The sequence below is a fragment of the Sphingobium limneticum genome, assembly GCF_008710155.1.
GTDB classification, from domain to species: domain Bacteria; phylum Pseudomonadota; class Alphaproteobacteria; order Sphingomonadales; family Sphingomonadaceae; genus Sphingobium; species Sphingobium limneticum.
Genome location: NZ_VYPZ01000001.1, coordinates 519,045 through 576,715, shown reverse-complemented (window position 1 = coordinate 576,715; position 57,671 = coordinate 519,045). Strand labels below are relative to the sequence as shown.

The 57,671-nt window shown below is 62.1% G+C and carries 45 protein-coding genes (2 of these 45 cut by a window edge); 29 read left to right on the top strand and 16 right to left on the bottom strand.

Annotated elements, in window-relative coordinates:
- Together F4U94_RS02215 and F4U94_RS02210 are read right to left on the bottom strand one after the other, a co-directional pair.
- A protein-coding gene (locus tag F4U94_RS02215) for a glycoside hydrolase family 43 protein (protein WP_120252967.1) crosses the window boundary here: on the bottom strand, positions 1–795 show its 5' portion. The gene continues 876 nt to the left of window position 1, outside the view; only the first 795 of its 1,671 coding nucleotides appear in the window; the start codon lies at positions 793–795; its stop codon lies off the left edge, out of view.
- 99 nt (positions 796–894) lie between these two features.
- Positions 895–1,881 (bottom strand): glycoside hydrolase family 43 protein, encoded by a 987-nt coding sequence (locus F4U94_RS02210; RefSeq protein ID WP_120252968.1) that lies wholly within the window; start codon positions 1,879–1,881, stop codon positions 895–897.
- Between the two features lie 184 nt (positions 1,882–2,065).
- Between F4U94_RS02210 and F4U94_RS02205 the strand changes: the two genes are divergently transcribed.
- Complete coding sequence (locus F4U94_RS02205; RefSeq protein ID WP_120252969.1) at positions 2,066–3,112, top strand: LacI family DNA-binding transcriptional regulator; 1,047 nt, start codon at positions 2,066–2,068, stop codon at positions 3,110–3,112.
- On the opposite strand, the gene F4U94_RS02200 is transcribed toward F4U94_RS02205, so the two are convergent.
- Together F4U94_RS02200 and F4U94_RS02195 are read right to left on the bottom strand one after the other, a co-directional pair.
- The gene (locus F4U94_RS02200; RefSeq protein ID WP_120252970.1) at positions 3,073–4,707 is read right to left on the bottom strand and encodes a glycoside hydrolase family 43 protein; all 1,635 of its coding nucleotides are present in this window, start codon (positions 4,705–4,707) and stop codon (positions 3,073–3,075) included. The genes F4U94_RS02205 and F4U94_RS02200 overlap by 40 nt on opposite strands.
- Complete coding sequence (locus tag F4U94_RS02195) at positions 4,704–5,957, bottom strand: MFS transporter (protein ID WP_172598870.1); 1,254 nt, start codon at positions 5,955–5,957, stop codon at positions 4,704–4,706. The genes F4U94_RS02200 and F4U94_RS02195 overlap by 4 nt, the downstream gene beginning before the upstream one ends.
- 326 nt (positions 5,958–6,283) lie before the next feature.
- On the opposite strand from F4U94_RS02195, the gene F4U94_RS02190 reads away from it, so the two are divergent.
- The 3 genes from F4U94_RS02190 to F4U94_RS02180 all read left to right on the top strand — a co-directional run bounded on the left by F4U94_RS02190 (position 6,284) and on the right by F4U94_RS02180 (position 12,854).
- On the top strand, positions 6,284–9,193 hold the full coding sequence (locus F4U94_RS02190) for a TonB-dependent receptor plug domain-containing protein (protein WP_249042016.1): 2,910 nt from the start codon (positions 6,284–6,286) through the stop codon (positions 9,191–9,193).
- Between the two features lie 71 nt (positions 9,194–9,264).
- Positions 9,265–10,716, top strand: coding sequence for a DUF1593 domain-containing protein (locus F4U94_RS02185; RefSeq protein WP_120252972.1), 1,452 nt, complete (start codon positions 9,265–9,267; stop codon positions 10,714–10,716).
- 110 nt (positions 10,717–10,826) lie between these two features.
- Positions 10,827–12,854 carry a right-handed parallel beta-helix repeat-containing protein gene (locus F4U94_RS02180; RefSeq protein WP_211363290.1) on the top strand — a complete coding sequence of 676 codons (2,028 nt, stop codon included), beginning with the start codon at positions 10,827–10,829 and terminating at the stop codon, positions 12,852–12,854.
- Positions 12,855–12,925: 71 nt separating this feature from the next.
- On the opposite strand, the gene F4U94_RS02175 is transcribed toward F4U94_RS02180, so the two are convergent.
- The 3 genes from F4U94_RS02175 to pncB form a co-directional block, all read right to left on the bottom strand.
- Positions 12,926–13,555, bottom strand: a complete 630-nt coding sequence (locus F4U94_RS02175; protein WP_269462545.1) for a glutathione S-transferase — start codon at positions 13,553–13,555, stop codon at positions 12,926–12,928.
- Complete coding sequence (locus F4U94_RS02170; RefSeq protein ID WP_232016215.1) at positions 13,556–14,149, bottom strand: hypothetical protein; 594 nt, start codon at positions 14,147–14,149, stop codon at positions 13,556–13,558.
- An 88-nt stretch (positions 14,150–14,237) separates the two neighbouring features.
- Positions 14,238–15,542, bottom strand: coding sequence for a nicotinate phosphoribosyltransferase (pncB, locus tag F4U94_RS02165; protein WP_120252974.1), 1,305 nt, complete (start codon positions 15,540–15,542; stop codon positions 14,238–14,240).
- A 425-nt stretch (positions 15,543–15,967) separates the two neighbouring features.
- Between pncB and F4U94_RS24260 the strand changes: the two genes are divergently transcribed.
- On the top strand, positions 15,968–16,141 hold the full coding sequence (locus F4U94_RS24260) for a hypothetical protein (protein ID WP_170271892.1): 174 nt from the start codon (positions 15,968–15,970) through the stop codon (positions 16,139–16,141).
- Positions 16,142–16,155: 14 nt separating this feature from the next.
- Here the strand turns inward: F4U94_RS24260 and mtnA are convergent, their stop codons facing one another.
- The 5 genes from mtnA to F4U94_RS02140 are packed head-to-tail and all read right to left on the bottom strand — an operon-like array spanning position 16,156 to position 20,342.
- The gene (mtnA, locus tag F4U94_RS02160; RefSeq protein ID WP_120252975.1) at positions 16,156–17,223 is read right to left on the bottom strand and encodes an S-methyl-5-thioribose-1-phosphate isomerase; all 1,068 of its coding nucleotides are present in this window, start codon (positions 17,221–17,223) and stop codon (positions 16,156–16,158) included.
- Positions 17,220–18,461 carry an S-methyl-5-thioribose kinase gene (gene mtnK, locus F4U94_RS02155; RefSeq protein ID WP_120252976.1) on the bottom strand — a complete coding sequence of 414 codons (1,242 nt, stop codon included), beginning with the start codon at positions 18,459–18,461 and terminating at the stop codon, positions 17,220–17,222. The genes mtnA and mtnK overlap by 4 nt, the downstream gene beginning before the upstream one ends.
- A complete protein-coding gene (mtnC, locus tag F4U94_RS02150) occupies positions 18,458–19,144 on the bottom strand; it encodes an acireductone synthase (RefSeq protein ID WP_120252977.1) in 687 nt (228 codons plus the stop codon). Before mtnC ends, mtnK begins: the two co-directional genes overlap by 4 nt.
- Entirely contained in the window at positions 19,141–19,692 is a 552-nt protein-coding gene (locus F4U94_RS02145; protein WP_120252978.1) for a 1,2-dihydroxy-3-keto-5-methylthiopentene dioxygenase, read from the bottom strand. The genes mtnC and F4U94_RS02145 overlap by 4 nt, the downstream gene beginning before the upstream one ends.
- On the bottom strand, positions 19,689–20,342 hold the full coding sequence (locus F4U94_RS02140; protein ID WP_120252979.1) for a methylthioribulose 1-phosphate dehydratase: 654 nt from the start codon (positions 20,340–20,342) through the stop codon (positions 19,689–19,691). Before F4U94_RS02140 ends, F4U94_RS02145 begins: the two co-directional genes overlap by 4 nt.
- Before the next feature lie 233 nt (positions 20,343–20,575).
- Here F4U94_RS02140 and F4U94_RS02135 point away from each other — a divergent pair, with 233 nt between their 5' ends.
- The 6 genes from F4U94_RS02135 to F4U94_RS02115 all read left to right on the top strand — a co-directional run bounded on the left by F4U94_RS02135 (position 20,576) and on the right by F4U94_RS02115 (position 27,988).
- Positions 20,576–23,008: a membrane-bound PQQ-dependent dehydrogenase, glucose/quinate/shikimate family gene (locus F4U94_RS02135; RefSeq protein ID WP_120252980.1), complete on the top strand. Its 2,433-nt coding sequence runs from the start codon at positions 20,576–20,578 to the stop codon at positions 23,006–23,008.
- Positions 23,009–23,015: 7 nt separating this feature from the next.
- Positions 23,016–23,159, top strand: coding sequence for a hypothetical protein (locus F4U94_RS24255; RefSeq protein WP_170271891.1), 144 nt, complete (start codon positions 23,016–23,018; stop codon positions 23,157–23,159).
- Positions 23,159–23,692, top strand: a complete 534-nt coding sequence (locus F4U94_RS02130) for a GAF domain-containing protein (RefSeq protein ID WP_120252981.1) — start codon at positions 23,159–23,161, stop codon at positions 23,690–23,692. The genes F4U94_RS24255 and F4U94_RS02130 overlap by 1 nt, the downstream gene beginning before the upstream one ends.
- A gap of 236 nt (positions 23,693–23,928) precedes the next feature.
- Entirely contained in the window at positions 23,929–24,237 is a 309-nt protein-coding gene (locus F4U94_RS02125; RefSeq protein WP_120252982.1) for a hypothetical protein, read from the top strand.
- Entirely contained in the window at positions 24,234–27,056 is a 2,823-nt protein-coding gene (locus tag F4U94_RS02120) for a response regulator (RefSeq protein WP_232016217.1), read from the top strand. Before F4U94_RS02125 ends, F4U94_RS02120 begins: the two co-directional genes overlap by 4 nt.
- Positions 27,053–27,988 (top strand): diguanylate cyclase, encoded by a 936-nt coding sequence (locus F4U94_RS02115; protein ID WP_120252984.1) that lies wholly within the window; start codon positions 27,053–27,055, stop codon positions 27,986–27,988. The genes F4U94_RS02120 and F4U94_RS02115 overlap by 4 nt, the downstream gene beginning before the upstream one ends.
- Positions 27,989–28,000: 12 nt before the next feature.
- Here F4U94_RS02115 and F4U94_RS02110 read toward each other — a convergent pair whose 3' ends face one another.
- Positions 28,001–29,017, bottom strand: a complete 1,017-nt coding sequence (locus F4U94_RS02110) for an LLM class flavin-dependent oxidoreductase (RefSeq protein ID WP_120252985.1) — start codon at positions 29,015–29,017, stop codon at positions 28,001–28,003.
- Positions 29,018–29,218: 201 nt separating this feature from the next.
- On the opposite strand from F4U94_RS02110, the gene F4U94_RS02105 reads away from it, so the two are divergent.
- The 7 genes from F4U94_RS02105 to F4U94_RS02075 all read left to right on the top strand — a co-directional run bounded on the left by F4U94_RS02105 (position 29,219) and on the right by F4U94_RS02075 (position 36,551).
- Entirely contained in the window at positions 29,219–29,575 is a 357-nt protein-coding gene (locus tag F4U94_RS02105; RefSeq protein WP_120252986.1) for a hypothetical protein, read from the top strand.
- A gap of 153 nt (positions 29,576–29,728) precedes the next feature.
- Positions 29,729–30,226 (top strand): Csu type fimbrial protein, encoded by a 498-nt coding sequence (locus F4U94_RS02100; RefSeq protein WP_120253538.1) that lies wholly within the window; start codon positions 29,729–29,731, stop codon positions 30,224–30,226.
- Between the two features lie 26 nt (positions 30,227–30,252).
- A complete protein-coding gene (locus tag F4U94_RS02095) occupies positions 30,253–30,996 on the top strand; it encodes a fimbrial biogenesis chaperone (RefSeq protein ID WP_120253539.1) in 744 nt (247 codons plus the stop codon).
- On the top strand, positions 30,977–33,283 hold the full coding sequence (locus F4U94_RS02090) for a fimbria/pilus outer membrane usher protein (RefSeq protein ID WP_249042015.1): 2,307 nt from the start codon (positions 30,977–30,979) through the stop codon (positions 33,281–33,283). Before F4U94_RS02095 ends, F4U94_RS02090 begins: the two co-directional genes overlap by 20 nt.
- Positions 33,284–33,294: 11 nt before the next feature.
- Positions 33,295–33,789, top strand: coding sequence for a Csu type fimbrial protein (locus tag F4U94_RS02085; protein WP_120252987.1), 495 nt, complete (start codon positions 33,295–33,297; stop codon positions 33,787–33,789).
- Between the two features lie 125 nt (positions 33,790–33,914).
- The gene (locus F4U94_RS02080; protein WP_120252988.1) at positions 33,915–35,519 is read left to right on the top strand and encodes an inorganic phosphate transporter; all 1,605 of its coding nucleotides are present in this window, start codon (positions 33,915–33,917) and stop codon (positions 35,517–35,519) included.
- Positions 35,520–35,582: 63 nt separating this feature from the next.
- Positions 35,583–36,551, top strand: a complete 969-nt coding sequence (locus F4U94_RS02075; protein ID WP_120252989.1) for a transporter — start codon at positions 35,583–35,585, stop codon at positions 36,549–36,551.
- A 21-nt stretch (positions 36,552–36,572) separates the two neighbouring features.
- Here F4U94_RS02075 and F4U94_RS02070 read toward each other — a convergent pair whose 3' ends face one another.
- Complete coding sequence (locus tag F4U94_RS02070; RefSeq protein ID WP_120253540.1) at positions 36,573–39,365, bottom strand: TonB-dependent receptor plug domain-containing protein; 2,793 nt, start codon at positions 39,363–39,365, stop codon at positions 36,573–36,575.
- A gap of 168 nt (positions 39,366–39,533) precedes the next feature.
- Between F4U94_RS02070 and F4U94_RS02065 the strand changes: the two genes are divergently transcribed.
- Positions 39,534–41,456, top strand: coding sequence for an isoaspartyl peptidase/L-asparaginase (locus tag F4U94_RS02065; protein WP_120252990.1), 1,923 nt, complete (start codon positions 39,534–39,536; stop codon positions 41,454–41,456).
- The gene (locus F4U94_RS02060) at positions 41,457–41,903 is read left to right on the top strand and encodes an Lrp/AsnC family transcriptional regulator (protein ID WP_120252991.1); all 447 of its coding nucleotides are present in this window, start codon (positions 41,457–41,459) and stop codon (positions 41,901–41,903) included.
- Positions 41,904–41,928: 25 nt separating this feature from the next.
- Here the strand turns inward: F4U94_RS02060 and ppk2 are convergent, their stop codons facing one another.
- Entirely contained in the window at positions 41,929–42,846 is a 918-nt protein-coding gene (gene ppk2, locus F4U94_RS02055) for a polyphosphate kinase 2 (RefSeq protein WP_120253541.1), read from the bottom strand.
- A 153-nt stretch (positions 42,847–42,999) separates the two neighbouring features.
- Between ppk2 and F4U94_RS02050 the strand changes: the two genes are divergently transcribed.
- Positions 43,000–44,106 (top strand): CaiB/BaiF CoA transferase family protein, encoded by a 1,107-nt coding sequence (locus tag F4U94_RS02050; protein WP_170271890.1) that lies wholly within the window; start codon positions 43,000–43,002, stop codon positions 44,104–44,106.
- A 43-nt stretch (positions 44,107–44,149) separates the two neighbouring features.
- On the top strand, positions 44,150–44,803 hold the full coding sequence (gene maiA / locus F4U94_RS02045; RefSeq protein WP_120252993.1) for a maleylacetoacetate isomerase: 654 nt from the start codon (positions 44,150–44,152) through the stop codon (positions 44,801–44,803).
- Here the strand turns inward: maiA and F4U94_RS02040 are convergent.
- Complete coding sequence (locus tag F4U94_RS02040) at positions 44,800–46,917, bottom strand: ATP-binding protein (RefSeq protein WP_120253542.1); 2,118 nt, start codon at positions 46,915–46,917, stop codon at positions 44,800–44,802. The two genes, maiA and F4U94_RS02040, sit on opposite strands and share 4 nt — an antisense overlap.
- A 230-nt stretch (positions 46,918–47,147) precedes the next feature.
- On the opposite strand from F4U94_RS02040, the gene F4U94_RS02035 reads away from it, so the two are divergent.
- The 7 genes from F4U94_RS02035 to F4U94_RS02005 form a co-directional block, all read left to right on the top strand.
- Complete coding sequence (locus F4U94_RS02035) at positions 47,148–50,591, top strand: response regulator (protein ID WP_120252994.1); 3,444 nt, start codon at positions 47,148–47,150, stop codon at positions 50,589–50,591.
- Complete coding sequence (locus F4U94_RS02030) at positions 50,576–51,430, top strand: CheR family methyltransferase (protein WP_197716462.1); 855 nt, start codon at positions 50,576–50,578, stop codon at positions 51,428–51,430. Before F4U94_RS02035 ends, F4U94_RS02030 begins: the two co-directional genes overlap by 16 nt.
- The gene (locus F4U94_RS02025; protein WP_120252995.1) at positions 51,427–52,002 is read left to right on the top strand and encodes a chemotaxis protein CheB; all 576 of its coding nucleotides are present in this window, start codon (positions 51,427–51,429) and stop codon (positions 52,000–52,002) included. The genes F4U94_RS02030 and F4U94_RS02025 overlap by 4 nt, the downstream gene beginning before the upstream one ends.
- Entirely contained in the window at positions 51,999–53,150 is a 1,152-nt protein-coding gene (locus tag F4U94_RS02020) for a hybrid sensor histidine kinase/response regulator (protein ID WP_120252996.1), read from the top strand. Before F4U94_RS02025 ends, F4U94_RS02020 begins: the two co-directional genes overlap by 4 nt.
- Positions 53,151–53,256: 106 nt before the next feature.
- Positions 53,257–55,398 (top strand): TonB-dependent receptor, encoded by a 2,142-nt coding sequence (locus F4U94_RS02015; protein ID WP_120252997.1) that lies wholly within the window; start codon positions 53,257–53,259, stop codon positions 55,396–55,398.
- A gap of 137 nt (positions 55,399–55,535) precedes the next feature.
- A complete protein-coding gene (locus F4U94_RS02010) occupies positions 55,536–56,438 on the top strand; it encodes a LysR family transcriptional regulator (RefSeq protein WP_120252998.1) in 903 nt (300 codons plus the stop codon).
- Positions 56,439–56,591: 153 nt separating this feature from the next.
- A protein-coding gene (locus F4U94_RS02005; RefSeq protein WP_120253544.1) for an MFS transporter crosses the window boundary here: on the top strand, positions 56,592–57,671 show its 5' portion. The gene runs 273 nt beyond the window's last position; only the first 1,080 of its 1,353 coding nucleotides appear in the window; the start codon lies at positions 56,592–56,594; its stop codon lies beyond the right edge, outside the window.

The window sequence follows — 57,671 nt, the reverse complement described above, 5'->3', positions numbered from 1 at the left end:
CTTGGATCGCAATACGACCTGCGAATGGTTGACGCTCGTGCCGCCTTCGGCTGCGGTCAGATAATAATAGCCGTCCTTGCGGAAGATATGCGGCCCTTCGATCCAGACTGGTTTCTTGCTGATATCGACCCCGCCGTTGATCAGTTGCGTGCTTGGGCCGACCATCTTGCCCGCGCGCCAGTCATATTCCTGAATCCAGATGGCGCGGTGGCCGTTATAGCGGGGCGGTTCGTCCGGTGCGCGGTTGTTGACGATATAGGCCTTGTCACCTTCCCAGTAGATGGACGGATCGATCCCCTCAAAGGGTAGCCAGATGGGGTTAGACCATGGACCGGCCGGATCTTTGGCGGTGATGACGAAATTGCCCTTACATTCGACGCAGGTGTTGACGATGTAGAAGGTGCCGCCGTGATAACTGATGGCGGGTGCGAATACCGCCTGCGAAATGCGACGGCCATTGAAGTTCAGTTGTTCGGGCCGGTCTATGGCATTGCCGATCTGCGTCCAGTTGACCAGATCCTTCGATTTGAAGATCGGAAGGCCCGGATAATGGGCAAAGGATGAATTGACGAGATAATAGTCGTCGCCCACACGCGTGACCGACGGGTCGGGGTAATAGCCCGTCAGGATTGGATTGCGATATTCCCCGGCCTTGACCGCGACCTTTTCAGCCGACTGCCCATCATAGGTAAATCGATCGAACCGCGCAGGCGCCGCATCGGCGGGCGCGGCGAACAGCGAAAGAGACAGTATCGATGGTATGAGCGCAGACAGGCGCAAGGTCGGGTGGGTCATGCTGTATCTCTCCTTCAACTGCCGTGCTGCGCCGCGCCGGCTATATTTTCGCGATAGCGCTACCATGAACTGGCTGCGATGTTCAGTGGTGGGATTTTCCTATTTTCCCGGATTGCGGGCGGAAATGCCCGCATCCGTCTGCACGACCGGCTTCATGGTGCCGTCGCGATTATATTCCAGGCGCTCGACGGTCACTGCACGCCGTCCGATCGCGCCGTTCAGATCGCCGATGGCCAGCGCGGCATTATGCAGGAATATATACCATTGCTTCTTGAACTCGGTGATGCCGGCGTGAATGGTGAAGCTATATTTGCCCGATCCGGTGAGTTCCCCGCGATAGGTCCACGGGCCATCGAGTGATGTCGCCGTGGCATAGGAAATACGCTCGTCGCGATGGGTCGCGCGGTCGAGCGAGGCATAGGTCAGATAGTAAAGCTTGCCCCGCTTGTGGAGCCAGGGGCCCTCCTCGAAATGCGGCGGCGTGATTTCCCGTATGGGTCCATCGATCTCGATCATGTTGGGCTTCAGCTTTGCGATATAGCATTGGCGATTGCCCCAGGCGATCCAAGTCACCCCGTCATCGTCGGTGAAGACGGTGGGGTCGATATCTTCCCAGCTATGCGTGCCTTTCGGCGTCATCTGGTTGGTGATGAGCGCCGATCCCTTCGCATCGACGAAAGGGCCGGTCGGCGTGTCGGATACGGCGACCGCGATCGCCTTGCCCGGATGGCTATTGTCATGCTCGACCGCGGCATAGAACCAGTATTTACCGTTCTTCTTGATGGTCTGCGATGCCCAGGCGTCCTTCTTGGCCCATTTGAAATCCGACACGTTCATGATCGGCCCATGGTCGGTCCAATGTTTCATATCGGTGGTCGAATAGACGAGCCATTCGCGCATGTTGAACATCTCGTCCCGCTGGGCCTCGTCATGGCCGACGTAGAGATAGAGACGGTTCCCATCCACCATGGGCGCGGGATCTGCGGTGAACTTGTCACGGATGATGGGATTGGTGCCGGCCACGTCTTGCGACAGAGCGGGCGCCGCCATGGTGGCGAGAAGAAAGGGAAGGAGCGACCGGCGCATGAAGATGGTCCTTATGATGAAAGTCAGTCGAGGATGATGCGGCGATGACCGTCAAAGATCATCATTTGCCGTGCCCGGCACCCAGCATCGACAGGCGCCGACGCAAAACCCGCAATTGCCGCTTTGCTGATGCCCTTCCATGTCTTAGGTCGATTGATCGCATTTCGAGAGCGTGAGGGAATTTATGGCACGATCGCAGCAAATGGGGCGTGGCGCGACCGTAGTGGATGTTGCGAAACGTGCCGGGGTATCGTCGATGACGGTATCGCGCGTGATCAACGGGCGGTCGGGCGTGAGTGCGGAGACGCGCGCCGTTGTCGAGGAGGCGATCAAGGCTCTCGCCTACACACCCAATGTTGCGGCGCGCAATCTGGTCAACTCGACGGAATTGCGGATCGGCATCATCTATTCCAATGCGAACGCCGCGTTCATGAGCGAGTTTCTGACCGGGGTTTTCGAAGAAGCGTCGTCGCGCGGCGCGCGTTTGATTTTGTTGAAAGGGGAAGGCGGGCGCGCGCCCGCGGTGGAAGCCATCGAAGAGTTGGTCGCATCCGGGCTGAGCGGCGCTTTGCTGGCGCCGCCGCTGGGTGAAGCGCCCGATGTGCTGCGGGTTTTGCGCGACGCGAGATGTGCGATGGCTGCCGTCGGTGCCTATCAATCCCCCGGCAAGATTTGCGTGCGGATCGATGATCGCGCGGCATCCTACCAGATGACACGCCTTCTCCTTGATCTGGGACATAGGCAGCTGGGATTCATATTGGGCAACCCCGATCAGGCCGCGAGCGCTGAACGGATGGCCGGTTTCTATGCAGCGATCCGTGAAACGGGCGGGGTAGAGGTTCAGGTGGTGCAGGGCGACTTCACCTATGTGTCCGGGCTGGCGGCCGCCGAACATCTGTTGGCGATGCCCAGTCGACCCACTGCGATCTTCGCGAGCAATGACGATATGGCGGCTGCCGTGGTGTCCGTGGCACACCGGCGCCATCTGGATGTGCCGGCCGAACTGACCGTGGCGGGTTTCGACGATACGACGGCGGCGCAAACGCTGTGGCCCCCGCTGACCACGGTCCATCAGCCCGTGCGCGAATTGGCCGCTGAAGCACTGAGTCTGCTGATTGCCGAAATCGCAGCGGAAAAGGGCCACTCGCGGGTTCCCCGCGAAACCATACTCGATCACAGGATCGTGGAACGTCAGTCGACCGGAGCGCATGTACCCTCTCCGCCTTCATAGATGAACCAGCTGAAATCGGCGGGCATCGCCATGCCGGACAAATCCTGGCAGGCCATGCCGACGAAGGTGCCGGTGAAGTTGGGGAGGCCGGGGCACGTTACTTCGTCCGACAGGATCGTTGCGTCCAGCCTTTGAGGCAAGATGTGCCAATTGGTGTCACCTTCGGCGCGCCAGCTGAAGATCAGGACATCGCCGTCGACATCTGCTCTCAGTTCGATCGGCCCGTTGGGCAGTCGACCGACCGTCTCCATCGTGACGCCTTCCGCCAGAAGCGGCGATGCAATCATCAACTGCAATTCGCGTGCTTCGCCTTCCACGCTGATATTGAGATAATAATATTTCGTGCTGTTATAATAGAGAATGAGCCCCGCAGCCTGCTGGAAGCAACGCGGCGAAAAATCGACGCAGGTTGTCGCTGTGAAGCGTCGATGTTCCAGCCGCCGGGCGACAAGCGCCTGCTCGAAATGGCTCCCTACGGTTTCCCGCCCGTACAGTCGCAGGAAGCCGGGCCGTTCGGACAGACTGAAGAGGCGTTCTGGCAAGGGAGTACGCAGCCATTGAAATTCCAAGGGCAGGAAATCCCGATCGAAACGGCCATCCCAATCGTCCTGCGGCCAGGGTATGGACGGCAGGTCGGGCGCTTGTGGCGTTTCGACCGGGCGCGCGTCGCCGTCCAAGGTGCGCAGCCACCCATCGTCATGCCATCGCATCGGTTGTATCGCCGTTTCGCGCCCCAGAATGCAGCGCTCCTTCCCCGGAACGGGGCGGCCGCATAAATAGGCGAGCCAGGGCGATCCATCCTTCAGTTCGACCAGATCGCCATGCCCGGCGCGCGTAATGGGGCCTTCACGGCGCCCCGCCGCCGTCAGTACCGGGCCATCGGGATGCACGTCATATGGCCCCAGCAAATCGCGTGAGCGAGCCATGACTACGGCATGGTCCCATCCGGTCCCCCCTTCGGCGACCAGCAGATGATACCATCCGTCCCGCTTGTAGATGTGCGGACCTTCGGTGAAGCCCAGATCGGTTCCCTTGAAAATCAGATGGGGTTCGCCGACAAGGGCCTGAGCGGTGCGATCAAATTGCTGGATCTGAATGCCCGCGAACCGGCCCCGGCCGGGCCGATGATCCCATAGCATGTTCAGCATCCAGCTTCGGCCGTCGTCATCGTGAAACAGGGCGGGATCGAAGCCGCTGCTGTTGAGGTGAACAGCCTCCGACCAATTGCCGTCGATCTGGTCGCAATGCACGACATAGTTGGGAAAGTCCCGCAAGGACGCGCCTTTGGCGCCATTGACGGTCGTCACGCCATATCGTTTGACGTCCGTGAATATGAGCCAGAAGCGTCCATCTGCATAGCTGAGGTCGGGGGCCCAGACGCCGCAGGAATCAGGCGCGCCACGCATGTCCAATTGCGTCGCTTGCGCCAGTGGTCGCGCGACGAGCCGCCAGTGCTTGAGATCGCGGCTATGATGAATCTGCACGCCGGGATACCATTCGAAGGTCGACGTAGCGATGTAGAAATCATCGCCGACCCGCAGGATGGACGGATCGGGATTGAAGCCTGGAAGGATCGGATTTGAGATGATGTTCATGCGGGTTTACGCACCAATATCCACAGGAGAAGGGCGCCCAGCAGGTCAAGGACGCCAAGGATGATGAAGAATGGCTCATAGCCGACCTGATCGACCATCTGACCCAGGAGCAGGGTGAAGACGAGCACGCCAAGATTGCCTGCAAGGCCGGCCAAGCCTGCCGCTGTGGCCACGACGTTGCGAGGAAACAGGTCAGAGGCCATCGTGATGACGGTGACGGACAGCGTTTGATGCGCAAACCCGCCCAGGCAAAGCAAGGCGATCGCCACATAGGGGTTCGTCGCCATACCGACAAAGGCCATGCCCGTCATCATCGCCGCGCCCAGCGTAAACGTCCAGCGGCGTGCGTCGATCAGATCGACATTGCGCCGTTGCAGGAAGGTGACGACGGCCGGACCGAAAAGACATCCAAGGTCCGCGGCAAGAAAGGGCAGCCAGGCGAAAAGGGCAATCTGGGTCAGATCGAAACCGCGAACGCGCGCGAGATAGAGCGGCATCCAGAACGACAACATGCCCCATACAGGGTCGGCAAGCATCCTGGGCAGGGCGATCCCCCAAAGGTCGCGCCTGCGTAGAAGGCTCATGATGGAGGCGCGGGTCGCTTGCGGCGCAAGCCGTGCTTCTTGCCCACTGGCAATATAGTCGCGCTCCTGATCGGTCAGGCGGGGGTGTCGCGACGGGCTGTTATAATAGAATAGCCAGAGCAATGCCCAACCAAGACCGATGGCGCCCGCTATCACGAATGCCAGGCGCCAACTGTGCATCATGACGGCCCATGCCACCAAAGGTGGGGCAAAGACTGCGCCGAACGATGCGCCGATATTGTACACGCCGCCTGCAAGGCCGCGCTCCTTGGACGGAAACCATTCCGCCACCAGCTTTTGCCCGGCAGGTTGCGCAGACCCTTCGGCAAGCCCCAACAGGCCGCGCAGCGCGGCAAATCCGAACCACCCGTTTACGAACCCATGGGCCATCGTGATGATCGACCAGGCGGCGACGCAAATGCCGAAACCGATGCGCAGCCCGACGCTGTCGAGAAAATATCCCGCGACCGGCTGAAGCATCACGCCGAGCTGAAAGGCGCTCGTGATCCAGCCATATTCGATGCTGTTTATCGATTGTTCCGTCAAAATGATCGGCGCTGCAACCCCCAGCACGGAGCGCGAAAGATAGTTGATGACCATCGCACCGACGAAAAGGCCGATGATGGTCCATCTTATTTTTCCCATGCGGAAAATCGTCATCACCATGACATGATAACGTTAACAGAAAAATTGCGACGAAGCGCATTCTGGCACGATCGGCTCACATCTGCATGAGCATATTGCTCTGATGTGTAAAATAATGTCGGCCGTCTCAAAGCGTGAAATCCTTATCCTCTCTGTCTTGTCTGACTATTGACAACAATCTCGGGAGATATCAATAGGCGTTGTTAGCGCTAACTAACTTTCTGTCGAGTCTTTGACATGCTCGGCGGCGATGCGCAGTTTCGGAGGTCTACTCCGCGACAGGGATAGAAAAATCTAGGGGAGAGAGCAGTATGTCGCATTCCAATTTTCGTATCGCAAAATCCGCCATGGGGCCTGCCACCGTCAGCATGGCCGCCCTGCTGACGTGCATGATCGCCGCGCCGGCCATGGCGCAGGATAGAGCAGGCGTGGCAGCGCCTCAAGGCGCCCAGCAATCAGCCAATGATAGCGATATCGTCGTCACAGGTTCACGCATCAAGGCAAGCGGCTACACGGCGCCCACGCCCACGACCGCGATCGATTCGGGTGCCATCGAAGCCAATGCGCAGCCCAACATCTTCACCACCATCGCGCAACTGCCGTCGCTGCAGGGGTCGAGCGGTACGGCGGTGAACACGTTCAGCACGTCGAGCGGCCAGCAGGGTTTGAGTTCCTTCTCGCTGCGAGGCGTGGGCGCCATCCGTACCCTGACCCTGCTTGATGGACAGCGGGTCGTCGGCGCGAACGTGACCGGTGTGCCTGACATCAGCCTGTTTCCGCAGCTGCTCGTGCAGCGCGTCGACGTCGTGAATGGCGGCGCATCCGCCTCCTACGGCTCGGACGCGGTCGGCGGCGTCGTCAACTTCATCACCGACACCCGGTTCAAGGGCTTTAAGGGCAATGTCCAGGGCGGCATCAGCCGGTATAGCGACAATGAACAGTTTCTGGTTCAGCTGGCGGCAGGCACCAGCTTCCTCGATGATCGCGCGCATCTGGTCGTCAGCGGCGAATATGCCGATGAAAAGGGCGTCGGCGGCGGCGATTTCGGTATCGGCCTGGCCGGGGGCCGCGACTGGTTCAAGCAGACCAGCCTGATCGACCGGGGTGCGGTCAACGACGGATCGCCCCGTTTCGTCCTGCGCGACTATGCCCAGGCTTATAATTATACTAAATATGGCCTGATCACGTCCGGCCCGCTCCAGGGCACGGCATTCGATCAGAATGGCAATCCGTTCCAGTTCAACTACGGATCGGGCGGCGTGCCGGCGCGCGACGGTACCACCAATGTGCGCAACTGTTTCCCCGGCTTCTGCCTTGGCGGCGACCTGTCGGGCAATGTCGATGCGGGGCGCACGCTTCAATCGGCGATCAAGCGGGTCAATAGCTATGCTCGGCTCGGTTATGATTTCGCCGACAATGACGAACTTTATTTCACCTTCAACTTCGGCCAGGTGAAGACCCACAACACCCCGGTCGGCGGCATGAACAAGCCCGGCCTGACCATCCAGTGCGCCAATCCGTTCGTTCCGGCATCGATCAAGACGGCATGTGCGACGGCGGGCATCACCAGCTTCGGCTATGGCACGAGCAATGCCGCGCTGGGCAACACCCGCGTGGATACGGATCGTCGCCAGTATCGCGGCGTCATCGGCGCCAAGGGTGCGTTCAACCTGCTCGGTACCGAATGGTCCTATGACAATTATTTCGAGCATGGCGTTAATTTCACCGCCATCGACGTGTCGAACATTCTGCTGACCAATCGTTTCAACGACGCCATCAACGCGACCACGTTGAATGGCTCGATCGTTTGCGCCAGCGCCACGGCGCGGGCGAACGGTTGCCAGCCGCTCAACATTTTCGGCGGCAATCCGTCGGCCGGCGCGCTGTCCTATATCATGCCTGAAAACGGCCCGTTCCAGCGGACGCGCCAGACGCAGGACGTGGTCAGCGTCAATTTTTCCGGTTCGCCTCTCGAACTGTGGGCCGGCCCGCTGTCGATCGCGTTCGGTGCCGAATACCGGCATGAATTCTACAAGGTCCGCGCCGACGCCTATGGCATGGGCTCCAACTTCGCGCCCAACACCGCCGACTATCCGTTCGATCCTACGCTGCTGCCGGGCGGCAACAACTGGTATGCGGGCAACTACAAGAGCGGCGGTGGCGCCTATGGCGTGAAAGAAGCCTTTTTCGAGGCCGATCTGCCGATCATCAACAGCGATGCACTGGGCAAGGCCAACATCAACGGCGCTGTGCGCGTGACCGATTACAGCACGTCGGGCACGATCTGGGCCTGGAAGGTCGGCGGCACATGGAACCTGCCGGTCGATGGTTTCCGCTTGCGTGGCGTGACGTCGAAGGATGTGCGTGCCCCCAATCTGTCGGAACTGTTCGCAGCGCCCGTCACCACGACGCTGCCCAACTTCTTCGATCCGTTCACCGGCCGTAACGTGCTGGCGATCCAGAATAGCATCGGCAACGCCAATTTGCGGCCTGAAACCGCACGCAACACGACAGCCGGCATCGCCTTTTCCGGTGCATCCTGGTTGCCGGGCTTCAGCGCGTCGTTCGATTACTACAAGATCAAGATCAAGGACGTCATCTCCAGCCTGGGCGCCGGCGACATCGTCAACCTGTGTTTCCAGAACGTCCGGCCGGAAACGTGCAGCGCGTTCAATCTGAACAATCAGCAAGGGCCGAACTTCATCAACGTGCAGGCGTTCAACCTGGCGTCGATCGACACCAGCGGTTTCGACATCGAAGCCAGCTATCAGTGGCAGCGTCCGCTGGGCCTGCCGGGCAGCCTGACCTTGCGCGGTCTGGCGACGCATGTCAGCAAGTTCGTGACGGACTCCGGCCTGATCGGTACGATCCCGGTGGACTCGGCTGGCGCCAATCTGGGCAACACGCCCGACTGGAAGTTCCTGGCGATCCAGAGCTATGAGAATGACAAATTCTCGCTGATGGTGCAGGAACGCTGGTTCAGCGATGGCGTGCTGGGTCATCAATATGTGGTCTGCCAGCCGGGTAGCTGCCCTGCATCGACCAACAATCATCCGACGATCGATCAGAATTTCATGCCTGGCGCCTTCTATGTGGATATTGGCGGTACCTACAATATCACGCCGCAGGTCACGGCGTACTTCAAGGTCGATAACCTGCTCGACCGCGATCCCGCCAAGTCGCCTTATTTCGTCAACCCGAACCTCTATGACGTGATCGGGCGCATGTACCGGGCGGGTGTCCGCTTCAAATTCTGATGCTGAACGATGCCGGGCCGGCGCGATGTGCGTCGGCCCGGCTTGATCATAAAAACTGGGGAGAGAGTTGCATGAGAGGATTGACCTTGTGCACGGCAATTGCGGCTATCATCCTTCCGGCTGCGTTGCCGGCATCCTCTCCCCCTTCTTCCCTATCGGCCGCCAAGCAGCGACTGATCGTCCTCAGCGACATCGAAGCGGATCCGGACGATACGCAATCTTTCGTGCGGCTGTTGCTCTACGCCAACCAGATCGACCTTGAAGGGCTGATCGCCACGACCTCCGTGCATATGAAGCAGGCGGTGTATGCGGATTCCATTCGGCCGATCATAGATGAATATGGCAAGGTACAGCCCAATCTGAACCTGCATGAACCGGGCTTCCCTGCGGCTGCGCGTTTGCAGTCTCTGGTGCGTGAAGGACAGCCGGCTTATGGCATGGCGGCGGTTGGAGAAGGGCATGACACGGCGGGATCGCGCCTGATCGTGCAAGCGATCGAGAAGGATGATCCAAGACCGCTCTGGGTGTCGGTCTGGGGTGGCGCCAACAGCCTGGCGCAGGCACTTTACAGCTTGCGCGCGACCAGATCGGCCGAGGATGTGTCGCGCTTGGTGAGCCGGCTGCGCGTTTATACGATTTCCGATCAGGACGACAGCGGCGCATGGATCCGCCGGAATTTTCCTACGCTATTCTATATCGTCAGCCCTGGTGGCTATGGCGCGGGGACGTGGACAGCTATCCATAGTCGGATCGACGGTGCGGAAAATGGCACCATCTCCAACGACTGGTTGCGCGACAATATCCAGCAAGGCCATGGTCCGTTGGGAGCGGCCTATCCCGATGTCTCCTATGGGATGGAGGGCGACACGCCGGCTTATCTATCGTTGATCCCTAATGGTTTGAGCGACCCTGAATATCCCAACTGGGGCGGTTGGGGCGGGCGATACGAACTCTATGTGCCGGCCGCCGCGGCAACCGACCCCAATGGCTTTACGGGCGGCGTGCCGATCGAACCGGAAACCCGGCCGATCTGGACCAACGCCTCGGATGCCGTGGCGCCGTTGACCCGCAACGCGATCGGCCGCGCGGTCATGCCCGGGGAAAGGACGATAAAGGATTTTCGCGCTACGCTCTGGCGCTGGCGGGCGGATTTTCAGAATGATTTTGCCGCGCGCATGGATTGGTCGATCACAGCCTATAAGGACGCCAATCATCCGCCGAAGGTTCAACTGGCGCACCCCGACTGGTTGACGGTAAAGGCCGGGCAGCGCTTCTTCCTGAGCGGGCTGGGCACGACCGACCCTGACGGGGACAGTCTGAGCTATTACTGGTTCCATTATCCCGAAGTGGGTGGCTGGACATCGGCAATAACATCCGGGATTGCGCCGAATATCGTGACGGTCGATTTTACCGCTCCGATGGTCGAGGAGCGGCGCGACGCGCATTTCATCCTGGCGGTCACCGACAAGGGAACACCGCCTGTCACGCGATATCGGCGGGTGATCGTGACGATCGAGCCATGACGATGCAGCAAGAAGATAGCGGGATACAGAGGATGAACTGGGGAAGGTGGGCAAGTATAGGCGCGGTCCTGGCCTGCTGGTCCTTGCCGACATTGGCGCAGTTGCCACCGATGCCGAACATTCCACAGATCGGCGCACGCGATCGACCCGCTGGCGAGCATTTCAAAATCGTCATTCCCAACCGCCCAGCGCCGGTTCCGCTGATTCTGCATGTTTCGCCAAGCGGGTCGGATGAAGGAGACGGGTCGGCTGCCCGGCCCTTCGCCTCGCTTGCGCGCGCGCAGCAGGCGGTGCGGGCTCTCAATCACGACCATGATGTCACCGTGTCACTGGCCCAAGGCGTCTATCGCCTGACAGCGCCGCTGCGCTTCAACGCCAGGGACGGAGGGCAGAATGGCTATACGGTCCGCTGGGAAGGTGCGAGCGGTCTGCGCACCATGCTGTCCGGCGGCACCCCGGTGACTGGCTGGAGCCAGGTCGACAAGCAGCGCAATATCTGGATGGCGCGAGTGCCGGTCGGAATGGATCCGCGGCAATTGAGCGTTGCGGGGCGATTGGTTCAGCGGGCGTCGGTGGAAATTCCCCGATCCGCCGTCGCCTTTCATCCATGGGGCCTGGAGATCCGCGACCCCGCCTGGCGCTTTCTCTCAACATTGCCCGATCAAAGCAGAATGGAGATCGAAGGAATGAGCTGGTTCACCCATCGCCACGCGATGGTGGATCATATCGACGGCGACCGGATCGTGATGCAGCAGCCTGGCTGGCGCAACAATCTGGTGGGCTATGACACGCTTGCGCGACCGGTGTCGGCGGACGTTGCACGACTATTCTTGGTGAACGCCTTGGCGTTTCTGCGTGATCCGGGCCATTGGTTCGTCGACCCCAAGGCCGGGCGTCTTTATTACAAGCCGTTGCCGGGCGAAGACATGAATCGGATCGAGGTGATTCTGCCGCATTTGGAGCATCTTGTCTCCATCGCGGGCACCTATGACGATCCGGTTCGAGATCTGGAATTTCGTCGGCTGCATTTCAGCCATACGAGCTGGCGCCGCCCGTCCGGCCCGGATGGCTATGCCAGTCAACAGAGCGGCGCCTATCTTTCCGGCGACCTCGTCGATTATCCCGCGGATCCCGTTCGCGATTGCAGTTGGGGATGCTGGTCGTTCGAACGGATGCGCAATCGGTGGAGCCAACAGCCAGCCGCCGTACAGGTTGCAGCGGCGCGGCGCATCCTGTTTGACGAAGATCGATTTTCTCAGCTGGGGCAGATCGCGTTGGGCATCGGCAATAACCCTGACGCCAACGATAGCGGCATCGGCCTGGGTAGTTCGGCGATCGAGGTGACGAACAGCGAATTTGTCGATCTGGCCGGGGGAGCGATCATGGCGGGTGGAATCCAGCCTGATGCCCATCACCCCTCACGTCCTGAGATGGGTTTGCGCGATATCATCATCCGCAACAATCGCATCAAGAGCGTGTCGCACGACTATAAAGAACAATCGGCCATTCTCGTGACCTATGCGTCCGGCACGATCATCATGAACAACGATGTTTCCGACACACCTTATGACGGCATAGATGTGGGGTGGGGCTGGGGTGCCAATGATCCGGGCGGTAGCGCCGAATATTGGCGAAAACAGCGGGGATATTATGATCAGCCCGGCAACATCGTCTATGACACGCCTACCACCCTGCGCGACACGGTCGTAAAGGGCAATCGGGTGGGGCGGGTGAAGCAATGGTTCCCCGATGGCGGCGCCATCTATCATCTGTCGGCTGATCCGGGCGCTCTGATCGCGGAAAACTACGTCTATGATGTAGCGGGCTCTGGCGGTATCGCCAACTATCTTGATGAAGGTTCGCGCTATGTCACCGTGCGGAACAACGTCCTGGATCGCATCGGGGGCGTATGGCTGAACCTCAACACGCAGTCCCATATCGCGCCCAAGCGCACCGCGCTGGATAATGTCGCGACGGGCAACTGGTATAATGGGGGCAAGCTCAACGACGAATGGAGCGATTATCTCAACAACCGGGCGGCGGACAATGTCCTGGTGACCGGCAAAGACTGGCCGATTGAAGCCCAGCGCATAATCGACGCGAGCGGCGTTGAGCAGGCCGCGTCGCGCCGTCCGTGAGGACGGCATGTCCCGGCGCCGATACCGGTTCGGGCGGGTCGTGGTCTGTTACGCGCAACCTGGCTGAGCGATCAGCGTAGCCAATCGACCGCTTTAGGTTGATCCAACGGTGACCAGGGTGGCAGCCGGACCATGATCGCGTCGAAAAGCGTCGAAGCCAGATAGGTCGACAACCAATGTCTGACCCGGTCGAGCGGCTGCGCCACGAACCAATGTTGATCGACCGACGCAAATTGCCGTACGAACGGAATGATGGCGGCATCAGCTAGACCGCGCTTGTCACCGCACAAATGGGGGGCATTGGCCAGCCTCTCCTCCAGCAAAAGGAGGAATGTCAGTCCGCTGGCACGATGGGCATCGCTGTTCGATCCATGACGCTCCGGATATTTATAGCGATCTAGGTCATGTTTGAACCGGCCGTCATTGATGGCGATCAAGTCCGGATCGTCGCGGTCGAGCCAGCCTTCCGGATCGTTTCGCGCCAATGTCCTACGCATGATGTCGATACTCTCTTCGATGACCGTGCCGTCGGGCATCAGAAGCACGGGAACGGTAGCTTTGGGCGACAAAGCGAGCATGGCATCGGGCTTGGCCGACAGCTTGACCTCGCGCAGTTCGACGGTCGTAGCGCTTGCCGCCAACGCCAGCCTTGCTCGCATCGCATAGGGGCAGCGGCGAAAGCTGTAGAGGATCGGCAGCACCTAGGCTGCGCCATCCTTGATCAGACGATAGGCCGCATTCAGCAGGTGGCTCATATCTTCTTCGCTCAACACATATAGGGGATCATAATCCAGGCCGACCCGTCTCGCCTGCCGCCAATGATCGGCATAAAGCCCCTTGTCGGAACCGAACATGCCATGGACATGGCGCGCCAGTACGGGGTTACTGTCGGCAGCATTCGCCAGTCGGAAGATCGCGGCGTCGACGACATGCGGCCCAACCATGATCCACAGATGGCCCCGCCATGCCGGCGCGTCGGCGGCAAATGGGCTTGTGCCATCGGACGGCAATCGGTCCTGCCGCACCGCCATGCCCTCTACGCGCAACGTGCCCGCCACAAGATGCACCGGCGCGTCCAAGCGGCGCTGAAGCTGGAAGGCGAGGGTCGCGCTGAGCGACTGTTCCTGCCCTGCCGTCGCCGGGAACAGTTTGAGAATGTCGGCGGCGCCACTGGCGATCCCGGCACGGTCTTGTTCGCTCCAGTCATAGGCCTTGAAAGTCCTGGCCGCCGGCCATCCATGTGTCGCAGCGACAAGGCGGCCCAATTGGACAAGGTCGGATAAGGCGCGCATCATCAGTCTCAATTCATGGGGGAAGGCAGGACAGGCCCTTAGTCGAGCCGGTGCTCGTAGCCAAGATGGAAGGACGAAGGAAGAAGACGCCCTAGACCCGCACATCCATCGCCCGTCGCCCGGCATCGCCAAAAACCCTCAGATATCGCGCGATCTCATCAGGCTCGCCTGTGGCCTTGGCAGGATTGTCGGACAGTTTGACGGCTGGCCGCCCATTCGCCTCGACCACCTTGCAGACCAGCGATATGGGATCCAGCCCGTCGGTCGCAAAAGGTGCACAGCTGCGAAAATCATTGGTCAGGTTGGTGCCCCAACCGAAACTCATCCGCACCCGGCCGTGAAAATGGCGGTAGGTGGCCTCGATGCTGTCCACATCCATGCCATCGGAAAAGATCAGCAATTTATCGCGCGGATCACGCCCCTTTTCCCGCCACCAGCGGATGATCTGTTCGCCGCCCTCGATCGGCGGCGCACTATCCGGGCGAAAGCCGGTCCAGTCCGCCAGCCAATCGGGCGCGTTCCTCAAAAAGGCCGCGGTACCAAAAGCGTCTGGCAAGGCGATGCGCAGATTGCCGCCATAATGATCCTGCCAGTCGGCCAGGACGCGATAGGGCGCGGCGGCCAGCGCTTTGTCTCCATCGGCCAGCGCTGCCAGCACCATGGGCAATTCGTGCGCATTGGTACCTATCGCTTCCAGGTCCGCATCCATGGCCAGCAGGATGTTGGAAGAACCGATAAAGCGGCTGCCCAACCCTTCCTTCAACGCCTCTACGCACCAGCGCTGCCAGAGGAACCCATGCCGACGGCGGGTGCCGAAGTCCGAAATGACGATGTCGGGCAACTGGGCCAGACGCTCCACCTTGCTCCAGAGTTTCGCCTTGGCCCTGGCATAGAGGACATCCAATTCGAAGCGGCCCCGGCCCTTCATCGCCGCGCGGGAGCGCAATTCGTTGACGATCGTGAGAGCAGGAATTTCCCACATCGTCGTGTGCGTCCAGGGGCCATGAAAGCGCAGCTCATATTGGCCGTCGCTCTTGTGCAATTCATAGTCGGGCAGGCGGAAATCGGCCAGCCAGTCGATGAAATCGGGGCTGAACATCTGCGCCTTGCCGTAGAAGCTGTTGCCAGCCAGCCAGATCAGCTCCTTTTTCCCGAAGCGTAACGACCGGGCCTGGTCGAGTTGAGCGCGCAACTCGCTTTCTTCGATGACATCGGCCAGCCGTACGGATGTCGTGCGGTTGATCAGGGCAAAGGTCGCTTCCACGTCCGGATAGAGATGCCGGATCATCTGGAGCATCAGCAGCTTGTAGAAATCCGTATCGAGCAAACTGCGCACGATCGGATCGAGCCGCCAATTATGATTATGTGTCCGCGTCGCTATGTCGGTGAAAACCATGGAGAGCCTGTCCAGCCTGTGATGCGCCGAACATAGGGACGGCGAGGGCGCTTGTCAGGTTCGCTTCGCCAATATGCCACAAGCAAAAAGAAAGGCTGATCGGGACCGACCAGCCTTGAAAGTTTTTAGGAGAGGATGCCTGAAAGGCGAGATCCGTTTCGCACCAGGACCGCTTCGGCGCAAATGCGAACCAGGCGATCGCGATTGCAACGAGCGCAATCGTAGGAAGGTGCGGTTCGTTTCGTTTTCGTATCGTAACCTGCGCGCATTGGGCGCGCGGACTTTTCTCTTTCAGGATTGTCCATTCTTGTTTCCGATCCGTCGCATATCGCCATCCGACGATGATCGGGACTGGACGGCCGTTCGGACGACGTTGGTCCGCTATATATGTGGGCATACCGGACAGAGTGGCCTGGCCGAGGAGGTTGCGCAGGAAACACCGACCGGCCTCATCGCCTTGCAGCAGCGGGGCGAGATCGGCTGCGCGGACGCAGGCCTATCAGCTGATCGACCTCAGCCATGACAGCCTGATCTATCGCGCCCTCACTGCGACGGGCAAGCCGCTGGACGAGGTCGTGCTGCGCAAGACTTTGCCTTGAAAGACCTGCTTCGTTCAACCGGACAGGTCAGCCAATTCTCCGGCATCGCTCACTACGCCTTTTGCCGTAATATAGGCGGTGACGAGCGACGCCGGCGTGATGTCGAAGGCTGGATTGATGGTGGCCGATCGTGTCAGGGCCACGGTGACTGGACCGCCTTCAGCATCTGCGCCGGTCATGAACGCAACCTCGTCGCCGGCGCGGTCCTCGATCTCGACGTCGGCGCCGGTGGCTGTTGCCGGGTCATAGGTGCCGTCCGGCAAGGCGATGAAAAACGGGACATCGTGGGCGCGGGCGGCCAACGCCTTCAGATAGGTGCCGATCTTGTTGCAGACGTCGCCATTGGCGGTCACCCGGTCTGTGCCCACGATAACCATGTCCACTTCGCCCCGCTGCATCAGCAGGCCGCCTGCATTGTCGACGATATAGCTATGCGGCACCCCATGCTGCGTCAGTTCCAGCGCGGTGAGCGCCCCCTGATTGCGCGGGCGCGTCTCGTCCACCCACACATGGATGGCGATGCCGGCCTGCTGGGCCAGATAGAGCGGCGCTGTTGCCGTGCCCCAGGCGACCGTCGCCAGCCAGCCCGCGTTGCAGTGGGTCAGGATGTTGACCGGCGCGCCGCCCTTTCGCGCGGCGATCGCTTCTATGAGTGGCAGGCCGGCCTGACCGATGGCGTGGTTCATCGCCACATCCTCGTCGCAGATGATTGCGGCTTGGGCATAGGCTGCCGCAGCCCGCTTATCTGGGGCGACGGGTGCGACCCGCCGGCGCATCCGATCCAGCGCCCAGCGCAGGTTGACGGCGGTGGGCCGTGTCCGCAGCAGACGGGCATAGGCCTGCTCCAGCGCGCTATCGCCGGGATCGGCGCGTAGTCCGAGCGCCAGCCCATAGGCGGCCACTGCGCCGATCAGGGGCGCGCCGCGCGTCGCCATGTCGGCGATCGCGACGGCGGCATCTTCGACAGTGCGCAGAACCAGCCGTTCGATCGCCCAGGGCAGCCGCCGCTGGTCGAATATGCCCACGCTCCAACCATCCGGCTCGATCCAGACAGAGCGGCTGTCGCGTCCGTCGATCTTCATGCCGGAACCGGTTCGGAAGCGATGATGGGGCGGATGGCTGCCATGTCCGGAAAGCGATCGCGTTCCAGAAGGAGGGCGCGGCCGAATGATAGGGCCTGCCGCTCGCATTTTGCGCGCGTGTTCACGTCGGCGATACTCTCGAAATCGGCGACATGGGCCAGGCCCAATATCCGCCGGATGATCTCGCACCCGGCAAAGCCCAGCATATCGCGCCAGATGGCATAGAGGCGGGCGGAAATCGCCGCCTCTCGCAAGACATCATCCTGACGGGCCAGGGCATGAAGTGCACCGGCTTCATCTGCCAGGTCGAGATTGCGCCAATGATCTGCAAACCGTTCGGCAAAATCCTGCCATAAAGCGTCGGCCTGTTCGACCAGCCAGCCGTCATGGGGCATATCGGGCCGCAACCCCGCTTGCGCAAATGCCGCCAGCCACAGATTGGCGATGATCATTCCCACGTCGAAACCGATCGGACCGTAAAAGGCGAATTCCGGATCGATCACCTTGCTGTCATCCTGCGTGACCATCACCGATCCGGTGTGCAGGTCGCCATGGAGCAGGGCCTCGGGCGCAGCCAGGAAGCGCGCCTTCATCTCCTGCACGGCAAGGCGCAGCGGTGTGTCGGCCTGGAAGCGGCTGACCACATCCTCCAGACCTGGCGTATGCCAGTTCATCGGGGCGTCGAAAAAGGGCTCGTCGAAGATCAGATCCTCGCTGATCCGGCACATGGCTGTGTTGCCCAGATAGGCGGCGATCCGCGCCTTCTTCTGTGCCACAGGCACGGCAAGATCGGACGTGAAGAATAGCGTGTCGGCCAGAAATTCGGCCAGATGCTCGGCCAGACGCGGATAGCGCAATCCTTCGACCAGCGCGCCGCGCAGCGTGCGATGGGGCACCAGATAGTCCATGGCCGTAAGCGCCATGGCGTCGTCATGATGCACGAGCGCAGGTACGCGATGTGGCGCGCATCGCGCCTGATCGGCCAGCGCCAGTCGCTCATAATAGGCTCGTGACAAGGGTAGGGGCCAGCTTTCCCCGACCATGCGGACGTAGGGCAGGGCCTGCTTGACCGCGACGCCGCCATCCGGCCCGGTGACGAGAAAGACGAGGTTGAGATTGCCGTCGCCCACTTCCTGAACCACCCAATCGGCGGGCGTGCCGCCAAGCCGATCGCAAATGGCGGCGATCGTGCCGAGATGGCCGGCCGCGGTCGCTTCCGTCAGCATATGATAGGTCATGCAAACAGGCTTTCAGGCAAGATGCTGTCGAAATCCCCCACGGCTCGATAGGCGCCATCGGGCAAGGGTGCGTCGCGGACCAGCAGCGTCACGGCAAGGCCGGCGCTCTGCGCAGCTGCCAGTTCCGCCTCCACATCGGACAGGAACAGGATATCGGCCGGCGGCAGGTCGATCGCATCGGCAATGGCACGATAGGATGCAGCGTCCTTCTTTCCACCGATCGCCGTGTCGAAATACCCCGAAAAGAGCGGCGTCAGATCGCCCGCCACGCTATGGCCGAACAGCAGCTTCTGCGCGGCTACCGAGCCGGAAGAATAAACGTAAAGCGATATGCGGCGCGCATTCCATCGGCGCAGACCGGCGACGGCGTCGGGATAGACATGGCCCTGCAAACTGCCATCGGCAAAGCCCTCTGCCCAGATCATGCCCTGCAACGTCTTGAGCGGGCCGATCTTGCGATCCGCATCCTGCCAGGCGATCAACTGGATGATGCAGGCGTCGACATCCAGGCCAGCATCGCCTGCTTCCGTGCGTACATCGGCCAATAACGGCCCGAGCCTGTCGGCATGATCGCGGACATGGTCGGCGATGCGGGCGCGCGAATAGGGGAACAGCACATCATGCACGAAGGACAGGCTGGATGTCGTCCCCTCTATATCGGTTATGATGGCGCGGGGGATCATGGCTGCGGCTCGTAAAGTGGAATGGCCTGCGCGATGGGATCGCCCGTGAACCGGGCGATCCAGCCTTCGGGCGTCGTGAACAGGCGGATGGCGGTAAAATGCGGCTGCGCACCTGTGTCGAACCAGTGAACGGTATCGGCCGGCAATATGATGAGGTCGCCCGCGGTGCACAGCAAGGCATGCACCACAGCGTCATGACGGATGTAGAACAGGCCCGCACCCTCGACGAAGAAGCGGACTTCGTCATCGTCATGCACATGTTCGGCCAGGAATTTGGTCCGCAGCATCGTGCGATCGGGATGGTCCGGGGTCAGCCGGATGACGTCGCAGCTGCGATACCCGCCAATATCCTTGAGCTGGCCGATATCACCGGCATAGGCAGAGAGTATATCGGCGTCGCTGGCATCCGGCGCCAGTATCGCATCAGCCGTCCATCGCTCCAGAACGACGCCCGTGGACGCCAGCGCGCTGCGTATCTCATTGAGATCGCTGCTGTCGCCCAGATGATGATAGGGCGCGGTGTCGGCATAGCGGGACAGGCTGGTCATCGCGTCGCTCCCGCCAGTTTACATTCTTCCCATGCGCAACACAGCAGGAATTCGCATGCCTCCACCCTATGTTCGGCGGCCTCCGCGGTTGGCCCCCGGGTATAAAGGCCATGCCCGCGAATATAGAAAGCGGGAAGCAGGGGGGATTGGGCCGTCAGCAAAGGCCGCAACTGATCCGCCAGCGCGGGCATATCCTGGCTATTGTCGACCAGAGGCAACTCGACCCGCGTCGCATGCGTGTCGATGCCGGGAAAGATTTTGAGCAGTTCATAACCTTCCAGCCCGATATGATCCAGACCGGCCAGCGCGCGGCTCAGCACCGTTCCGGCGATGCTGTGCGTATGCAGAACCGCGCCTGCGCCCGGATCTATCGCGTAGATCAGGCAGTGGAGCAGCGTTTCTGCCGACGGCTTCTTCCCGTCGAGCGCGTCACCAGCAGCGGAGACGCGCATGATATCGTCGCGTGTCAACCGGCCCTTGTGCGATCCCGATATGGTGATGGCGATACTGCCATCGTCCAGCCGGACCGAATAATTCCCGCCGGTCGCCGGCGCATGGCCGCGTGCGTCGATCCGCCGGCCGATTGCGATCAGCATGTCCGCCAGCTGCGTGACATGGGGAGAGATATCGTGCGCCGCCGGTCTGTACATCCCGTCAGCATTAATAACGTCATATGTCGGTTTGGCGACGGCGGCGCCGGGTGCTGATGAGAATTTCTCAAGCAGAGTGGGGTTGCGCCAATCGATGCGTTCCACACCGCCTGCGTGGAACATTACAAATTTGCAACGGAACAGAAACAAGTCTGGCGGCTTCCGTTCGCTGGGAAAACATCATTTCCGCAGGCCGTGAACGCGCGGCCTGCGGCGCAGCAAGGACGGTGGATATGACAGGCAGACGGAGTTGGTCCGCGCTCATCTTGGGGATAGTCGTCGGGTTGATAGGCCTTGTCCTTGCCATCGGCGGGGTATGGCTGGCGACGCTGGGCGGTTCGCTCTATTATCTGCTCGCCGGCCTTGCCATGATGGGGTCGGGCTATCTGCTGGCCCGCGGCCGCATGACGGGGGCGTGGCTTTATATCGCGATCGTGGCCGCCACCGTGCTTTGGGCCTTCATGGACGCTCAGACCAACCTGGCCTGGGCATTGGTCCCGCGCATCTTCGCGCCGATTGTCCTGCTGATCGTCACGCTCCTTGTCATGCCCACTTTGACCCGGGCACCCCGAAGGTGGCGCAACGCGACGCTGGGCGTCGGCGCGGTCGTCGTCGCGACTGCTCTTCTATTTACTTTCCTCGGCAGCAGGGAAAGCGTGGTCGCGGCCCTGCCGGCGCCCAATGCGCTGGGCATGGTCGATCCATCGGGTATGGCGACCGGCACCGACTGGCCCGCTTATGGCGGCACGGGTGCCGCCCGCCGCTATTCGCCGCTGACTCAGATCAACGCGGCTAATGTCGCGCAATTGCAGCAGGTCTGGCTCACGCACACTGGCGACATGCCCCGTACATCGGCGGCCGCTGCGCAATATGGCGCGGAAACCACGCCGCTCAAGGTCGGCAACATGCTCTACCTTTGCTCGGCCAAGAATGTGATGATCGCGCTCGATGCCACCAACGGCAAGGAAAAATGGCGCTTCGATCCCAAGGTGAAGGATGAGTGGATTCCCTATACGGCTGCGTGTCGAGGGGTCAGCTATTATGCGGTTCCCAATGCCACAGCTGGAACGCTCTGCGCCCGTCGCCTGATCGAAGGGACGCTGGACGCGCGCCTGATTGCCGTCGATGCGGAAACCGGGCGCCCGTGCAGCGATTTCGGCACCAATGGTCAGGTCGATGCGAAGGTGGGCATGGGCAAGGTCTTCCCCGGCCTCGTCTCGATCAATTCGCCACCGGTTATCATTCGGGGCATAGCCGTGACGGGGCACCAGACGCTTGATGGACAACAGCGCTGGGAGCCTTCGGGCGTCATCCAGGGTTTCGACGCCGTTACCGGCAAGTTGCGCTTCGCCTGGGACATGATGCACCCGGACTGGAATGGCTATCCGCCCGCCGGGCAACAATGGTCGCGCGGCACCCCCAATATGTGGACGATCGCCAGCGGCGACGAGAAGCTGGGCCTTGTCTACCTGCCCATGGGCAACAGCACGGTCGATTATTGGAGCAGCATGCGGTCGCCGGTGGAAAACAGCTTCGGCACCTCCATCGTCGCGCTGGACGTGACGACCGGAAAGCCGCGCTGGAAATTCCAGGCGGTCAAGAACGACGTATGGGACTATGATTTCGGCAGCCAGCCGACCCTGATCGACTATAAGGGGAAGGCCGCCCTGCTCGTTTCCTCCAAACAGGGCGACATGTATGTGCTGGACCGCGCGACCGGTCGTCCGCTCACCCCGATCGGCACGATCCGCGTGCCCGGCGGCGGCGTCGAGCCGGAGCAGCGCTCGCCCACACAAATCGTCTCGCTCTGGCAGACCCTGCGCAAACCGCCCCTCACCGAATCCGACATGTGGGGCATGTCGCCCATCGACCAGATGATCTGTCGCATCAACTTCCGCCGGGCGAGCTACAAGGGCTTTTTCACGCCGCCCGAAAGCGATCGTCATTCGATCGAATATCCCGGATATAATGGCGGGACCGACTGGGGCAGTGTCGCGGTCGATCCAGCGCGCGGCGTCATCGTTGCCAATTATAACGACATGCCCAATTATGTCCGCCTCGTGCCCCGTGCCGATGCGAACCGGAAGGGCTGGTACACACGCGAGCAGAAGGCGGCGATGGCTCAGGCATCGCTGAAAACCGAAAAAGGCGGCAATGCCAGCCGCAGCGACAGGCCCCATGCCGAAGGCGCGGGCGACCCGCAGGCAGAAACGCCCTATGCGATCGACGTCAATGCCGGCTGGCAGATGCCCTTTACCGGCATGTTGTGCAAACAGCCGCCCTATGGTGGCATCCGCGCGATCGACATCGCCACCGGCAAGACGCTGTGGGACCGCCCCTTTGGATCGGCGCGCAAAAATGGTCCCTTCGGTATCCCGAGCTATCTGCCGCTGACCATCGGTACGCCCAATAATGGCGGCGCCGTAGTTACGGCCGGCGGCATCATCTTCATCGCGGCGGCGACGGATGATCTGTTCAAGGCCATCGACCTCAAGACCGGCAAGATCCTGTGGCAGCAGGCGCTGCCGGCGGGCGGACAGGCAACGCCGATGGTCTATGAACAAAATGGGCGCGAATATGTGGTGCTGATGACCGGCGGCCATCATTTCATGAAGACACCGATCGGTGACCAGGTGATCGCCTGGGCCTTGCCGGACAAGGGCTGACAGCGGCATGGCCAGCGCTGCATTTTTGCAGCGCTGGCCTTCACATCATGGACAAGGCGAAGAGCGCTCCAAAGCACAGACAGGCATGGACGCTTCTTCCTTTGCCGATTTGATGGTAGCCAATACCCAGGAACGACAGGAAGCTTGTTGATGGGTGACACATTTTCCGGGGATTATTCCAAGGATAAGGCGCTGGCGGCACGATGGAGCAGCGCGGCCGAAGCGATAGAAGCACTGGCCGGGGCCAGATCGCTGGATGCGGTCGTCAGCGTATTGCGCGCTTTCGCCCGACGCGCGGTGGGAGCAGATGGCATCGCGGTCGTCCTGCGGGACGGTGACCAATGCCACTATGTCGCCGAAGATGCGATGGAGCCTTTATGGGAGGGACAATATTTCCCGGCGGCCCATTGTGTGTCGGGATGGGCGATGGAACATCGACGGACGGCGGTGATCGATGATATTTTCGACGATCAGCGTGTCCCCATCGACGCCTATAGCACCACTTTCGTGCGCTCCATGTTGATGGTTCCGATCGGTCAGGCCGAACCTATCGCGGCGATCGGCGCCTATTGGTCGGAAACGGGGCAGCCGACGGACAATGAAATAGCGCTTCTCGAAGCGCTGGCCCGGGCGGCGTCCGTCGCGCTCGAAAATGAACGGCTTTCGAGACGTATGGAGCGCTAATGCATGCGTACGTCACCGATCATGCCGAGCATTAAAAAGAAATTATCCATATTGGACCAGTGACGCGCAAGATCGCCGATATTTTTAGAAAATAGTAATTTCGATAGTGAAATATCGAAATCATGACATGGGGGGCATATTCTGACAGGCGAAACGCGTCGCACATCCATCATCATGGGTGGTGGGATCCTGTCGAAATGCGCGATGCGTCCCGATTATCTTGCATCAGACCCTATATGTCCGCCTTTTTCCTTTTTGCAGGCGGCATCATCGGCCTGTCCATTGCTTCGCTGACATCTGCCGATGCTGATGGTCGCTATATCGTCTTCGCGGCACCAGGGACGAGCTTGGCCGACACCGTCAATCTGGTAAGTGATGCCGATGGGCGGCTCATCCAGGCCGGTCGCTTTTCCAACATCGTCATTGCCGGTTCCGACCGGCCTGATTTTGCAGCCGCCCTGCGACATGCGGGCGCCTGGCTTGCTATTGCGGCACCTGCACGCGGCGGCTGTCTCGATCCCTCACCCCGGAAGGCCGTATCATGACCCAATTGGACCAGTTGCGCTTCCATTTCGGCAAATTTCTGCTTCCGCTCTTCTGGGCGCATGTCCCGCTGCTCGCGGCGGTGGCGATGCTGACGGGGCACTCGCCACTGTGGGCCGCGATCGGTGGCGCCTTTCTGGCAGCCGCCTATCATATGACATGGTCGCACGAAGGGATCGGCCCCTCGACCCGCTATCTGTCCGCCGTGGCCCTGATGGGGGAGCCGGCGATCCTGCTCCTGCTGTTGCGCGGCCATCCATGGCAGATGGACATGCACATGTATTTCTTCGCCATGCTGGCGCTCACGATCGCCTGGTGCGACAGGCGCGCCATTCTGGTCGCAGCGGGTGCGACCGCGGCGCACCATGTGCTTCTGCTCTATCTGCTGCCCAATGCGGTGTTCCCGGGCGAAGGCAATCTGGAGCGTGTCCTGCTTCACGCCGGCATCGTCGCTTTTCAGACCGCCGTGCTCGTCTGGCTCAGCGACAAGCTCGTCGAGAGTTTTGCGCGCAACCAGCGCATGGGCGACGAAATATTGGCCAAGAATGAGGCGTTGCAACAGCGTACGCGCGAAGCCGAAGAGGCCAGTCAGGCCAAATCGCTCTTCCTTGCCAATATGAGCCATGAAATCCGTACGCCCATGAATGCCATATTGGGCTTTTGCCACCTCGCCTTGCGGACCGACCTAAACCCCCGGCAGCAGGATTATGTGGGCAAGATCAATCAGGCAGGCCAGTCCCTGCTTCGGTTGATCAACGATATTCTGGACTTTTCCAAGAATGAAGCGGGTAAGCTGACGCTGGAATCGCGTCCGTTCGATCTGCGCCGCGCCGTGGAAAATCAGGTGCTCCTCGTGGCGGATGCGGCCAAGGGTAAGCGGGTGACGCTGCTGTCCCGCATCGCGGACGATGTGCCCGACCGCCTGTCCGGCGACGAATTGCGCTTCGGCCAGGTCGCGCTCAACCTTCTCAGCAACGCGGTCAAATTTTCGGAAGGCGGTTCGGTGACCATCGGCCTGACCCTCGCCGAAGAGAGCGGCGGTCATGTCATGCTGGAACTGGTGGTCCGGGACACGGGCATCGGCATGACCCTCGACCAGCAATTGTCGCTCTTCCAATCCTTCTCGCAGGCGGACAGTTCGACGACGCGCCGCTTTGGTGGCACCGGCCTTGGCCTCGCCATCTGCCGGCAGATCGTGGAGCAGATGGGCGGCACGATCCGGGTCGACAGCGTGCCGGGCGGCGGCAGCAGTTTCACATGCACGATGCGCATGGACCGGGCCGATGAAGCGGTAGCGCTGGAGGCACCGGTTCCGCACCATATCCGTCAACTCCATGTACTGGCTGCCGATGACAACCCTGCGTCGCGCCAGATATTGCAGGATGTATTTGCCGGCTGGGGGATGATGATCGACCTGGTCGCCTCGGGCGACGAGGCTCTGGCGGCGGTCAATGCCGCCGACGAGATGGGCAAGCCCTATGATCTCGTACTGCTCGATTGGAAAATGCCGGGCATGGACGGGATGCAGGCGATCGAGACGATGGGCCGGACGGTCTATCGGGCCGGGCGCCCGAAGGCCGTGATCGTGACCGCTTATGATGCCGATACGCTGGCTCAACATGGTCATGAGGGCGATGTCGCAGCCTTCCTCACAAAACCCCTCGTTCCGGCGATGCTGCTGGAAGGGATCACGAACATCTTCGCGCAGGATCAGGGCAATGCGGCGCAGGATATGTCGGCGTCGATGGCGGTCCCGCGCGTGTCGCCACAATTTCAGGGCCTTTGCGTCCTGCTTGTCGAGGATAATGATATTAATCGGGAAATCGCCCTGGAACTGCTGGGCGACGCGGGTCTGGCTGTCGAATGTGCGGAAAATGGCCGGATCGCCTGCGACATGGTGCGGCACCGGGCCGAACCCTATGCCGCGATCCTGATGGACGTGCAGATGCCCGAGATGGACGGCATCACCGCTACCCGTATCATCCGCGAAAGCCATTCGGCCGATCGCCTTCCCATCCTCGCCATGACCGCCCATGCCTATGAGGAGGAGAAGGCGCGTTGTCGCGATGCGGGCATGAACGACCATATCGCCAAGCCGGTCGATCCCGCCGCGCTGGTCGCAACGCTCGATCGCTGGCTAAAAGCGCCCACCTCGCCGTCGCAACCGGTCCCTCCGATCACCGATAAGGCCGCCGGAGGCACATTGCCTGAAAGCTTGCCGCCCTTCGACATTCAGGCCGCGCTATTGCGCGTGAATGGCAAGGCCGCGCTTTTGCAGAAGCTGATCGTCACCTTCGGCGACAACTACGCTCATGTCGCGCATGATCTGCGCGTCCATATCTCCACTGGATTATTGCCCGATGCGCGGCGCCTGGCCCATAGTCTGAAGGGCGTGGCCGGATCGTTGGGATTAGCCGATGTGCAGGTGATCGCGGGCGATATCGAACGCTTCTTGGCAGATCGCCAGGATGCGCCGGCGCAGGCCGCGATCGACGAACTGGAGCAGGCGATCGCCCCGGCAATCCTGGCGGCACTCAGTCTGAAGGTCGCACCGGCAACCATCTCGCCTCAATCGCCCGCGCGGGTAGAGGGGGAGGAGGCGATCGCCGCGCGGGAAGCGCTCAGGGAGTTGCTACGCTGCCGCAGCTTGCGCGCGCGCGCCAGTTTCCATGCCTTTGCAGACGCATTGGGCATGTCCGATCAGGTGCGAACCAGCCACCCGGTCCATAAGGCACTGGAGCGGCTGGATTATGATGCTGCCTTGAACTGGATCGACGACGAAGGCGGCGCCCCGGCCATGCAAACGGAAACCCTGTCATGACCAAAGCTCGAATATTGATCGTCGATGACGAAATCTCCAACATAGAAATCATGAACGCCCTGCTGGAGGACGATTATGATGTCTGCTTCGCGACGTCGGGACAACAGGCACTGGACACGGCGCGGATCGCGCAACCGGATCTGATATTGCTGGACGTGCTGATGCCCGATCTCGATGGCTTCCAGGTGTGCCAAAGGCTGAAGTCGGACGCCATCCTGGCCGACATTCCCGTCATCTTCACGACCGGGCTGGGCGATACCGAAGACGAGATGCGGGGGCTGGCACTGGGGGCGATCGACTATGTCACCAAACCGATTCAGCCGGCGATCCTGCGCGCGCGCGTGGGCAATCATGTCGAATTGAAACGCCTGCGCGATCAACTGGCGGCGATGGCCGTGACGGACGCGCTGACCGGGTTGAGCAACCGCCGCCATCTCGAAAAATCGCTGGAAGCAGAAGCATCACGGCTGGCGCGGACCGGCGAGTGGCTGTCCGTTGCCATGCTGGACATCGATTTCTTCAAACAGTTCAACGACACCTATGGCCACCCTGCGGGCGACCGTTGCATCACGATGGTCGCGGCGGCATTGACGCGCGCGGTCAAACGGGCCGGCGATCTTTCGGCCCGCTATGGCGGGGAGGAGTTCGCCTGCATCCTGTCCGGCACCGATCCGCACAGCGCCGAACTGGTGGCCCAGGAAATCCTGCTTCAGGTCCAGTCGCTCAACATCCCGCATGAAATGTCGCAGATCAGCCCGTTCATCACCGTCAGCATCGGCGTGGCCAGCGCCCGCTGCACGGCCGGAGCCGACATAGGGCGCTGGATCGCGGAGGCGGACCGCCAACTTTATTCGGCCAAGCGGGAAGGGCGAAACCGAATAGCGCTCAAGCAATTCAGCCCCATTGACGCCGTCCCCGCCAATGCGGCCTGAAGCGCAAGGCGATTATCGCCACCCCAGCGCCGGCGCCACATGGGTCAATATCGACTCCAGCACATGGGCATTATAGGCAACGCCCAACTGGTTTGGCACGGTCAGCAATAGCGTGTCGGCTTCCGCAATGGCTTCGTCGGCCTTCAACTGTTCGATCAGCACATCGGGTTCGGCGGCATAGGATCGTCCGAACACGGCGCGCATATTGTCGATGATGCCGACATGGTCGCTGCTGTCGCCCCGTCCGAAATAGTCGTGATCCTCCTGGTTCGTCAGCGCGAATATGGACCGGGAAACCGACACGCGCGGTGCGTGCGCATGACCTGCGGCCTGCCACGCCTTCTTATAAACCCTGATCTGCCTGGCCTGCTGGACATGGAAAGGCTCACCGGTTTCGTCCGCCTTCAATGTGGAGCTTTGCAGGTTCATGCCCTTTTCTGCCGCCCAAATGGCGGTCGCGTCGGACGCCGATCCCCACCAGATGCGCTCGCGCAAGCCCTGCGAATGGGGTTCCAGGCGCAGCAACCCCGGCGGATTTGGGAACATGGGGCTGGGATTGGGCTTGGCAAATCCCTCGCCCTGGAGCAATTGCAGAAATACTTCGGCGTGGTGCCGGCCCATATCGGCGTCGGTCTGCCCATCGCGCGGGGCGTAGCCGAAATGGCGCCAGCCTTCGATCACCTGCTCGGGCGATCCACGACTGATCCCCAGTTGCAAACGACCGCCGCTGATCAGGTCGGCAGCCCCTGCATCCTCGACCATGTAGAGCGGATTTTCATAGCGCATATCGATCACGCCCGTACCGATCTCGATCCGGCTCGTCCTGGCGCCGACCGCTGCCAGCAGCGGGAAGGGGGAAGAGAGTTGGCGCGCGAAATGATGCACACGGAAATAGGCGCCATCCAGCCCCAACTGCTCGGCGGCGACCGCGAGGTCGATCGACTGCAGCAAGACATCGCTCGCCGATCGGGTGGCGGAATAAGGGGCTTCGGACCAGTGGCCGAAGGACAGGAAACCGATCTTCTTCATTTCAGGCCTTCCAATTCGCATAAGTTGCTGCAGAACTGACGTCTGTCCATGCCAAGCGCAATCGCAGGATCGGAATTGGACAGTTTCCATTAGGATGTCCAAACCGCGCCTCATGCGCCTTGCAGCCTGACTGCTGCGGGGATGGGGATGTACACCCGATAACGATTATTCAACTTTCCATGGGCAGGGCAGTGCGATAGAATGGACATGATACGATCGGTCGACGAACGGGGCTGCGTTCACCGGGTCGCGCATATCGGTGAGTTGCAAATTGGGGGTTTCACGGTGTTTCATCGCATCTTGCTGGCGATATTGTGCCCGGCGATTGCCATGCCGATGCCTGCGGCATGGGCGCAGGTGCCCGCAAAATCGGCGATGACCGTTGGAGCTATAGTCGTCAAGCCTTGCCTGATATCGGATCGCGACAGTAAAAATATCTGTCATACGAACATTCGCAAGAAAGTATCAGAAAATTTGTCGCAACTTGTTGTTGCCGATACATCTTCATATGATCAGGTATCTGCATCGCGCAATACGGTCGTCGAATATGAATTCTAGAGGTCGAGAAATCATCTGTGCATTACGATCTTATATTTGACGTATAGATCAATTTTGGCTGATTCGACGAAAGTCTAAAAATAAAAGTAAGGTTCCGTTAACTCTCTGGGGCGATACTTTCCGCAGCAAAACATGCTGAGCTCGGAGAGTATGATGACCCGTTCCCGACTAGTTGCGGCACTCTTTGCCGTTCCGCTGACGATCGCGACCGGTAGCAATGCCATGGCCGCCACTGCAACTACGACTTTTCCCGTGACCGCCACCGTCATCAAGGCATGCGTAGTATCGGCCACGCCGCTTGCTTTTGGCAATTATGATCCGACCGCTTCTTCTCCGAACGATGCCACGTCGACCTTGTCGGTGCTCTGCACGGTGGGCACATCCTATACCGTCGGCCTGACGCAGGGCACGGCATCCGGCGCGACCGTCACGACGCGTAAAATGTCGAACGGCGCCAATCTGTTGAACTATGCGCTCTATCAGGAAACCGGTCGCACGACCAATTGGGGCAACACGCCGAGCACCGATACGGTCGCCGCTACGGCGCCTGTGGGGGCGACCACGCTGACCGTCTATGGCCGCATCGCGGCCGGCCAGAACGTGCCGATCGGCTCCTATAGCGACACGATCACCGTCAACGTCGTCTATTGACGGGACGGTTCGTGGCGAACGCGGGCATGCGACATCTTCTTCTGCGCGGCGCGATAGCGGCGTTGATCGCGCTGGCAGTGCCGGCGACCGCCCACGCCACGACGCTGAAAATCTATCCGGTACTGATCCAGCTGGACGGGAAGACGCCCGTTCAGACGATGACGATTGAAAACAGCAGCGACGCGCTGGCTCGCATGCAGGTGCGGGTCGTCGCCTGGCGGCAGGAAAACGGCCAGGATCTGTTCGAGGATACGCGCGATATCCTCGCCAACCCGCCCTTGTTCGAAGTCGCCGCCGGCGCGCAGCAGATCGCGCGTTTCGGTCTGCGCACCACCGCCGGCGCGACCGAGAAAAGCTATCGTATCTTCCTGGAGGAAATCCCGACCGAGCGTCCGTTGGCGCCCGGTGAAGTGCGCACCTTGCTGCGCGTCAGCATTCCCATCTTCGTGCCGGCGCCGGGCGCTCAGCCCTCGCTCGATTGGCAGGTGTCTGCGGCCGGCAACCGGCAGCTTTCGGTCGTCGTTCGCAACACGGGCGGCGCGCATGTCCATCTCAACCGGATCGACATCAAGCGCGCGGACGGGTCAGCGCTGACCACACGACAGGAATCCGTCTACATCCTGCCGGGCGCGACCCGCAACTTCCTGCTCGACACCACCGGCATGCTCGGGGCCGGCGAGAAGCTGGTTCTGGACGCCACCAGCGATACGCAGCGACTGTCCGTCAATCTCGTCAGCCAGGCGGGATCGCATGGCGACGGGGACCGTTAGGGCGGCGCTGCTATTGCTCGGCATCCTTGGCACCGGCGGTATCGCCCGGTCCGAGGAGCCCGCTCCCGCTGGCTTGCCCAAGACATCTGATCCGGGGCTGGCCATGCTCCTCGTGTCCGTCAGCATCAATGGCCAGCCGCAACCCGACACCTATCTGGTCGCGCGGCGCGGCGACGCCTTTTTCGTCCGCATCGACGATCTGACCACGTGGCGCCTTCGTCTGCCCTCGGTCGATCCGATTTTACTGGATGGCGAGCGGTTCGCGCCGCTGGCGTCGGTCGGTGGCGTGGCGGTGGCGTTCGACGAATTGCAGCAATCCCTCAAACTCATCGCGCCGCCCGCTGCCTTTCTCGCAAACCGGGTCACGGCTGCGCAGGCCTTGCCCCAACCGACCGACAGTGCCTTTGCGGCCTTCTTCAACTATAATCTGTCGATCGACTATGTCGACAAGATGCGGGTCGGCGCCTTCGTCGAAACGGGCATGTCCGACGATTGGGGCGTGGTGTCGAACAGCATGTTGTTGGGCAACGGCACCGTCTATGGTCGGGCGACGCGGCTCGACAGCTATTATATGCGCGACGATCCGGTCAATCTGACGCGGCTGGTGATAGGCGACAGCGTGACCGACGCGCGCGACTGGTCGCGTCAGGTCCGCTTCGGCGGCGTGCGCATCGGTACCGAATTCGCGCTGCAGCCCAGCCTGCTCACCTTTCCGACGCCCTCATTGGCGGGCAGCGCTGCCGTGCCGTCCAATGTGGAACTGCTGGTCAACGGCACCCAGCGTTTCCAGACCGACGTGGATCAGGGTCCATTTTCGATCAACCAGGTGCCGCTCGTCACCGGCGCGGGGGAGGTGACGCTGGTGATCCGCGATCCGCTGGGCATAGAGCGGCGGGTCAAATCCTCTTATTATGTCAGCAGCCGTCTGTTGCGGGCCGGTCTCTCTGCCTGGTCGGCTGAAGCCGGGGCTGAACGGCGCGATTACGGCTTGCGCAGCTTTCGCTATGCCGACCCCTTCGTTGCGGGCACCTATCGCCGGGGTCTGACCGACTGGATCACGGTCGAAGGGCGGGCGGAGGCGAGCGGCGACACGCAGATGGCGGGCGGGGGGATCACCATGGTGATGGTACCGTTCGGCGAATTCAGCTTGGCCGCCGCCAGTTCTCATGGCGTGAAGGGGCAGGGCTTTCTCTATCGCGCCGCCTTCGCGCGCAATGGGCCGACCTGGAATGTGGCGTTCAGCTATCAGCGCGCCAGCCGCGACTATCGAGAAATCGGCGTCGAACGGGAATCCGAACGGATCGTCGAACAGATACAGGCCGCAGGCGGCATAACCTTCGGACGAATGGGCACCGCAGGCCTATCCTATACCAGCCTGACTTATGCCGACGGCCAACGGGCGCAAGTGCTGTCCGGCAATTACAGCCTTTCGGTGCGCGACCGGGCCTTTGTCAGCGTCTATGCGATCCACAGCCGTTTTTCGGAAACCGGTCGCGATACCAGCCTGGGCTTCAATCTGACGGTGCCCTTCGGCCCTCGGAGCAGCGCCTATCTTCAGGCAGGAACGGACGGCACCCGTGCCGAGGTGCGCGGCACACCACCGGTCAGCGGAGGCTGGGGGTATCGCCTCGCCAATTCCACCGGCAATAACGGGCGCCAGCAGGCAGAGGCCCAGTGGCGCGGCGATGTGGGGGAAATGACCGCTCAGGTCGATCACGCGGGCGGCCAGACCGGTATGCGCGTCACGGGGCGCGGTGGCCTGCTGATTGCCGACGGCGCCCTATTCCCGACGCGCCAGATGGAAAGCGGTTTTGCAGTGGTGCGCGTGCCCGATCAGGCGGATGTGCGCGTCTATCAGGAAAACCGGCTTGTCGGGCGCACCAACGCGCGCGGCACGGCGATCATCCCTGACCTGCGCCCCTATGAAGTCAATCGGCTCAGCATTTCCGCGGCGGACATACCTATCGACGTGCGCATGCCGGAGGATCAACTGCTGGTGGTGCCGCGCTATCGCGGCGCGGTCAACGCGCGCTTCGTCGCGATCCAGGAGCATCCCGGGACCATCATCGTCGTCATGCCCGACGGCAAGCCGGTGGAGGCGGGGAGTGGCGTGTCGTCCGGTGCGGAAAAATCGTTCGTCGGCAACGAAGGGGAAGTTTTCTTGCAAAATCTCCACGCCGGCATGGTCCTGACCGTGGATGCGGCCGGCGGGCCCTGCCATGTCAGGCTCGACGCCCTGCCCGATCAGGTGCTACCCACTATAGGGCCGCTGCCATGCGTGCGGTGAGGAGGAACAGGATGGGCATCCGCGTCTATCTCAGCATCATCATGCTGCCGTTTGCGGCATTGGCCATGCCGGCGCCGGCGCAGGCCGCCTGTGACATACTGGCCCTGTGCACCTGCACCGTGTCAGCGACCGGCGTGGATTTCGGCAGTTATAATCCGGTCGCGGTGACGGATAATGACAGTTCGGGCACTGTGCGGGTCCGTTGCAGTCTGGTGCTGGCATTGGCTGGCAGTTACACGATCCAGCTCAGTCGGGGATCATCCCCTACCTACGCCCAACGCACGATGACCAGCGGCGCATCGACCCTGCATTACAACCTCTACACCAGCAACGCGCGCAACCAGATCTGGGGTGACGGAACCGGCGGTTCACTGTCTGTCACCAACACATTTGCGGCCTTGTTGGGCGTCGATCAGACCACAACCGTCTACGGACGGGCGCCTGCGGGTCAGAATGTCGCGCCCGGCAGCTATGCCGACACCATCCTCGTCACGATCGTTTTCTGATTTCTGCGGCCTTTCTCCGTTCCAACTATCCTGTCCATCCATCTATGCGCTGCAACTAAGCTGTCACGGACGCAGCCTAGCAAGAATTCATTCACATTTTGCCCGAACAGGGGGAGACGATTCGGATGAACGCGACCATAGCCATGGAGGGCAGCCCCGGCAGGCCCGATCTCGATAAAGGATTGGGGCTGGTCGGCACCATCGGCTTCGGCGCCGCCATCCTGACAGCACTGATCTATGTCGCCTACAGCATCTATGCCGACGCCAGTTCGGCCGGGGTGCAGGCGACCACCTATCTGCCCTTCATCCTCCTGTTCATCGCCCTGCTGATCGCATTGGGCTTCGAATTCGTGAACGGTTTCCATGACACCGCCAATGCGGTAGCGACGGTGATCTACACTAACGCCATGCCCGCCAATGTCGCGGTGGTGTGGTCCGGTTTCTTCAATTTCCTCGGCGTGCTGCTGTCGACCGGCGCGGTCGCCTTTGGCATCGTGTCGCTGCTGCCCGTCGAACTGATCCTTCAGGTCGGCTCGAACGCAGGCTTCGCCATGGTGTTCGCGCTGCTGATCGCGGCGATCCTGTGGAACCTCGCCACCTGGTGGCTGGGCATCCCTTCCTCCTCCTCACACACGCTGATCGGCTCGATCATCGGCGTCGGCGTCGCCAATGCCATGATGCATGGCAAGAGCGGCACGGCCGGCGTCGATTGGAGCAAGGCCACCGAAATCGGGCAGGCGCTGCTCGTCTCGCCGCTGATCGGCTTCGGCGTCGCGGCTCTGCTGTTCATCGCCATGAAGGTTCTGATCCGCAAGGAAGAGCTGTATCAGGAACCCAAGGATGGCGTGCCGCCGCCGCTGTGGATCCGCGCGCTGCTGATCTTCACCTGCACCGGTGTCAGCTTCGCACATGGCTCCAATGACGGACAGAAGGGCATGGGCCTGATCATGCTGATCCTGATCGGCACCGTCCCCACCGCCTATGCGCTCAACCGCGCCGTGCCGGAACGCTATACGATCGAATTCCATCAGAACAGCGTCGCCGCCGCCAATGTGTTGGGTACCGCCCCGGCCGGGGGCAGAGATATCGTCGCCGCGCGCAAGGCCGTCACCACCTATATCGCCGACAAGAAGCTGTCGGACACCACCATTCCCGGCCTTGCTACCGTCATCCGCGATGTCGATCGTCAGGTCGCGGTATATGGCTCGCTGGCGCAGGTGCCCGCCGCCGCCGTCAGCAATATCCGCAACGACATGTATATGGCGTCAGAAGCGATCAAGCGACTTGGCAAAGACAAGGAAGCCCATCTGACTGACGCGAATAATGAAACGCTGGCGACCTACAAAAAATCGCTCGACGCCGGCACTCGCTTCATCCCGACCTGGGTGAAGGTTGCCGTCGCTTTCGCGCTGGGGCTGGGCACGATGGTCGGCTGGAAGCGGATCGTCGTCACAGTGGGTGAGAAGATCGGCAAGTCGCACCTCACCTATGCGCAGGGTGCTTCGGCCGAACTGGTCGCGATGGGCACCATCTTCGGTGCGGACCATCTGGGCCTGCCGGTGTCGACCACCCATGTCCTTTCGTCCGGCGTGGCCGGAACGATGGCGGCCAACCGGTCGGGTCTGCAAATGAGCACCATCCGCAACCTGCTGATGGCCTGGGTGCTGACCCTGCCGGTGTCGATCGCGCTGGCGGGCGGCCTCTACATGCTCTTTTCCCAGATTTTCTGACGGGAGCGGCATACGACATTCGAGCCCAATCCCCTTTTCCAGGTTCCCGTGCCCGTCTAGGGCATGGGGCCTGGCCTGATCTGGGGACTAGACTTTGCGGGCGACGGCAGCACAAGCCCCGTCGCCCGCTGCGATTCAGAGACAGGCGGCCGGTTTCGCTGGCTGCACCTGAACCTGGCCGACCATGGCACACGACAATGGATCGCCACCGCCGATCAACTTTCGCCGCAGATACGCGACCTGCTGCTGGCGCCCGATACGCATCAACGCGCGCTGGTGGACGGGGACAGCGTAGGCTGCGTCCTGCATGATTTCGAACGCGATTTCGATGTCGCCGATACCGACCGGATTGGCGCGCTGCGCATCGCGCTGACGCCGACGCTGATGCTGACGACGCGGCTGCATCCCTTGCGATCGGCCGATATCGCCCGCAGCCGGCTGGAGCGCGGCGGTGGCGCGACGGTCAACGGCCCCGGTCAGGCGCTGGACCTGCTGGTTGGCGCGATGACCGCCAATATCGCGGAAATCGCCCGTACGCTCAGCCATGATGTTCAGAGCGCCGAGGATGCCTTTCTCGATGGCCATTACCCACCCGAACCGCGCGACTTGATCCGCATCCGCCGCCGTCTTGCCCAGATCCACCGGTTGCTGACCGGCATGCGTGGCGTGTTCCAGCGGCTGGAGGAGGATGAAGAACTGCCTGAAATCCTGCTCCCCACGGTGGAGAAGCTGGCCCAGCGATTACAGGCGGTCGACGCCGACATATTGGGTGTACAGGGGCAGTTGCGCCTGCTCCGTGACGAAGTGGATATTCAGGCGGCGCAACGCACCAACCAGAATCTCTACATCCTCTCCATCGTCACCGCGCTGATGCTGCCCGCGACATTGGTGACGGGCCTTTTCGGCATGAACACCGGCGGCATGCCGCTGGCGGAAGGGCCGCATGGCACATTGCTAGCGACCCTTATCGCCGGCGGGGCGGCCGGTGTCACCTATTGGCTACTGCGGCAGATGGGGTTCATGCGAAGATGAACCCCAAATCCTTCCGCTAGATCAAAGCGCCGATCCACCCAGCTTATAGGTCAGCTGCATGAACATGCTGCGACCCACACTGTCGAACCAGCTGATGTCATAATAGGGATAGGCGGCATAAGTTCTGTCCTTCACCGGCTTGCGATCCAGCAGGTTGGTGACCGACAGCGACCCGCGCAGATGATCGGTGAAATCATATTGCAGCGTCGAATTGAACAGGTAGCTCGCCTTGATATAGGCGTTCTCGTCATAATTGGGCAGCTTGCCCAAGCGCCCACCTTCCAGCGTCCATTTCAGCCCCTCGACCGCCCAGGTGATGCTGGCCGTGCTCTTGTCGCGCGGAATATAATAGCCGCTGGTCGCGGCCAGCTTGTTGATCGACGCATCGTCCGGATATTGGCGGAACTTGTGGTCGAATACATGGGTATGCGCCACCGACAGGCTGAACTCGCCAAAGCCGGTCGGCACGCTACCATGCACGGCGATGTCGATGCCGCTGGTCTTTTCATGCGCGATGTTGATCGGGTTGATCGACACGGAGTCCAGATAGCCTTCGTTGACGCCGCCGGTAAAGCGATGGACGCGCGTGATCGCATCCTGGCAGGTGGGCGAATTGATATCGACCGCCGCACCACCCATGGTCGTACCGATCCGGCAATCCGCTTCGTCGCGCAACAATGTGTCGATATCCAGATCCTGCACCTGGTTGGAGAGCGACACGCGGAAATAGTCGACCGACACGTCGAAATGGCGCGACGGCGACCAGACGATGCCGGCATTCAACGACTTCGCCGTTTCCGGCTTGAGCGTGCGATTGCCGTTGCGCTGGGCGACGATGCCTTCGCCGGCATAGCTGCAATCGCCCAGATCCTCGTCCGGCTCCTCGGTGCGGCAGCTATAATAGTCGGTCGCTGACGGATGAGTGTTGCCCGGCCCGGTAAAGACATAATGCAGGTCGGGCGCGCGGAAGCTGGTGCCGTAAGCAGCCCTCAGCAACAATGTGCTGGTCGGCCGCAATTCCGCGCCCCCATTATAGGTGAACTTGCCGATGCCATTGCCCGCAAAGCGGAAATGGTCGAAACGCGCCGCGCCCGACAATTGGAGGAAGCTCGTCACTGGCACGCGGAGTTCCCCGCCCAGCGCCCAATGGCTCCGCTTGCCCTTGCCTGCGCTGTCCTTCAGCCCATAATAATAGTCGGTCAGCGCCAGCGGATCGGGATTGAGGTCGTATCCCTGCTTGCCGATTTCGCCGACTGCGGCGAAGCCGACCGGGCCGGCCGGCAGGCTGAACAATTCGGTGCTGGTCAATGTGGCGGAGACGTTATCGGTCCAGCTCTTGGGATTATAGACGCTGTAGACGGCGATACTGTCATATTCCGCCTTGGTCAGCGGCGTGTAGAGCCGGGCCGGGTCGGCGTTGAAGATGGGATAGCCGCTATCCTCGTCCACGCCCTGCTGCGCGCCCAGGAACAGGGCGTTCGCCTTCGCCGCGATGATTTGCGGGAATTTGACCTTCGCCTTATATTCGCTGTGGTTGTAGGACAGCTCATAGGACCATTTGTCGGCGAAGCTGCCCTTGATCCCCGGCGTGATGCTGAAGGTCTGCTGCCGGTTGCGGGTCATGACATTGCCGAAGCCGCCCGACTCCTCCGGCGTGAACTGGCGATACCAATCGTCCAGCTGCCCATCGAAACTATTGTAGAAGGTCGTGTCGCTGCTGCCCGAACTATTCTGATAGCCCCAGCTCAGCACGTCGGACAGCAACGCCACCTTACTGATGCCGAACTGCGCATCGACGAACAATTGTGCCGCGTCCGACAATTCATAGCCGGCCGACGCAAAACTGTTGAAGCCTTCGCGTCGGGAAATAACCGTGCCGTAACCGATCGACGTGTTGCTGCCGCAGAAATAGCCCGGACCATAATCATCGAGCGCATCGTCAAAGGCGCCGTAGCGCGGGCGCGAGGCATAATAGGTGGACCCGCCATTCAGATAGGAAAGCGCACCACAGGTCGCCGCGCCCGGATCGACATATTCGTCGGCGTCGGGATTGTAGCGCAGAAAGGTGCGCCGGGCGAGCGGTACGGCGGTATCGGGATTGTCCGCCGTACTGTCCTGTATCTTGCGCTGATAGGCCCAGAGAGGCTTTTGCAGCAGATATTCCGCGCCCGCGACGATGTGGAAGCGATCGTTCGACCAGCCCGTCGTCGCAGTGATGCGGTGCGACGCGCCGCCGCCATGTTCGGTGCGGCCATGGCGATAGTCGAGCGTCGTGCCGTCGACCTTGTCCTTCAGCTTGAAGTTGATGACGCCCGCGATCGCGTCCGACCCGTAAATGGCCGACGCGCTGCCACTCAGCACTTCGACCTGTTCGATCAGGCCCAGCGGAATGTTGGACACGTCGGTGAAGTTGCTGCGCCCATTGAAGGGCAGGGGGAAGTCGGCGATGCGACGGCCATTGACCAGCACCAGCGTATGATTGGGACCAAGCCCGCGCAGATCGACCTGCTGCGCGCCGGGCGTGAAGCTGGCGCCGCTGAAGCTTTGCTGGCTTTGCGTCTCGCCTCCATTTTGCGTCACGGCGCGCAGGATGTCGGGTACGCTGGTATAGCCGTTGGCGCGGATCGTGTCGGCGGTAATGGTCGTGACCGGCGCCGGTCCTTCCTGCGCGGCGCGGGGAATGCGCGATCCGGTGACGATGATCTCGCTCTCTCCACTTGGCTCAGCGGCCGTCTGTGCCATCGCGCCACCCATCAGCGCCGGCAGGCTGCATCCCAGCCCCAGCGCCAGACGTATCGTTCCCGACAACCGCATATAACCCCCTGTTCGCGGCCCCAAATGCCGCATGTCCCCATATTTCTGCATATTACAACAGAAACGGCTTTCCGTTTCAATCAGACTGATGGCCGTCAGGAACATATTGTTTTGCGCTGTGGACAATATGTGACATGAAAATGCGCATATCGAGTGAAGGAGATTGATATGCGGCGCAGGCTGAAGGCCTTGATCGCGTTCGCCGCTCTGGCGACCACCATGGTGACAGCCCAGGCGAAGGAGGCGGGCTATCGCCATTATCGCCTTGGCAAACTGACCACGCCCACGCCCGATCCGGTGTCGGGAGGGCTGCTGCTGATGGGCGGGGGCGATCGCAATCACGACGCCATGCAATGGTTCTTCGCCAAGGCGGGCCATGGCCATATCGTCATCCTGCGCGCCTCGCAGGAGGGGCAGATCGGCGAGGAATTTTTCCGCGAACTGGGCGGCATCCAGTCCGCCGAAACCTTCGTCTTCACCAACCGCGCCGCCGCCACCGATCCCAAGATCCTCGCCAGCCTGAAACGGGCCGACGGCATCTTCATCGCCGGCGGCGACCAGGCCCGCTATGTCCGCTTCTGGAAGGGCACGCCCGTCGCCGCATTGCTCGACGCTCATGTCGCTGCGGGCAAGCCGATCGCGGGAACCAGCGCCGGCCTCGCCATGCTGGGCGAGAAGCTTTATGGCGCGATGGACGATGGCAGTATCACCAGCCCCGAAGCGCTGGCCGCCCCCTTCGGTCCCGCCAATACGATCGAGGGCGACTTCCTGCATCTCTCGTTGCTCAAGGGCATCGTCACCGACACCCATTTCAAGGAACGCGATCGCCTCGGCCGCCTCTTCGCCTTCGTCGCGAAGGCACAGGCGGGCCGCCCCACCGATCAGCCCGCCATGCTCGGCCTTGGCGTCGATGAAAGCGCTGCGCTGGCCGTCGAACCGGACGGCAGCAGCCATATCTACGCCACCGCGCCGGATGGCGGCGCCTGGCTGGTCGATGGCAGCAGCCTGCGCGGCCTCGATCCCAAAGGCCCGCTCAACGTCGCCCGCATCAAGGTGACGGGCATCGGCGCCAACTCCGTCCTGCACCTGCCGCAGGGCACGGTCGATCGCCCCCTGTTCGAGCGCATCTACAGCGCGCAGGGCGGCAAAGTGGCGCAGCCGCCCCGCTGGTCGCTGGCTATCCATGGCGGGGCGGGCGTGATCGAACGCGCCACCCTCTCGCCCGAAAAGGAAAAGGCCTATCGCGCTGGCTTGGACTCTGCACTCCGCGCCGGTGGTGCCGTCCTCGATAAAGGCGGCACTTCGCTCGATGCCGTCGAAGCGGCGGTGCGTGTGCTGGAGGATAACCCCCTATTCAATGCCGGTCGTGGCGCGGTCTTCACGGCAGAAGGACGCAACGAACTGGATGCCGCGATCATGGACGGCGCAACGCTCAAGGCGGGCGCTGTCGCCGGCGTTACCCGCACCCGCCATCCGGTGGATCTGGCCCGCGCGGTGATGGACAAGAGCCGCCATGTCATGCTGGCCGGGCCGGGCGCCGACCGCTTCTCGGTCGAACAGGGGTTGGAACAGGTCGACCCCGCTTATTTCAAGACGAACGAACGCTGGCAGCAACTGCTCGCCTGGCGCAGGAAACAAGCCGCAGCAGTCGATCGCACCCATTTGTTTGGCACCGTCGGCGCGGTGGCGCTGGACCAGCAGGGCAATCTGGCGGCGGCGACATCGACCGGCGGCATGACCGGCAAGCGCTGGGGCCGGGTCGGCGACTCCCCCATCATTGGAGCGGGCACCTACGCCAAAAATGGCCAGTGCGCCGTCTCGGCCACCGGGTCGGGCGAATATTTCATACGGGAAAGCGCTGCGCGCCAGCTGTGTGACCGCGTCGCCTGGCATGGCCAGACGCTGGCCGATGCCGCGCAATCGACCATAGACGCGGTCGGTGCAATCGGCGGCGATGGCGGCCTGATCGCCATGGGCGTCGATGGTGTTCCGGCCTTCGCCATCAACGACCTTGGCATGTATCGTGGCCGCATTTCGGCGGGCACGACGCCCCAGATCGCGATGTTCGCGGATGAAGCCATGAGCAATTAAATGCCCCATGGTGGCCCACGCCTGGACGAGGTGGATGAGCGGCTGCTGGCGCTGCTGCGACGGGATTCACGCCAGCCTATCGCTCAACTAGCCAAGGAATTGGGCGTATCGCGAGGCCATCTCTATTCGCGTATCGCCCGGCTGGAAGAAGAGGGGATCGTGGCGGGCTACACGATCCGCCTCGGCACCCAATTTTCCGCCAGCCGCATGCGCGCGCATATGATGATCAAAACGCTTCCCCGCTATCGCCGCGACGTGGAAAGCGCCCTCATGCGCATCGACGATGTTCAGGCCATCCATGCCATCAGTGGCGAATATGACATCATCGCCGTGCTGGAGGCGGAGGGCGGGGCCGAACTCAACGACATCATCGACGATATCGGCCAGCTGGACGGCATCGAAAAGACGACCACCCTGGTGCTGCTGGCGACGAAGCTGGAGCGTTGACGTCCCGCTCCGTCGCCTTCTGCAATCAGTAACGATCCGGCACGATCATGTCGTCCGACACCGGATGGCGAATATAGTCTGCGTTGCGCACCCGGTCGGGCAGCACCACGGGCGCCTTGGGTACATCCTCATAAGGGATCTGTTCCAGCAGATGGGCGATACAGTTGAGCCGGGCACGCTTCTTGTCGACCGCCTCGACCACCCACCAGGGGGCTTCGGGAATATGCGTATGCTCCAGCATCGTTTCCTTGGCGCGGGTATAATCCTCCCAGCGACGGCGCGACTCCACGTCCATCGGCGACAGCTTCCATTGCTTCAATGGATCATGGATGCGCATGGCAAAGCGGAACTGCTGTTCTTCGTCGGTGATGGAAAACCAATATTTGACCAGGATGATGCCCGACCGCACCAGCATCCGCTCGAATTCCGGGACCGATCGGAAGAATTCCTCGACATCCTCCTCCGAACAAAAGCCCATGACGCGCTCCACACCGGCCCGGTTATACCAGCTACGGTCGAACAGCACGATTTCGCCCGCTGCCGGCAGATGGGCGGCATAGCGCTGGAAATACCATTGGGTCCGCTCGCGCTCGTTGGGCGCGGGCAGGGCGGCCACCCGGCACACGCGCGGGTTCAGTCGCTGGGTGATACGCTTGATCGCGCCACCCTTGCCGGCTGAATCGCGCCCTTCGAACAGGACGACGACTTTCAGCCCCTTGTGCACCACCCAATCCTGCAGCCGGATCAGTTCATGTTGCAGGCGGAACAACTCGCGGAAATAGGTACGCCGCTCCAACTGCTCCCGATCGGGGTGCTCCTCCATGTCGGCGAGCATCGTCTCCAGCCGGTCCTCGTCGATCTCCATTTCCAGTTCCTCGTCGAAACTGTCGGCAATTTCCGCCTTGATCCGGTCCATGGCGAAGCTGGGGTCGTCGAAGGTCATGATGGCACTCTCGCTGCGATGGCAATACGCCTTCCTCGCATCGGGGGATGACAATGTGTTGACGGTGCGGTCGCCGACGACGGAAAAACGCTGCGATCCGCCGGCGGGCACGCTTATAGCATGGTAGCGAAACGGGAAGAGGATGGGATGGGGATGGACAGACGCGGGCCGCTCGTCGGGGTGAAGATTCTGGAAGTAGCGGGCGTGGGCCCCGGTCCTTTCTGCGGGATGATGCTGGCGGATATGGGCGCGACCGTCCTGCGGGTGGAGCGGGCCGGCGCACCGCCCATGGTTCCACCGGTCGACCCGGAGAAAAATCTGCTCCATCGCGGACGGGAAATGATCGGCCTCGATCTCAAGACGCCGGCGGGTGCCGCGCAACTCCTGTCTCTGGTCGAAACGGCCGATGTGCTGCTGGAGGGCTATCGGCCCGGCGTCATGGAACGGCTGGGTCTTGGCCCCGACATATGCCTCGCCCGCAATCCCGCGCTGGTCTATGCGCGCATGACCGGCTGGGGGCAGGACGGTCCGATGGCGCATCTGGCCGGCCACGATATCAATTATTTCGCCATGTCGGGCAGCCTGATGCTCTGCGGACCAGGGGATGAAAATCCTCGGCCGAACCTCAACATGGTTGCCGATATGGGCGGCGGCGGCATGATGATGGCCTTCGGTATCGTCTGTGCCCTTCTGGAGGTGCGCCAAAGCGGGCAGGGCCAAGTGGTCGATGCCGCCATGATCGAAGGGACGGCGCTGCTGTCCACCATGATCCATGGCTTTCGCGCGATGAACCTGTGGAGCGACCGGCGTGGCGACAATCTGCTGGACGGCGGCGCGCCCTTCTATGACATATATCGCACGGCGGACGGCCAATTCATGGCGGTCGGTGCGATAGAGCCCGCTTTCTATGCCGAATTGATCGCAGGATTGGGCATCGACGCCTCGGATCTGCCGGCCCAGCATGATCGCGACGCCTGGCCCCGGACGAAGGCGCGCTTCACATCCATATTCGCCGGCCGCACGCGGGACGAATGGGTGGCGGTGTTTGCCGGACGCGACGCCTGCGTCACCCCGGTCCTCTCACCGGACGAGGCGGCGGAGCACCCCCAGGCGCAGGCGCGTGGCATGTTCGGCCGACCCGGCGGCGTCCTGCAACCCATGCCCGCGCCCCGCTTCAGCAGAACCCCCGGCGCGATCGCCAGCCCGCCGCCGGCGACCGAAGTCGGGCTGGATGCGATCGACCCGGCATGGCGGACCTGATCCTCCGCTTGGCGCCAGGCCGGCCAGCGGCTATCCTCCATCCATGGAAACGCACGACCCCGCCTTGATCCTGCACGGCTATTGGCGTTCTGGGACCAGCTACCGCACCCGGATCGCCCTGAATATCAAGGGTCTGCGCTATGATCAGGTCAGCCACGACCTGCGCACGGGTGCGCAGCGCGCGCCCGATTATCTGGCGCTCAATCCTCAGGGGCTGGTCCCCGCGCTGGAGGCAGAGGGCCATGTTCTCACCCAATCCAGCGCGATCATGGAATGGCTGGACGAACGCTATCCCGATCCGCCGCTGCTGCCGAGAGGAGCGATCGACCGGGCAGTGGTCCGCAGCATGGCGATGCTCGTTGCCTGCGACATCCATCCACTCAACAATGCCCGCGTTCTCAACCGCCTGCGCGACGATCTTGGCGCTTCGCCGGAGGCTGTGAAGGGCTGGATCGCCCATTGGATCGCTCAGGGTTTCGGCGCGCTCGAAACGCTGGTGGCGCACCATGGTGGCCGCTTCTGCTTTGGCGACGCGCTGACGCTGGCCGATTGCCATATCGTGCCGCAACTCTATTCGGCGGAGCGTTTCGGCGTCGATTTAAGCGACTTTCCCCGATTGGTCGAAACGGTTGACCGCCTCCGCGCGGAACCGCCGGTCGCCGCGGCTCACCCGGACAGGCAGGCGGACGCAGGTTAATTTTCGCGTGGTTCGGCAGCGATGCTGAGTGGCGCGAACAGCGGATTTGTACGCAGGCTTGCCAGCGCGCTGGCCAGGTCGGCCTGACGGAACGGCTTGCCCAGCCTTGGCAGTCCTGCCGCAAGGCCGACCGCGTCGGAATAGCCAGACACGATCAACACCGGCAATGTCGGGTTGATCAGGGCCACTTCCTGCGCCAGTTCCACGCCGGTCATATTCGGCATGATATGGTCGGTGACGATGATGTCGACATGCCCCGCCAGCCGCAACTGGTCGATGGCTTCCGTACCCGATCGCGCCTCCAGCACCTTGAAGCCCAGATCGGCCAGCATATCCGCCGTACTGGCCCGCACCACATCCTCGTCATCCACCAACAGGGCCGTGCCGCTGAAGGCGCCTTGCGCAGGCACGCTGTCGGACGAGGCGACGGCATCCTTTTCGCTGACCGGCAACCACAGCGCCACCGACGTTCCATGCCCCGGCTCGCTCTCGATCCTGAGCGCGCCGCCCAATTGCAGCGCCAGTCCATGCGCCATCGACAGGCCTAGCCCGGTGCCACGACCCACGCCCTTGGTCGAGAAAAAGGGTTCGATCGCACGCCGCCGCGTATCGGCATCCATGCCGGTGCCGGTGTCCGCGACTTTCACCACGACATAGCGGCCCGGCTTCACGCCATCGGCCTGCTTCTTGAGTTGCTCGGTAAGCTGCGCCGATATCACGAACTCGCCGCCGATCGGCATGGCGTCGCGGGCGTTCACGGCCAGATTGAGCAACGCCATTTCCACCTGGTGCGCGTCGGCCAGCGCCGATGGCAGGTCCGCCGCCAGATCCAGCCGCACCTGCACCTGCGGCCCCAAAGTCGTGCCGACCAGTTCGGCCATCCCCAGGATCAGCGCCGCCAGATCGACGGGTTCGGGTTTCAACGGCTGCCGCCGCGCAAAGGCCAGCAGGCGCTGCACCAAGGTCCGTGCCCGGTCGGCGGAATCCAGCGCCCCGCTGATCAGCCGCTGCTCCCGCTCACCGCCCACCTGCCGCCGATGCAACAGGTCCAGGCTGCCAATGATCGGGGTCAGCAAATTGTTGAAGTCATGCGCGACGCCGCCAGTCAACTGGCCCATCGCCTCCAGCTTCTGCGACTGGCGCAGGGCATCCTGCGTCTGCACCAATTCGCGCGTCCGTTCCTCGACCAGATGTTCCAGCGTCGCGGCGGACGTGCGCAGTGCATCTTCCATCCGCTTGCGATCGGTCATGTCGATCGAAATCCCGGCAAGGCCGGTGGTAGCCCCATCCGCCAGCCGCGCCGGCTGCGCCTGCACGGCTATCCAGCGGACCTCGCCCTCGGGCGTCAGCACCCGATATTCGATGTCATAAACGCAACCGCTGTTCAGGCTCTCGCGGATGGCGGCATTCACCCGCTCGCGATCATCGGCATGGATCGCGGCCTGCAAATCGGCATAGCTGAATGGCTGTTCCGGATCGCGACCGAAATTGCGGCGGCACAGTGCAGAGGCATCCAATTCCCCGGTCGCCATGTCATAGGTCCACGCGCCCATCCGCCCCGCCGTCAGGATCAGCGATCGCTGCCGCCCGCTTTCCTCCATCTCGTGGATCAGCCGGGCGTTTTCTACCGCGATCGCGGACAGGCGCGCCAGCCCCTCCAGCCGATCGATCGTCGCCTGATCATGCGCGCCGGCTTTGGACCAATAGGCGCCCAGCGCTGCGACGGGGGACGGCCGGCCGATCGGCGCCATCATCAGGCTGCGCACGAAAGTCGGGCGATAGGCATCCTGCGGCACGCGATCGTCAAGTGCGACGTCGGGGATGACCACCGTCTGGCCATGGTGCATCGCCCACCCCGACACGCAACTTGTGGCGGGGAAGCGAGAGCCGGACCAAAGCGGCCCGATCGCATCTTCGGCGACATAATGGCAAAGGTCGCCATCCTTCAGGACGACAGCAATCCCTTCCGCTCCAATTGCGGACCGGGCGGTCTGGCGCAGCACTTCCACGACTTCCGCCATGGACCGCGCTGCGGCCAGCCGCTCGCTCGCCTCGATCAGAAAGCTTTGCGCGTTGGATACATCCCGGTCCGACGATGGCGATCCATCCAGCATATGCACTCCCGTTCACGCTCTTCTATCGACTTCTGTCGGAAAAGGCGATCCGCAAAGCTTTATAACGCCATGGGGATAATGGAATTTAAACGCCCCGCCATTTCGACGGGCAAGCGCGACAAATCGCATTAATGCAGATCAGGATCATATCGTCCGTGCAGGACAGTTCTTGCACTGCAAGCGCAACAATCGCTAGTCGGGTGCCCGACACCAGTATAGGCGAGAGGCCCATGGCAACGATAAAAACAGCTTTCGGTTCGCTCTCGCTGACGCGTGGCTCGGTCTGGTCGATTCTCGGATTATTGATCGGCCTCGGCTTTTTCGCGGTGAGCGGCACGATCGCCTATCGCAACATCCAGACGCTGCGGGAAAGCGATACGGCGGTGCGGCATACGCACAGCGTCCTCATCGCGCTCGACGAGCTTCTGTCGACCGCGCAGGATGCCGAAACCGGGCAGCGCGGCTATCTGTTGACCGGTACCCAGGCCTATCTGGAACCCTATAATAGTGCCGTCGCGGCGTTGGCCGCACGGATGGATAGCGTCGTCACGCTGACGCAGGACAATCCCGCGCAGCAAGCCAACGTCATCGTATTGAAGCGTCATGTCGACGCGAAACTGGCCGAATTGCGCGAAACCGTCGATCTGCGCCGCAGCAGGGGCATCGCTGCCGCGCTGGAGGTCGTGACCACCGATCGCGGCAAGATTGAGATGGACGCGATCCGTGCCCAACTGAACAATATGGCGCAGGAAGAATTGCGCCTGCGCGCTATTCGGCTGGAGGATATGACGGTCGCATCGCAGACCGCGATCACCAGCGGTATCGTCACCAGCCTGATCGGCGCGGGCCTGACACTTGCCATTTTCATCCTGATGCGCATCGCCAGTCGGTCGCGCATCCGTCAGCAATGGCTGCAGGCCGGGCAATTGGGCCTGTCCGCCGCCATGCGCGGCGAAAAGTCGATCGAGGAACTGGGTGAGGCGATCCTCACTTTCTTCGCTCGCTATCTCGGCTTTCAGGGCGGCGCTTTGTTCAAGGGGGAAGGCGGCCGTTTCCAGCGCGCCGCCACGATCGGCATCCCGTCCGATGCGCATCTGCCCGACGGTTTTCTGGTCAAGGAAGGGCTGTTGGGTCAGGTCGCGGCAGAGGGCCGGGCGCTTGTCCTTCAGGATATTCCCGATGGCTATCTCACCATTGGTTCGGCGCTGGGTCGCGACCGGCCCCGCCATCTGGTCATCGTGCCGGCGACCGCGGATGAAGTGGTCAACGCCGTCATGGAACTGGGCTTTTTCCAGCCGGTCGACAGCGCAACCTTGACCTTGCTGGAACAGGCTGCCCCCGCGATCGGCATCGCTCTGCGATCCGCCCGCTTTCGCGCACGGTTACAGGACGCGCTGGAGGAAACCCAGCGTCAGTCGGGTGAATTGCAGGCGCAGAGCGAGGAACTGCGCGTCTCCAACGAGGAACTGGAGGAGCAGGGCCGCGCGCTCAAGGAATCGCAGGTCCGGCTGGAACAGCAGCAGGTCGAACTGGAACAGACCAACAGCCAGTTGGAGGAACAGGCCCAGACGCTTGAAAATCAGCGCGACGAGCTGGAGCGCGGCGCCGCCAACCTCACGGTCAAGGCGCGCGAGCTGGAACAGGCCAGCCAGTACAAGTCCGACTTCCTGGCCAACATGTCGCACGAATTGCGCACGCCGCTCAATTCGCTGCTGATCCTCTCCAAGCTGTTGGGCGACAATCCCGACGGCAATATGAGCGCCGATCAGGTCAAATTTGCCCGCACGATCGAGTCCTCGGGCAACGATCTTCTGACCCTCATCAACGACATTCTCGACCTGTCGAAGATCGAGGCCGGCCATATTCAGGTCCAGCCCGAAACCGTCCCATTGCAACGACTGGCCGGCGACATTCGCCAGATGTTCCAGCCGATCGCCGAAAGCCGCGAACTGGCTTTCGAAATCGAGATAGCGCCCGACTGCCCTCGCGCGATCGAAACGGACCGGATGCGGATCGAACAGATCCTCAAGAACCTCCTGTCCAACGCCTTCAAATTCACCGAGCAGGGCAAGGTCAGCCTGACCCTGTCCCCGGCGGAAGGCGGTCGTCTGGCGCTGGCGGTGCGGGATACCGGCATCGGCATGTCGCCCGAACAGCAGGGCCATATTTTCGAAGCTTTCCATCAGGCCGATGGCGCGATCAGCCGTCGCTACGGCGGCACCGGCCTAGGCCTCTCCATCTCGCGCCAGCTTGCCCGCCTGCTGGGCGGCGCCATCACGCTGGAAAGCGAACCGGGCAAGGGCAGTCTCTTCACCCTCACCGTACCGCTGGCGATCGATCCCGCGACCGTCGCGTCGCGCGAAGTCCCGGCGCCGGCCCTCGTAGAGGCTGCTGCGCCGGTGCCCACAGCCAGCCCGTCGCCTGTCCGCGTCACGCCGGCATCGGACTGGACGCTGGAGGATGATCGCGCCGCAATTGCCGAAGGCCGCCGCCTGCTGCTGGTGATCGAGGATGACGATGTCTTCGCCTCGATCGTGCGCGATCTGTCGCGCGACATGGGGTTCCAATGCATCATCGCCGGCACGGCCGAAGAAGCGGTGCGTCTGGCGCGCGACTATATGCCAAGCGCCGTCGTCCTCGACCTCGGCCTGCCCGACCAGTCGGGCCTGACCGTGCTGGATCGCCTCAAGCATGACGATGCGACCCGGCACATCCCGATCCACGTCGTGTCCGCTTCCGACCATAGTCAGGCGGCATTGTCGCTGGGCGCGGTCGGCTATCTGGTGAAACCGGTCAAGCGCGAGCAGTTGGCCGAAGTGCTTCAGGGTTTGCAGGACAAGCTTGCGACCCGCATGCGCCGCGTCCTCATCGTGGAGGATGATCCGGTCCAGCGCGACGCCGTCGCCCGCCTGTTGCTGACCGACGATGTCGAAACGATCGGCGTCGGCAGCGCGGCCGAATGTCTGGAACAGCTGCGCCAGCAGACATTCGATTGCATGGTGCTGGACCTGACCTTGCCCGACACCTCCGGCTTCAAGCTGCTGGAAACGCTGAGCGAGGAGGGCGATCATGGCTTCCCGCCGGTGATCGTCTATACAGGGCATGACCTGTCGCCCGACGACGAGCAGCGCCTGCGCCGCTATTCCAGTTCGATCATCATCAAGGGCGCGAAGTCGCCCGAGCGGCTGTTGGATGAGGTGTCCCTCTTCCTGCATCAGGTCGTGTCGGAATTGCCACCCGAACAGCGCAAGATGATCCAGAAAGCGCGTAACCGCGACGCCGCGCTGGAGGGTCGCCGCATCCTCATCGTGGAGGATGACGTGCGCAACGTCTATTCGCTGACCAGCGTGCTGGAACCGCGCGGCGCGGCGGTGCAGATCGCCCGCAACGGGCAGGAAGCGCTGGATGCGCTCGCCGCCGCGTCGGACGATCCGGCCAAGACGATCGACCTTGTTCTGATGGATGTAATGATGCCGGTTATGGATGGCCTCACCGCCACGCGCACGATCCGGAACGACACGCGCTGGTCTGCGTTACCGATCCTCATGCTGACGGCCAAGGCTATGCCCGACGACCAGCAAAGATGTCTGGAGGCGGGGGCGAACGACTATATGGCAAAGCCCATCGATGTGGACAAACTCCTCTCGCTGGTGCGCGTATGGATGCCGCGCTAGTGCCGGACGGTCCGATGCAAAATGGGGTAGAGGATATCGAGATCCAGCTGCTGCTGGAGGCGCTGTATCAGCGTTATCATTATGATTTCCGTCATTATGCGCGCGCCTCGATAAAGCGCCGCCTGCTTCAGGCACGCAGCCAGCTTGGATTTGCCAGCTTTTCCGCGATGCAGGACCACCTCCTGCACGATCCCGCCACGCTGCCGCGCCTGCTCAACTATCTGACCGTGCAGGTCAGCGAGATGTTCCGTGACCCCTCCTATTTCCGTGCGCTGCGGGAAAAGGTGATCCCGCATCTGCGCACCTATCCTTCGCTCAAGGTCTGGGTCGCCGGGTGCAGCCATGGTGAGGAGCTTTATTCGCTCTCCATCCTCTTCCGAGAGGAGGGGCTGGACCAGCGCACGCTGTTCTACGCGACGGATATCAATCCCGATGCGCTGCGGGCGGCGGAGGCCGGTGTCTACCCGCTGGAACAGATCCGCAAATTCACCGAAAACCATCAGAAATCCGGCGCGCGATCGTCGCTGTCCGACTATTATACCGCCGATTATGGCCGCGCCGTCTTCGACAAGAGCCTGCGCTCGCAAGTGGTGTTTTCCGACCATAGCCTCGTGACCGATGCGGTTTTTGCCGAAATGCACCTGATTTCCTGCCGCAACGTGCTCATCTATTTCGATCGCGCGTTGCAAGACCGGGCGCTCGGCCTGTTCCGCGACTCCCTCGCGCGCAAGGGGTTCCTTGGCCTTGGCTCGAAGGAAAGCCTGCGCTTTTCCGCCCACGCCCCCGCCTTTGCCGATTTCGTGCGCGAAGAGAAAATCTACCAGAGGCAGGACGTATGAGCGTGGCCCCTGTCGAAGCCATTTCGATCGGCGCGTCGGCGGGCGCCGTGCAGGCGCTGCTGCGCATTCTGCCCGCGCTGCCGGCCGACTATCCGATCCCCCTGTTCATCGTCGTCCATGTGCCGCCCGATCGCAGCAATGCGCTGGTGTCCCTGTTCGCTGCGAAATGCCAAATTGCCGTGCGGGAAGCGGAGGACAAGGAGCCGATCCTGCCCAGCACCGTCTATTTCGCGCCATCCGACTATCATCTGCTGGTGGAGGCGGACCGGTCGCTGTCATTATCGATGGACGAACCGGTCAATCACAGCCGCCCCGCCATCGACGTGCTGCTGGAAAGCGCGGCCGATGCCTATGGTCCGGCGCTGGCCGCCATCGTCCTGACCGGCGCCAATCATGACGGCGCGGCGGGGCTGAAGGCCGTATGCGCCGCCGGCGGCACCGCCATCGTGCAGGATTTCGCCGATGCGCAGGTCGCCACCATGCCCGAAGCGGCGCTGACGGCCTGTCCGTCCGCGCGTGTGATGACCCTGGACGATCTTATCCCCTATCTTCTGACACTGGCGGCGACATGACGAGCGAGACGCACCCCATCTACTGCCTGCTGGTCGACGATCTGGCGGAAAATCTGCTCGCGCTGGAGGCGCTGCTTCAGCGCGACGGTCTTGTCTGCCTCAAGGCGCGGTCGGGCGAAGAGGCGCTGGAACTGCTGTTGGTCCATGACGTCGCGCTGGCCCTGCTCGACGTCCAGATGCCCGGCATGGATGGTTTCGAACTGGCCGAATATATGCGCGGCAACGAACGCGCCCGCCATGTTCCGATCATCTTCGTGACCGCCGGCACCACCGACCTGCAACGCCGTTTCCGCGGCTATGAAGCGGGCGCCGTGGACTTCATCCAAAAGCCGATCGAAGCGGACATATTGCGGTCGAAAGCCGCCGTCTTCTTCGACCTGCATGATCAGCGGCGCCAGATCGTGGCGCAGCGCGACGAAATGGCGAAGCTCGCCGCCGCTTTGCAGTCAGCCGACCGACGCAAGAATGAATTTCTCGCCATCCTTGGCCACGAACTGCGCAATCCCATCGCCGCGCTCGCCGCCGGCCTGCACCTGCTGGAACGGCGCGAAGGCACCGACGCCGCTAGGGAGATACGCGGCCGCATGGACCGCCATGTCCAGCATCTCGCCCGCCTGATCGAGGATATTCTGGACATCGCCCGCATCGATCAGGGCAAGATTTCGCTGAAGACGCAGCGCATTTCGCTCCAGGACGCGCTCGGCTTCGCGGTGGAGGCCTGCCAGCCGGCGATCGAGGCCGCGCAGCATCGGCTCGTCCTCGATATCACCGACCAGCCCGTCTGGCTGGACGCCGATTATGCCCGCATCGTCCAGATCGCCTCGAACCTGCTCAACAATGCGGCCAAATATACGCCGGCGGGCGGTGAAGTACGCCTGACCGCGCGGGTGGTCGATGGCTGGGCGGAGATAGAGGTGGCGGATACCGGCATCGGCATCCCTGCCGATATGCAGGCCCGCATCTTCGACCTGTTCGCCCAGGTGAAGAAACCCAATGGCGATCAGCAGGACGGCCTTGGCATCGGCCTCGCACTGGTGCGGCAACTGGTCGCGCTACATGGCGGCGCGCTCTCGCTCAAGCGGAGCGTGCCGGGCGAGGGGAGCATCTTCCAGGTGCGCCTTCCCACGGTGGAGGCACTGGTCGCCTGATCCTTTTCGGCCACAGTCTGCCGCTTCTATTGCTGCGGCCAGTGCTAATGACTTGCAACAGCCTTGATATTTCTCTAGCGGACCGGCGCATCCGTTAGGGGGAAATATGAAGAGTCGCGCCGCCATGCTGTTCAACACGACGATGCTGTCCGTCGCCGGTCTCGCTCCCGGAGTGCCGCTCGCCCAGGCCGCCGAAGCGGACGATATCGTCGTCACCGCCGCCCGTTCGGTCCTGCCGGCCAATGCGTTGCCGCTGACCATCGACGTCATCGATCAGGAAACGCTCAATCAGCAGGTGGCGATCGGCGGATCGATCGTCGACGCCGTCTCCACGCTGACCCCTTCCTTCTCCCCCACGCGCCAGAAGCTGTCCGGCGCCGGCGAAACGCTGCGCGGTCGATCGCCGCTTTACGCCATCAACGGCATCCCGCAGACCGCGCCGTTGCGCGACGGCGCGCGCGACGGCTTCACCATCGATCCCTTCTTCGTCGACCGGGTCGAACTGATCTACGGTTCTAATGCCTTGCAGGGCATTGGCGGCACCGGCGGCATCGTCAATCAGGTGACGGCCGCCCCTGCCAAGAGCGATGGCCTGTCCGGCCGCATGCTGGTGCAGGGCAATGCCGACACCGGCTTCCATGGCGACGGCATCGGCGGCAAAGTCGCCGGTCTGCTCGCCTGGCGCGGCGGCCGCTGGGATGCGATGATCGGCGCGGCCTATGAAAAGCGTGGCACCTTCTATGACGGCCATGGCGATCGCGTCGGCACCGACCTGACCCAGGGCGAAACACAGGACAGCCGCAGCTGGTCGCTGTTCGGCCGCTTCGGCTATGCGCTCAGCGACACCGCGCGCATCGACCTGACCATGAGCCGCTTCCAGTTGAAGGGGGAGGGCGACTATATCGCTTCCACCGGCAATTATCGCATCGATCTGCCGACGACATCCGTGCGCGGCACCCCGCCCGGCGTACCGGCCACCAGCCGGACCGAAAGCGCGGCGCTGACCCTGACCGATACCGATCTTGCCGGCGGCAATCTGATCGCGCAGCTCTTCTTCAACCGTTCGCGCGACACCTATGGCGGCGAAATCGCCCCGATCGCGACCTTTCAGATCGTGCCCGGCGGCACATTGTTCGATCAGTCGCAAAATCGCAGCCGCAAATATGGCGGCAAGCTCAGCTATGAACGCACCATCCCCGGCTTCGAGGCGCTGACCGCCATCGTCGGCGTCGATGCGCTTTACGACCTCACCGAACAGCGGCTGATCGCCACCGGTCGCACCTGGGTGCCACCGACCGACTATCGCAGCATCGCCCCCTTCGCGCAGGCGAACCTGGCCCTGTTCGACAAGAAGCTGCGCATCGCCGCTGGCGTCCGTCATGAAGATGTGAAGATCGGCATCGACGATTACACCACGCTCGCCAGCTATGGCGGCTTTGCCGTATCGGGCGGCACCCCGCGCTTCAGCGACACGCTGGTCAATGGTGGCGTGATCCTGGAACCCTGGACCGGCATCCGGGCCTATGCCAGCTATGCCGAAGGCTATACCGTGCCGGACGTCGGTCGCATCGCCCGCGCGGTCGGCACGCCGGGCGTGGATATCGACGATTATGTGAATATCGAGCCGATCGTGTCCAACAATCGCGAAATCGGCATGGAAGTGAAGCGCGGCCCGATTGACGCCAGCGCCGCCTATTTCTGGTCGACCAGCAAAAATGGTTCGCTGCTGGTCCAGACCGCGATCGGCGCGCCGTTCGAAATCCAGCGCCAGCGCGTGGAAATTCAGGGTCTCGAACTCAATCTGAGCGTCAAGATGCCGCTGCCGGGCCTGACCCTCTCCACCGGCTACGCCCATCTGATCGGCCGCACCGACGGGTCGGACAATGGCGTCGATGTGGTCGATCGCGACCTGGATGGCGCCAACATCTCGCCCGATCGTCTGAATGTCGCCGCCAGCTATGCACATGGTCCGATCTCGGCGCGCATCCAGACCCAATTCTTCCTCGCCCGCCAGTTCGAACGCACGCCGGGCAATTACAACCCGCTCTACCGGTTCGACGGCTATGACGTGACCGACCTGTCGCTGCGCTACCAGACCGGCTTTGGCGCACTCACGCTGGCGGCGCAGAACATCTTCGATACCTTCTATATCGACTATTACAGCCAGACCGTGCGCCCCAACGACAACGCCCATTATTTCGCCGGGCGGGGGCGCAACTTCACCTTGTCCTGGGACTATCGGTTCTAAATCGATATGGGATCGGGGGCAGGGGCCTCGCGATCCCATATCAACAGGCGCGTAAATAATGCTCTGATTATGTGTGTTGACCGCATTCTGCGAGCCGCGGCTGTTCCAGCCGACTTCAGAATGCTCTAAGGGGCGCCATGCTCACCCTGCGCCAGATCGAGATTTTCCGCGCCATCATGATCGCCAAGACGGTCAGCGCCGCCGCGCAGATGCTCGGCACGTCGCAGCCCGGCCTCAGCCGCATGCTCGGCCATATGGAGGACAAGCTACGCTTCCGCCTGTTCGACCGCACGCGCGGCCGGCTGGTCCCCACCCATGAAGCACGTGTCCTGTTCGATGAGATCGAGCATGTCTATAAGGGGTTCGAAGACCTCAACCATGTCATCAAGCGTCTGGCAAAGGGGGAAGACCGGACCTTCCGCGTCGGGGCCTCTCCCTCGCTCGGCCATTCGGTCGTGCCGCAGATGCTCGCCCGCCTCACCGCCAACTATCCCGGCCTCACAATCCAGTTCGACATTCTTTCGGTCGAGCAGGCGGCCGATTATCTGGCGCTCCAGCGTGGCGACTATGCGCTGACCGCCTTTCCGCTCGACCATCCCAACATCCTGTCCAGCCGCATCGGCGCTGGACGCATGGTCTGCGCCGTCCCCTCCAGCCACCCGCTCGCGGACCGGGACCGCATCAGTGTGGCGGATATTGCGGGCGAGCAACTGCAATCCTTCCGTCCCGATACGCCGCACGGCCGGATCATCGCCGACATGTTCGCGCGGGCAGGGCAGGAACTGGAGGTCGCGACCTATATCCGTTTTGCCGAAACTGCCGTCGCCTTCGTCGCCAATGGCATGGGGGTGGCGCTGGTCGATAGTTTCACCGCGATGCAGGCCCATGCCGAAACCGTGCGCTTCCTGGAATTCGAAGAACCCGGCGTGCTGCCGGTCTATATGAACCGCAATCTGGAATCGCCGCGCGCCATCATCGGCGAGACGTTCGAGGAGATATCACGCTCGATACTCCTCGCCCTCCCACGGCCGAAGCCATAACATAAAGGCATGGCAAAGCGCGTTTGACATGATGGAAAGCAAGGATCGTTCGCAACATAGCAGTCCGACCCGCAGAATAGAACCAGATAGGACACCGGGTTGGTTGATGTGAAGGGGCCGGTGGCTCCCGAGAGGATGAAAGGCGTTTCCAAGATGGCCAGTTATTCCGCCAGCGGCACCGTGTCCGTGCGGCCCTATGTGACCGTAGACAATGTCTCGGCCCGGCCGTCCGACAGCAATTGGACCGCGCGCCAGATTCTGGTCGTTGCAACCTGCTTCATCCTCAACATGCTCGACGGCATGGACGTGCTGATCCTCTCCTACATCGCGCCCGCGCTGTCGTCCGACTGGCAGGTCAGCCCCGAAAGCCTGGGCGTCGTGTTCAGCGCGGGGCTGGCCGGCATGGCCGCCGGCGGCCTGCTGATCGCGCCGCTGGCCGACCGCTTCGGCCGGCGCAAACTGATCCTGGCCTCGCTCATCATGATGGCCGTCGCCATGTTCGCGTCGGGCATCGCCACCTCCATCCCCGAACTGATCGCCAGCCGCTTCGTGGTCGGCATCGGCATCGGCACCGTGTTGGCCAGCATGGCTGCGCTCACCGCCGAATATGCGCCCGAAAAGCATCGCACCTTCGCGGTCGGCTTTCTGCAGGCGGGCTATCCGGTCGGCGCGACCATCACCGGCTTCGTCGTCGCCAGCCATGTCACCACCCATGGCTGGCAGGCGATGCTGCTGGGCGCCGCCTTCCTGTGCGCCGCCGCCATCCCGCTGGTCTGGTTGCTGTTGCCCGAATCCATCGCCTTCCTGCTCAGCCGCCAGCCGAAAGGCGCGCTGCAAAAGGCGAACAAGCTGCTCGCCTCGATCGGTCAGCCGCAACTCGACACGCTGCCGCCGCTCGCACAGCGCGAAGCCCGCAATGCCGGGGTGCGCGGCCTGCTGAGCGAAGGCCGCGCGCCCAGCACCATCCTGCTCTGGCTAGCCATCACCTTCAGCTTCATGACCCTTTATTTCGTCATCAGCTGGATTCCCAAGCTGGCGGTCGAGGCCGGCCTGCCGGCAAAGGACGCCATCTATGCTGGCGCCATCTACAATATCGGGGTCTTCATCGGCACCTCCTCGATCGGCCTGGTCGCGATGCGCTTCGACCTGCGCCGCCTGATCCTGGTCTATATGGCGCTAGCCGCCGCCGCGCTCACCATCTTCGGATCGGTGGCCATGCCGCTCGCTGCGACA

Bases quoted from the DNA above. Each gene is read 5' to 3' on its own strand.
- F4U94_RS02210 (WP_120252968.1), bottom strand. From the start codon at position 1,881: ATGCGCCGGTCGCTCCTTCCCTTTCTTCTCGCCACCATGGCGGCGCCC.
- F4U94_RS02205 (WP_120252969.1), top strand. From the start codon at position 2,066: ATGGCACGATCGCAGCAAATGGGGCGTGGCGCGACCGTAGTGGATGTT.
- F4U94_RS02200 (WP_120252970.1), bottom strand. From the start codon at position 4,707: ATGAACATCATCTCAAATCCGATCCTTCCAGGCTTCAATCCCGATCCG.
- F4U94_RS02195 (WP_172598870.1), bottom strand. From the start codon at position 5,957: ATGGTGATGACGATTTTCCGCATGGGAAAAATAAGATGGACCATCATC.
- F4U94_RS02190 (WP_249042016.1), top strand. From the start codon at position 6,284: ATGGGGCCTGCCACCGTCAGCATGGCCGCCCTGCTGACGTGCATGATC.
- F4U94_RS02185 (WP_120252972.1), top strand. From the start codon at position 9,265: ATGAGAGGATTGACCTTGTGCACGGCAATTGCGGCTATCATCCTTCCG.
- F4U94_RS02180 (WP_211363290.1), top strand. From the start codon at position 10,827: ATGCCGAACATTCCACAGATCGGCGCACGCGATCGACCCGCTGGCGAG.
- F4U94_RS02170 (WP_232016215.1), bottom strand. From the start codon at position 14,149: ATGATGCGCGCCTTATCCGACCTTGTCCAATTGGGCCGCCTTGTCGCT.
- pncB (WP_120252974.1), bottom strand. From the start codon at position 15,542: ATGGTTTTCACCGACATAGCGACGCGGACACATAATCATAATTGGCGG.
- mtnA (WP_120252975.1), bottom strand. From the start codon at position 17,223: ATGAAGATCGACGGACGCGACAGCCGCTCTGTCTGGATCGAGCCGGAT.
- mtnK (WP_120252976.1), bottom strand. From the start codon at position 18,461: ATGACCTATCATATGCTGACGGAAGCGACCGCGGCCGGCCATCTCGGC.
- mtnC (WP_120252977.1), bottom strand. From the start codon at position 19,144: ATGATCCCCCGCGCCATCATAACCGATATAGAGGGGACGACATCCAGC.
- F4U94_RS02145 (WP_120252978.1), bottom strand. From the start codon at position 19,692: ATGACCAGCCTGTCCCGCTATGCCGACACCGCGCCCTATCATCATCTG.
- F4U94_RS02140 (WP_120252979.1), bottom strand. From the start codon at position 20,342: ATGTACAGACCGGCGGCGCACGATATCTCTCCCCATGTCACGCAGCTG.
- F4U94_RS02135 (WP_120252980.1), top strand. From the start codon at position 20,576: ATGACAGGCAGACGGAGTTGGTCCGCGCTCATCTTGGGGATAGTCGTC.
- F4U94_RS24255 (WP_170271891.1), top strand. From the start codon at position 23,016: ATGGCCAGCGCTGCATTTTTGCAGCGCTGGCCTTCACATCATGGACAA.
- F4U94_RS02130 (WP_120252981.1), top strand. From the start codon at position 23,159: ATGGGTGACACATTTTCCGGGGATTATTCCAAGGATAAGGCGCTGGCG.
- F4U94_RS02125 (WP_120252982.1), top strand. From the start codon at position 23,929: ATGTCCGCCTTTTTCCTTTTTGCAGGCGGCATCATCGGCCTGTCCATT.
- F4U94_RS02120 (WP_232016217.1), top strand. From the start codon at position 24,234: ATGACCCAATTGGACCAGTTGCGCTTCCATTTCGGCAAATTTCTGCTT.
- F4U94_RS02115 (WP_120252984.1), top strand. From the start codon at position 27,053: ATGACCAAAGCTCGAATATTGATCGTCGATGACGAAATCTCCAACATA.
- F4U94_RS02110 (WP_120252985.1), bottom strand. From the start codon at position 29,017: ATGAAGAAGATCGGTTTCCTGTCCTTCGGCCACTGGTCCGAAGCCCCT.
- F4U94_RS02105 (WP_120252986.1), top strand. From the start codon at position 29,219: ATGGACATGATACGATCGGTCGACGAACGGGGCTGCGTTCACCGGGTC.
- F4U94_RS02100 (WP_120253538.1), top strand. From the start codon at position 29,729: ATGACCCGTTCCCGACTAGTTGCGGCACTCTTTGCCGTTCCGCTGACG.
- F4U94_RS02095 (WP_120253539.1), top strand. From the start codon at position 30,253: ATGCGACATCTTCTTCTGCGCGGCGCGATAGCGGCGTTGATCGCGCTG.
- F4U94_RS02090 (WP_249042015.1), top strand. From the start codon at position 30,977: ATGGCGACGGGGACCGTTAGGGCGGCGCTGCTATTGCTCGGCATCCTT.
- F4U94_RS02085 (WP_120252987.1), top strand. From the start codon at position 33,295: ATGGGCATCCGCGTCTATCTCAGCATCATCATGCTGCCGTTTGCGGCA.
- F4U94_RS02080 (WP_120252988.1), top strand. From the start codon at position 33,915: ATGAACGCGACCATAGCCATGGAGGGCAGCCCCGGCAGGCCCGATCTC.
- F4U94_RS02075 (WP_120252989.1), top strand. From the start codon at position 35,583: ATGGGGCCTGGCCTGATCTGGGGACTAGACTTTGCGGGCGACGGCAGC.
- F4U94_RS02070 (WP_120253540.1), bottom strand. From the start codon at position 39,365: ATGCGGTTGTCGGGAACGATACGTCTGGCGCTGGGGCTGGGATGCAGC.
- F4U94_RS02065 (WP_120252990.1), top strand. From the start codon at position 39,534: ATGCGGCGCAGGCTGAAGGCCTTGATCGCGTTCGCCGCTCTGGCGACC.
- F4U94_RS02060 (WP_120252991.1), top strand. From the start codon at position 41,457: ATGCCCCATGGTGGCCCACGCCTGGACGAGGTGGATGAGCGGCTGCTG.
- ppk2 (WP_120253541.1), bottom strand. From the start codon at position 42,846: ATGACCTTCGACGACCCCAGCTTCGCCATGGACCGGATCAAGGCGGAA.
- F4U94_RS02050 (WP_170271890.1), top strand. From the start codon at position 43,000: ATGGACAGACGCGGGCCGCTCGTCGGGGTGAAGATTCTGGAAGTAGCG.
- maiA (WP_120252993.1), top strand. From the start codon at position 44,150: ATGGAAACGCACGACCCCGCCTTGATCCTGCACGGCTATTGGCGTTCT.
- F4U94_RS02040 (WP_120253542.1), bottom strand. From the start codon at position 46,917: ATGCTGGATGGATCGCCATCGTCGGACCGGGATGTATCCAACGCGCAA.
- F4U94_RS02035 (WP_120252994.1), top strand. From the start codon at position 47,148: ATGGCAACGATAAAAACAGCTTTCGGTTCGCTCTCGCTGACGCGTGGC.
- F4U94_RS02030 (WP_197716462.1), top strand. From the start codon at position 50,576: ATGGATGCCGCGCTAGTGCCGGACGGTCCGATGCAAAATGGGGTAGAG.
- F4U94_RS02025 (WP_120252995.1), top strand. From the start codon at position 51,427: ATGAGCGTGGCCCCTGTCGAAGCCATTTCGATCGGCGCGTCGGCGGGC.
- F4U94_RS02020 (WP_120252996.1), top strand. From the start codon at position 51,999: ATGACGAGCGAGACGCACCCCATCTACTGCCTGCTGGTCGACGATCTG.
- F4U94_RS02015 (WP_120252997.1), top strand. From the start codon at position 53,257: ATGAAGAGTCGCGCCGCCATGCTGTTCAACACGACGATGCTGTCCGTC.
- F4U94_RS02010 (WP_120252998.1), top strand. From the start codon at position 55,536: ATGCTCACCCTGCGCCAGATCGAGATTTTCCGCGCCATCATGATCGCC.